This is a genomic window from Paenibacillus sp. GCM10023250 (genome assembly GCF_042653205.1).
Classification (GTDB): Bacteria; Bacillota; Bacilli; order Paenibacillales; family Paenibacillaceae; genus Paenibacillus_Z.
Map to the genome: position 1 here is coordinate 1 of NZ_JBHSHY010000025.1, position 57,246 is coordinate 57,246.

At 63.4% G+C, this 57,246-nt stretch carries 53 protein-coding genes and 1 other annotated feature (1 of these 54 only partly in view); of the genes, 47 read left to right on the top strand and 6 right to left on the bottom strand.

Annotated features, from left to right (window positions below; genetic code table 11):
- Positions 1–406: 406 nt before the first annotated feature.
- Positions 407–916, bottom strand: coding sequence for an SRPBCC domain-containing protein (locus ACFPB1_RS18385; RefSeq protein WP_379227568.1), 510 nt, complete (start codon positions 914–916; stop codon positions 407–409).
- A 344-nt stretch (positions 917–1,260) separates the two neighbouring features.
- On the opposite strand from ACFPB1_RS18385, the gene ACFPB1_RS18390 reads away from it, so the two are divergent.
- The 4 genes from ACFPB1_RS18390 to ACFPB1_RS18405 all read left to right on the top strand — a co-directional run bounded on the left by ACFPB1_RS18390 (position 1,261) and on the right by ACFPB1_RS18405 (position 7,754).
- The gene (locus ACFPB1_RS18390) at positions 1,261–2,268 is read left to right on the top strand and encodes a LacI family DNA-binding transcriptional regulator (RefSeq protein ID WP_379227569.1); all 1,008 of its coding nucleotides are present in this window, start codon (positions 1,261–1,263) and stop codon (positions 2,266–2,268) included.
- 38 nt (positions 2,269–2,306) lie between these two features.
- Positions 2,307–4,097 carry an L-fucose isomerase gene (locus ACFPB1_RS18395; RefSeq protein ID WP_379227570.1) on the top strand — a complete coding sequence of 597 codons (1,791 nt, stop codon included), beginning with the start codon at positions 2,307–2,309 and terminating at the stop codon, positions 4,095–4,097.
- Between the two features lie 72 nt (positions 4,098–4,169).
- Positions 4,170–6,638 (top strand): GH116 family glycosyl-hydrolase, encoded by a 2,469-nt coding sequence (locus tag ACFPB1_RS18400; protein WP_379227571.1) that lies wholly within the window; start codon positions 4,170–4,172, stop codon positions 6,636–6,638.
- A 225-nt stretch (positions 6,639–6,863) separates the two neighbouring features.
- Positions 6,864–7,754 (top strand): glycoside hydrolase family 43 protein, encoded by an 891-nt coding sequence (locus tag ACFPB1_RS18405; RefSeq protein ID WP_379227572.1) that lies wholly within the window; start codon positions 6,864–6,866, stop codon positions 7,752–7,754.
- Positions 7,755–7,893: 139 nt separating this feature from the next.
- Here ACFPB1_RS18405 and ACFPB1_RS18410 read toward each other — a convergent pair whose 3' ends face one another.
- Positions 7,894–8,787 carry a helix-turn-helix transcriptional regulator gene (locus tag ACFPB1_RS18410; RefSeq protein ID WP_379227573.1) on the bottom strand — a complete coding sequence of 298 codons (894 nt, stop codon included), beginning with the start codon at positions 8,785–8,787 and terminating at the stop codon, positions 7,894–7,896.
- A 134-nt stretch (positions 8,788–8,921) separates the two neighbouring features.
- Between ACFPB1_RS18410 and ACFPB1_RS18415 the strand changes: the two genes are divergently transcribed.
- The 9 genes from ACFPB1_RS18415 (at position 8,922) to ACFPB1_RS18455 (ending at position 19,105) form a co-directional block, all read left to right on the top strand.
- Complete coding sequence (locus ACFPB1_RS18415) at positions 8,922–9,692, top strand: SDR family NAD(P)-dependent oxidoreductase (protein WP_379227574.1); 771 nt, start codon at positions 8,922–8,924, stop codon at positions 9,690–9,692.
- A gap of 82 nt (positions 9,693–9,774) precedes the next feature.
- A complete protein-coding gene (locus tag ACFPB1_RS18420; protein WP_379227575.1) occupies positions 9,775–10,770 on the top strand; it encodes a sugar phosphate isomerase/epimerase family protein in 996 nt (331 codons plus the stop codon).
- Entirely contained in the window at positions 10,767–11,576 is an 810-nt protein-coding gene (locus tag ACFPB1_RS18425; RefSeq protein ID WP_379227576.1) for an SDR family NAD(P)-dependent oxidoreductase, read from the top strand. The genes ACFPB1_RS18420 and ACFPB1_RS18425 overlap by 4 nt, the downstream gene beginning before the upstream one ends.
- Positions 11,573–12,346, top strand: a complete 774-nt coding sequence (locus ACFPB1_RS18430) for an SDR family NAD(P)-dependent oxidoreductase (RefSeq protein ID WP_379227577.1) — start codon at positions 11,573–11,575, stop codon at positions 12,344–12,346. Before ACFPB1_RS18425 ends, ACFPB1_RS18430 begins: the two co-directional genes overlap by 4 nt.
- A gap of 85 nt (positions 12,347–12,431) precedes the next feature.
- Positions 12,432–13,076: a TetR/AcrR family transcriptional regulator gene (locus ACFPB1_RS18435; protein WP_379227578.1), complete on the top strand. Its 645-nt coding sequence runs from the start codon at positions 12,432–12,434 to the stop codon at positions 13,074–13,076.
- 184 nt (positions 13,077–13,260) lie between these two features.
- The gene (locus tag ACFPB1_RS18440) at positions 13,261–15,141 is read left to right on the top strand and encodes an LTA synthase family protein (RefSeq protein WP_379227579.1); all 1,881 of its coding nucleotides are present in this window, start codon (positions 13,261–13,263) and stop codon (positions 15,139–15,141) included.
- Positions 15,142–15,277: 136 nt separating this feature from the next.
- Positions 15,278–16,270, top strand: coding sequence for an aldo/keto reductase (locus ACFPB1_RS18445; protein WP_379227580.1), 993 nt, complete (start codon positions 15,278–15,280; stop codon positions 16,268–16,270).
- Between the two features lie 212 nt (positions 16,271–16,482).
- Complete coding sequence (locus ACFPB1_RS18450) at positions 16,483–18,534, top strand: molybdopterin-containing oxidoreductase family protein (RefSeq protein WP_379227581.1); 2,052 nt, start codon at positions 16,483–16,485, stop codon at positions 18,532–18,534.
- A gap of 199 nt (positions 18,535–18,733) precedes the next feature.
- Entirely contained in the window at positions 18,734–19,105 is a 372-nt protein-coding gene (locus ACFPB1_RS18455; protein WP_379227582.1) for a hypothetical protein, read from the top strand.
- Between the two features lie 180 nt (positions 19,106–19,285).
- Here ACFPB1_RS18455 and ACFPB1_RS18460 read toward each other — a convergent pair whose 3' ends face one another.
- Positions 19,286–20,155 carry an AraC family transcriptional regulator gene (locus ACFPB1_RS18460; protein WP_379227583.1) on the bottom strand — a complete coding sequence of 290 codons (870 nt, stop codon included), beginning with the start codon at positions 20,153–20,155 and terminating at the stop codon, positions 19,286–19,288.
- 129 nt (positions 20,156–20,284) lie between these two features.
- Here ACFPB1_RS18460 and ACFPB1_RS18465 point away from each other — a divergent pair, with 129 nt between their 5' ends.
- The 19 genes from ACFPB1_RS18465 (at position 20,285) to leuS (ending at position 39,222) form a co-directional block, all read left to right on the top strand.
- Positions 20,285–21,349, top strand: a complete 1,065-nt coding sequence (locus ACFPB1_RS18465) for a Gfo/Idh/MocA family protein (protein ID WP_379227584.1) — start codon at positions 20,285–20,287, stop codon at positions 21,347–21,349.
- A gap of 137 nt (positions 21,350–21,486) precedes the next feature.
- Positions 21,487–22,326: a sugar phosphate isomerase/epimerase family protein gene (locus ACFPB1_RS18470; RefSeq protein ID WP_379227585.1), complete on the top strand. Its 840-nt coding sequence runs from the start codon at positions 21,487–21,489 to the stop codon at positions 22,324–22,326.
- 188 nt (positions 22,327–22,514) lie between these two features.
- Complete coding sequence (locus ACFPB1_RS18475; RefSeq protein ID WP_379227638.1) at positions 22,515–23,090, top strand: nitroreductase family protein; 576 nt, start codon at positions 22,515–22,517, stop codon at positions 23,088–23,090.
- A gap of 516 nt (positions 23,091–23,606) precedes the next feature.
- Complete coding sequence (gene spoVAC / locus ACFPB1_RS18480; protein ID WP_379227586.1) at positions 23,607–24,053, top strand: stage V sporulation protein AC; 447 nt, start codon at positions 23,607–23,609, stop codon at positions 24,051–24,053.
- Positions 24,054–24,055: 2 nt separating this feature from the next.
- A complete protein-coding gene (gene spoVAD / locus ACFPB1_RS18485) occupies positions 24,056–25,072 on the top strand; it encodes a stage V sporulation protein AD (protein WP_379227587.1) in 1,017 nt (338 codons plus the stop codon).
- Between the two features lie 22 nt (positions 25,073–25,094).
- Entirely contained in the window at positions 25,095–25,445 is a 351-nt protein-coding gene (spoVAE, locus tag ACFPB1_RS18490; RefSeq protein WP_379227588.1) for a stage V sporulation protein AE, read from the top strand.
- Between the two features lie 153 nt (positions 25,446–25,598).
- The gene (locus tag ACFPB1_RS18495; protein ID WP_379227589.1) at positions 25,599–26,555 is read left to right on the top strand and encodes an AAA family ATPase; all 957 of its coding nucleotides are present in this window, start codon (positions 25,599–25,601) and stop codon (positions 26,553–26,555) included.
- A gap of 1 nt (position 26,556) precedes the next feature.
- Complete coding sequence (locus ACFPB1_RS18500; RefSeq protein ID WP_379227590.1) at positions 26,557–27,810, top strand: DUF58 domain-containing protein; 1,254 nt, start codon at positions 26,557–26,559, stop codon at positions 27,808–27,810.
- On the top strand, positions 27,807–30,047 hold the full coding sequence (locus ACFPB1_RS18505) for a transglutaminase TgpA family protein (RefSeq protein ID WP_379227591.1): 2,241 nt from the start codon (positions 27,807–27,809) through the stop codon (positions 30,045–30,047). Before ACFPB1_RS18500 ends, ACFPB1_RS18505 begins: the two co-directional genes overlap by 4 nt.
- Before the next feature lie 177 nt (positions 30,048–30,224).
- Complete coding sequence (locus tag ACFPB1_RS18510; protein WP_379227592.1) at positions 30,225–30,752, top strand: YqeG family HAD IIIA-type phosphatase; 528 nt, start codon at positions 30,225–30,227, stop codon at positions 30,750–30,752.
- Complete coding sequence (gene yqeH / locus ACFPB1_RS18515; RefSeq protein WP_379227593.1) at positions 30,749–31,873, top strand: ribosome biogenesis GTPase YqeH; 1,125 nt, start codon at positions 30,749–30,751, stop codon at positions 31,871–31,873. The genes ACFPB1_RS18510 and yqeH overlap by 4 nt, the downstream gene beginning before the upstream one ends.
- Before the next feature lie 46 nt (positions 31,874–31,919).
- Entirely contained in the window at positions 31,920–32,783 is an 864-nt protein-coding gene (locus ACFPB1_RS18520) for a shikimate dehydrogenase (protein WP_379227594.1), read from the top strand.
- A gap of 25 nt (positions 32,784–32,808) precedes the next feature.
- Positions 32,809–33,099, top strand: coding sequence for a ribosome assembly RNA-binding protein YhbY (gene yhbY / locus ACFPB1_RS18525; protein WP_379227595.1), 291 nt, complete (start codon positions 32,809–32,811; stop codon positions 33,097–33,099).
- 56 nt (positions 33,100–33,155) lie between these two features.
- A complete protein-coding gene (gene nadD, locus ACFPB1_RS18530; protein ID WP_379227596.1) occupies positions 33,156–33,746 on the top strand; it encodes a nicotinate-nucleotide adenylyltransferase in 591 nt (196 codons plus the stop codon).
- Positions 33,733–34,308, top strand: a complete 576-nt coding sequence (gene yqeK, locus ACFPB1_RS18535; protein ID WP_379227597.1) for a bis(5'-nucleosyl)-tetraphosphatase (symmetrical) YqeK — start codon at positions 33,733–33,735, stop codon at positions 34,306–34,308. The genes nadD and yqeK overlap by 14 nt, the downstream gene beginning before the upstream one ends.
- Positions 34,305–34,652 carry a ribosome silencing factor gene (gene rsfS / locus ACFPB1_RS18540; protein WP_379227598.1) on the top strand — a complete coding sequence of 116 codons (348 nt, stop codon included), beginning with the start codon at positions 34,305–34,307 and terminating at the stop codon, positions 34,650–34,652. The genes yqeK and rsfS overlap by 4 nt, the downstream gene beginning before the upstream one ends.
- Positions 34,649–35,623 carry a S1 RNA-binding domain-containing protein gene (locus ACFPB1_RS18545; protein WP_379227599.1) on the top strand — a complete coding sequence of 325 codons (975 nt, stop codon included), beginning with the start codon at positions 34,649–34,651 and terminating at the stop codon, positions 35,621–35,623. Before rsfS ends, ACFPB1_RS18545 begins: the two co-directional genes overlap by 4 nt.
- A gap of 10 nt (positions 35,624–35,633) precedes the next feature.
- On the top strand, positions 35,634–36,380 hold the full coding sequence (locus ACFPB1_RS18550) for a class I SAM-dependent DNA methyltransferase (RefSeq protein ID WP_379227600.1): 747 nt from the start codon (positions 35,634–35,636) through the stop codon (positions 36,378–36,380).
- 85 nt (positions 36,381–36,465) lie between these two features.
- Positions 36,466–36,702, top strand: a binding site (T-box leader).
- 81 nt (positions 36,703–36,783) lie between these two features.
- Entirely contained in the window at positions 36,784–39,222 is a 2,439-nt protein-coding gene (leuS, locus tag ACFPB1_RS18555) for a leucine--tRNA ligase (RefSeq protein ID WP_379227601.1), read from the top strand.
- 52 nt (positions 39,223–39,274) lie between these two features.
- On the opposite strand, the gene comER is transcribed toward leuS, so the two are convergent.
- On the bottom strand, positions 39,275–40,114 hold the full coding sequence (gene comER, locus ACFPB1_RS18560) for a late competence protein ComER (protein ID WP_379227602.1): 840 nt from the start codon (positions 40,112–40,114) through the stop codon (positions 39,275–39,277).
- A 194-nt stretch (positions 40,115–40,308) separates the two neighbouring features.
- Here comER and ACFPB1_RS18565 point away from each other — a divergent pair, with 194 nt between their 5' ends.
- The 9 genes from ACFPB1_RS18565 to ACFPB1_RS18605 all read left to right on the top strand — a co-directional run bounded on the left by ACFPB1_RS18565 (position 40,309) and on the right by ACFPB1_RS18605 (position 49,922).
- Positions 40,309–40,935, top strand: a complete 627-nt coding sequence (locus tag ACFPB1_RS18565; RefSeq protein WP_379227603.1) for a ComEA family DNA-binding protein — start codon at positions 40,309–40,311, stop codon at positions 40,933–40,935.
- Positions 40,936–41,002: 67 nt separating this feature from the next.
- Positions 41,003–42,295: a homocysteine synthase gene (locus ACFPB1_RS18570; RefSeq protein WP_379227604.1), complete on the top strand. Its 1,293-nt coding sequence runs from the start codon at positions 41,003–41,005 to the stop codon at positions 42,293–42,295.
- Positions 42,296–42,335: 40 nt separating this feature from the next.
- Entirely contained in the window at positions 42,336–42,866 is a 531-nt protein-coding gene (locus ACFPB1_RS18575; protein WP_379227605.1) for a deoxycytidylate deaminase, read from the top strand.
- 193 nt (positions 42,867–43,059) lie between these two features.
- Complete coding sequence (locus ACFPB1_RS18580; protein ID WP_379227606.1) at positions 43,060–45,774, top strand: ComEC/Rec2 family competence protein; 2,715 nt, start codon at positions 43,060–43,062, stop codon at positions 45,772–45,774.
- A 149-nt stretch (positions 45,775–45,923) separates the two neighbouring features.
- Entirely contained in the window at positions 45,924–46,715 is a 792-nt protein-coding gene (locus tag ACFPB1_RS18585; protein ID WP_379227607.1) for a gluconate 2-dehydrogenase subunit 3 family protein, read from the top strand.
- A gap of 16 nt (positions 46,716–46,731) precedes the next feature.
- Positions 46,732–48,453 (top strand): GMC family oxidoreductase, encoded by a 1,722-nt coding sequence (locus tag ACFPB1_RS18590; protein WP_379227608.1) that lies wholly within the window; start codon positions 46,732–46,734, stop codon positions 48,451–48,453.
- Entirely contained in the window at positions 48,450–49,214 is a 765-nt protein-coding gene (gene tatC, locus ACFPB1_RS18595) for a twin-arginine translocase subunit TatC (protein ID WP_379227609.1), read from the top strand. Before ACFPB1_RS18590 ends, tatC begins: the two co-directional genes overlap by 4 nt.
- Before the next feature lie 45 nt (positions 49,215–49,259).
- Entirely contained in the window at positions 49,260–49,463 is a 204-nt protein-coding gene (gene tatA / locus ACFPB1_RS18600; protein WP_379227610.1) for a twin-arginine translocase TatA/TatE family subunit, read from the top strand.
- A 12-nt stretch (positions 49,464–49,475) separates the two neighbouring features.
- Entirely contained in the window at positions 49,476–49,922 is a 447-nt protein-coding gene (locus ACFPB1_RS18605) for a cytochrome C oxidase subunit II (protein WP_379227611.1), read from the top strand.
- A gap of 119 nt (positions 49,923–50,041) precedes the next feature.
- Here ACFPB1_RS18605 and ACFPB1_RS18610 read toward each other — a convergent pair whose 3' ends face one another.
- The gene (locus ACFPB1_RS18610; RefSeq protein ID WP_379227612.1) at positions 50,042–50,371 is read right to left on the bottom strand and encodes a hypothetical protein; all 330 of its coding nucleotides are present in this window, start codon (positions 50,369–50,371) and stop codon (positions 50,042–50,044) included.
- Positions 50,372–50,521: 150 nt separating this feature from the next.
- Here ACFPB1_RS18610 and ACFPB1_RS18615 point away from each other — a divergent pair, with 150 nt between their 5' ends.
- The 4 genes from ACFPB1_RS18615 to holA all read left to right on the top strand — a co-directional run bounded on the left by ACFPB1_RS18615 (position 50,522) and on the right by holA (position 54,675).
- Positions 50,522–51,481 carry a D-2-hydroxyacid dehydrogenase gene (locus ACFPB1_RS18615; protein ID WP_379227613.1) on the top strand — a complete coding sequence of 320 codons (960 nt, stop codon included), beginning with the start codon at positions 50,522–50,524 and terminating at the stop codon, positions 51,479–51,481.
- Between the two features lie 213 nt (positions 51,482–51,694).
- On the top strand, positions 51,695–52,243 hold the full coding sequence (locus tag ACFPB1_RS18620; protein WP_208849270.1) for an RNA polymerase sigma factor: 549 nt from the start codon (positions 51,695–51,697) through the stop codon (positions 52,241–52,243).
- The gene (locus ACFPB1_RS18625) at positions 52,240–53,406 is read left to right on the top strand and encodes an anti-sigma factor family protein (RefSeq protein WP_379227614.1); all 1,167 of its coding nucleotides are present in this window, start codon (positions 52,240–52,242) and stop codon (positions 53,404–53,406) included. Before ACFPB1_RS18620 ends, ACFPB1_RS18625 begins: the two co-directional genes overlap by 4 nt.
- Before the next feature lie 246 nt (positions 53,407–53,652).
- A complete protein-coding gene (gene holA, locus ACFPB1_RS18630; RefSeq protein ID WP_379227615.1) occupies positions 53,653–54,675 on the top strand; it encodes a DNA polymerase III subunit delta in 1,023 nt (340 codons plus the stop codon).
- A 149-nt stretch (positions 54,676–54,824) separates the two neighbouring features.
- Here the strand turns inward: holA and rpsT are convergent, their stop codons facing one another.
- Positions 54,825–55,097 (bottom strand): 30S ribosomal protein S20, encoded by a 273-nt coding sequence (gene rpsT / locus ACFPB1_RS18635; RefSeq protein WP_090638546.1) that lies wholly within the window; start codon positions 55,095–55,097, stop codon positions 54,825–54,827.
- A 194-nt stretch (positions 55,098–55,291) separates the two neighbouring features.
- Here rpsT and gpr point away from each other — a divergent pair, with 194 nt between their 5' ends.
- Both gpr and spoIIP read left to right on the top strand, forming a co-directional pair.
- Positions 55,292–56,299 (top strand): GPR endopeptidase, encoded by a 1,008-nt coding sequence (gene gpr / locus ACFPB1_RS18640; protein WP_379227616.1) that lies wholly within the window; start codon positions 55,292–55,294, stop codon positions 56,297–56,299.
- 278 nt (positions 56,300–56,577) lie between these two features.
- Positions 56,578–57,246 carry the 5' portion of a stage II sporulation protein P gene (gene spoIIP, locus ACFPB1_RS18645; protein WP_379227617.1) on the top strand. It continues 612 nt past the right edge of the window, so only the first 669 of its 1,281 coding nucleotides appear in the window; its start codon is at positions 56,578–56,580; its stop codon lies beyond the right edge, outside the window.

Below are 57,246 nucleotides of genomic sequence, written 5' to 3' on the forward strand. Positions count from 1 at the left end.
CGCCGTCGGGCTGCCGGTTCCACCCGCGCTGCCCGTTCGCGCAGGCGCGCTGCGCGACGGAGGAGCCGCTGTCCCGGCCGGTCGGCCTCGACCGCGAGGTCGCCTGCCATTTTCCGCTAATTTCCTAAGGTCTTGTTCCTGGCATGCCATAAGGCTAGAGCGATGCGAAGCGGCTGCCCGAAGGGACGGGGCGGGCCGCTTTTTTCGCGGAGCTCGCGATACGCGATAGATGGCGGGAAGCAGGACGTTTCCAGCGGGTGAAGTATGGCCGCATCTTCCCGAACATCCGGTTCATCGCCGATCTTATCGTCTGGCATTGCCGCGCATCGCGCGGCTTGAAGAGGCAAACGGCAAAAAGCCGTCCCGGACGATCCGGGACGGTGCTTTCCCTTGCTGCATGCCGCGATTATTGTTGGGTAGCGAGGTGCTCGGCGAGGCGGTCCCACGTTTCGGCGATGCCCTGCTCCATGCCCATCTCGACCACTTGGCGCAGCGCTTCCTCGGATTCGTAGCGCGACCGGCTGACCAGCAGCGTGGAGCCGCCGCGGTCTTCGAACGTCATTGTAATGTGCGAGGGCGGCATCCCCGGCGTTTCGTTGCCCTCGGCATCTGAGAAGTAATCGATGTAGACAATTTTCTCCGCGTTCACGATTTCCTCGTATACCGCTTTGCCCCACGATTCCATGCCGTAGAAATCCCCTTGCCGCTCATCGAAGCATTTCATGCAGTAGTGCCAGATGCCGCCTTCGCGGAAGTCGACGTTGCAGACCGTCAGCTCCCAGCCGCGCGGACCCCACCAGCGCTTCAGATGCTCCGCTTCGGAAAACGCCTTGAATACGAGCTCCCGCGGCGCTTTGAACTCCCGCTCCAAAATAAAATCCCGTCCCTCGATCGTTGCCGTCAGTTGATTCGTCATGCCTGATTCCTCCTCAGATAATGGGTAATGGTTGATGCGCTTTCGGTCAGACCCTCGGTGCGGCGAAGGCGATCGGAAAGCGCTCGCCGCCGCGCGACAGGGAATGCGACACTCGCCCGATTCGTTTATGGCTTCGGTCTTGCTTGCATTTAGAATATATCCAATATGGAATATTCCTGTCAAGGAATATTTCTTGATTTTCCGTTCCTTCATCGATCGGACATCGGACAAGCGTTCTGTCGAAAGAAAAGGATTGACAGCAAACGGGAATCAGGCTACTGTCATTATGTATTTATCGTGTAATCGATTACGTAAGCGTTTACATCAGTAGAGGTGAAGGAAGTTTGTCCAAAGCAACGATCAAACAAGTCGCGGCCGAAGCCGAGGTGTCGACAGCCACCGTCTCCCGCGTGTTGAACGACAGCGGTTACGTCAGCCCGGAAGTGAAGAAGCGCGTGCACGGCGCGATCGCCAAGCTGAACTACCAGCCGAGCGCGATCGCCCGAAGCCTGAAGCAGGATAAGACGTTCATGATCGGCGTCGTCGTGCCGGATATTTCCAATCCGTACTTCATGGGCATTTCCAGAGGCATCGAGGATGTCGTCGGACCGGAAGGATTCCAGCTCCTCTTCTGCAGCTCCGACGAATCGCCGGAGAAGGAGGCGCGCCTGCTGCAGCTGCTCTACGAGAAGCGCGTCGACGCGATCGTGCTCGCGACGTCCGGCGGCAACGCGGAGCGCATCGGCGGATTGGCCGCGAGCGGACAGCCCATCGTGCTCATCGACCGGCGCCTGGAGGCGGACGAGGGCGCGCCTGCGCTTGATCTCGTCGCGGAGGACAACGCACAGAGCGCATACGAATTGACGAAGGCGCTGCTCGACCGCGGCCATGTCCGCATCGGCGTCGTGAACGGCTTGGCCCGGGTGAGCACGGGGCGGGAGCGTCTGGAGGGCGTGCTCCGGGCGATGAAGGAGCGCGGCCTGGAGGATCGGCTGCTCGTCTGCAGCGGGGATTTCTCCGCGGACGGCGGCGTGCGGGCGGTACAATGGTTTCTGCGAGAGAAGGAGCGGCCCACGGCCATCGTGTCGCTGAACAACCGGATGAGCCACGGCGTGCTGCTGGAGCTCGTGCGCAGCGGGCTGCGCATTCCGGACGACATGGCGGTCGCGTCCTACGGCGAGGTCGAGGCCGGGCGGCTGCTCAAGGAACCGGGCTTGTTTTACCTCGATCAGGCGCCTTACGGGATGGGGCTTAAGGCGGGCGAGATTCTGCTGCGCCGCATTCGCAAGGAAGACGGCATAGCCGAGCCGTTCAGCGAGATTTTCCAACACGAAGTCAAGCAAATCCGTTAATCCTGCTTCATCCATTAACCGTGAAAGAGGGAATGAACATGGACATTCATATCGGCAACCGGCTGCAGGGCAGCCTGCCCAAGATCGGCATCCGGCCGATCATCGACGGCCGCCGCGGCGGTATCCGCGAATCGCTGGAGGACGTGACGATGGAAATGGCGCGCGGCGCCGCCGCGTTCCTGTCGGAGAACCTGAAGCACAGCAACGGTCTGCCCGTGGAATGCGTCGTGGCCGACACCTGCATCGGCGGCGTGGCGGAAGCGGCGAGAGCGGAGGAGAAGTTCGCGCGCGAAGGGGTCGGCCTCACGATCTCGGTGACGCCGTCCTGGTGCTACCCGACCGAAACGATGGACACCCATCCGACGCGGCCGAAAGCGGTCTGGGGCTTCAACGGCACGGAGCGCCCGGGGGCCGTCTACTTGGCCGCGGTGCTGGGCGCGCACAATCAGAAGGGGCTGCCGGCCTTCTCCATCTACGGCCGCGACGTGCAGGACATCGGCGATACGACGATCACGCCAGACGTGCAGGCGAAGCTGCTGCAGTTCGCCAAGGCCGGTCTCGCGGTGGCGACGATGCAGGGCAAATCGTACCTCTCGATGGGCTCGGTGTCCATGGGCATTGCGGGCTGCATCGTCGACGAGACGTTCTTCCAGCGCTACCTCGGCATCCGCAACGAATACGTGGACATGACGGAATTCGTGCGCCGCATGGAGCTTGGCATCTACGATCAGGCCGAATATGAAAGCGCATTAGCGTGGGCGAAGGCGAACTGCATCGAAGGCGATGAGGTCAATCCGGAGCACCTGCAACGGACCGCGGAGCAGAAGGCCCGGGACTGGGAGACCGTCGTGAAAATGACGTTGATCGCGCGCGACCTCATGATCGGCAATCCGAAACTGAACGAGATCGGCTACGGGGAAGAGGCGCTCGGCCATAACGCCATCGCCGCCGGCTTCCAGGGCCAGCGCGCTTGGACGGATTTCTACCCGAACGGCGATTTTATGGAAGCGATGCTGACCTCCTCCTTCGACTGGAACGGCATCCGCGAGCCGTTCATGCTGGCGACGGAGAACGATACGCTGAACGGCGTCACGATGCTGTTCGGCCACCTGCTGACGAACGCGGCGCAAATTTTCGCCGATGTGCGAACATACTGGAGCCCGGACGCGGTGGAGCGCGTGACCGGACATCGGCTGGAAGGCAGAGCGGCGAACGGCATCATCCATCTCATCAATTCCGGTCCGGCGGCGCTCGACGGCACGGGCCGCCAGACGATCGGCGGCGTACCGGCGATGAAGCCGTTCTGGGACATCACGGAGCAGGAGGTTCAGGACTGCCTCGCGGCGACGAAATGGAGCCCGGCGGTCGATTTCTTCCGCGGCGGCGGCTTCTCGACGGACTTCACGACGCGCGCCGGCATGCCGGTCACGATGGCGCGGATCAACCTCGTTGCGGGCCTCGGTCCTGTGCTGCAGCTGGCGGAAGGCTACACGGTCGAGCTGCCGGACGACGTGCACGACAAGCTCGATCGGCGCAGCAACCCGACGTGGCCGACGACCTGGTTCGTGCCGAACCTGACGGGCGAAGGGCTGTTCAAGGACGTGTACACCGTTATGAACAATTGGGGCTCGAACCACGCGGCGGTCAGCTGCGGCCACGTCGGGGGCGAGCTTATCACGCTGGCGTCCATGCTTCGCATCCCGGTCAGCATGCATAACGTCGCCGAGGAGCGCGTCTTCCGTCCGAGCATGTGGAGCGCGTTCGGCGGCATGGATCCGGTCGGCGCGGACTTCCGGGCCTGCCAGGCGCTCGGCCCGCTGTACAAGTAATCGCGCGGGATCGATATTCCCCCTCGATCGGTCTGTCTTATCCATTCCATATCGGAAAGCGACGGTACCCTAATGATCGACACGAAACGAACGGTTGACGCGAGCCCGGCCAGCGGGCTTCGCACGTATCCCGGCGATGCCGGGGAGGCGCTCTTCCCGCTCGGCGGGATCGGCACGGGCAACATCTCGCTCGGCAGCCGCGGCGAGCTGCGGGACTGGGAGATTTTCAACCTGCCGGCCAAGGGCACGCAGATGCCCAATACTTTCTTCGCGATCCGCGTGGCGCCGGAGGGCGGCGATCCGGTCGCACGCGTGCTGGAGTCGCGGCTGCAGCCGCCCCACGCGCGATCGCACGGCTACCATCCGCTCTCGGGCGCGGGACTGCCGCGCCTCGCGGAATCCGAGCTGATCGGCACGTATCCGATGGCGCGCGTCGTCTTCCGGGACGACGACCTGCCGGTGCGGGTGGAGCTCGAGGCGTTCACGCCGATGATCCCGCTCGATCCGGAGAACTCCGGCATACCGGCCGCTTCGCTGACGTATACGGTGACGAATACGGGCGACCGTCCGGCGGAGGTCGTGATCGCGGGCTCGCTCATCAATCCCGTCGGCGGCCTGACGTACGACAAGTTCGGCAATCTGCATTACGCGATGCCGTGCGGGCGGAACGTGAACGCGTTCCGGCGGGACGCGGACGTCTCGGGCCTCCGGTTCTCCTCCGAGAAGTGGGCCCCGGGCGACTTGAACTGCGGCAGCCTGTCGCTCATGACGACGGCGCCGCAATTGACCGTCAAGCGGGCATGGCTGCGCGGCGCGTGGTTCGATTTTCTGCAGGAGTTCTGGGACGATTTCGCCTCGGACGGCCGGCTTACGGATCTCGGCTACGAGGACCCGTCGGCGGACGGCAAGACCGATACGGGCTCACTCGGCATCGTGGAGACGCTGCAGCCGGGCGAGACCAAGACGTTTCCGTTCGTGCTGGCCTGGTATTTCCCGAACCGCCTGAACGGGTGGCACGAAGGCGCGAAGGACACGCGGCCGGGACGCGAGACGATCCGCAACCACTACGCGACGCGCTTCGCGGATTCGTGGGAGGCGGGCGCTTACCTGCTGAACCGGATGACGGACCTGCGCGGCCGGACGGAAGCGTTCCGCGACGCGCTGTTCGGCTCGACGCTGCCCCCGTATGTCGTCGACGCGCTGGCCGGCAACATGCCGGTGCTGCGGAGCACGACCTGCTTCTGGCTTGAGAACGGCAAATTTCTAGGCTTCGAGGGGACGTTCGACGACGCCGGCTCCTGCGAGGGCAGCTGCACGCATGTCTGGAACTACGAGCAGACGCTGGCGTTCCTGTATCCGTCGCTCGAACGGTCCATGCGCCGGATCGAGTTCCTCGAGGAGACCGACGAGTCCGGCAAAATGGCGTTCCGCGCCATGCGGATGTTCGGCTGGGAATGGCAGTGGGGCGGCAAGGCCGGCCCGGCGGCAGCGGACGGCCAGCTCGGCTCCGTTATGCGCCTCTATCGGGAATGGAAGCTGTCCGGCGACGGCGCGTTCCTGCGCGAGCTGTGGCCGCATGCGAAGCGCGCGCTCGATTTCGCGCTCCCGCACTGGGATCTCGACGGGGACGCCGTCCTGGACGGGGAGCAGCACAATACGTACGACATCGAATTTTACGGCCCGAATCCGCTGACCGGCTTCATGCTGCTCGGCGCCCTGAAGGCCGGGGAAGCGATGGCCCGCGAAGCAGGCGACGGCGAAGCCGCGGACGTATACGCCCGGACCGGCGCGGCCAGCGCGAAACGGCTCGGCGAGCTGACGTGGAACGGGGAGTATTTCGCGCAGGCGCTGGCCGACGTCGACGCGCACAAGTACCAGCACGGCGCCGGCTGCCTGTCGGATCAGCTCCTCGGCCAGCAGCTCGCGTATCTGTACGGGCTCGGCGCGCTCATGGAAGAGGACGACCGGCTGAAGAGCGCGATCAGGGCCGTCTACCGGCACAACTTCCGCACCGATTTCCAAGACCACGTCAATTGCCAGCGGGTGTACGCCCTGCACGACGAGCAGGGACTCGTGCTCTGCTCCTGGCCGAACGGCGGCCGGCCGAAGCTTCCGTTCGTCTATTCCGACGAGGTGTGGACCGGCATCGAATACCACGTGGCGACCAATCTGATCTACGAAGGCTTCGTCGAGGAGGGGCTGACGATCGTGAAGGCGGTCCGCGACCGGCATGACGGCTACCGGCGCAGCCCGTGGAACGAGGTGGAATGCGGCCATCATTACGCGCGGTCGATGTCGAGCTGGGGGCTGCTGATCGCGCTGACCGGTTTCCGCTTCGACATGGCGGCGGGCGTCATGTCGTTCGCGCCCGTGACGGAGGCAGACGAGTACGCGGCATTTTGGAGCACGGGCAAAGGCTGGGGCGTGTATCGCCAGTTTATCGATCCGTCCGGCGGCCGCCCGGCGTTCTCCGTCGATGTGCTCGGCGGCGACATGAGCGGCGTGACCGTGCACGCGTGCGGCACATCGATCACGCTCTAGGAGCGCCTGCGGGCGCGGGCGTCTAAGCATCTCCGCGTTCGCAGCGGTTGACGTTCATCGGCCGTTTGCGGCGCTTCGGCGGCTGAGCGGGATTCGGACCGGGTTCCCGGCGGCTGCCGGGGGCCGGTTTTTTCGCGCAGCGCGTGGACAAGCCGGCTGGCCAGCCCGTATAATCGCCAAGAAAGCGTTTTTATCCAACATCTTCATCATCGGGAGGAACCAAGCTTGAGAGGCATCGTCAATCCGATCGTACCCGGCTTCTATGCCGATCCGGAAGCGCGGACTTATGAAGGGCGCCACTGGATCTATGTCACCCGCTCCATTACGGAGTACACGAAGCAAATGAATTTGGACGCGTTCAGCTCCGAGGACCTCGTGACCTGGGAGAAGCACGACGGCATCATCGCGATGGAAGATTTCCCTTGGGTATGGCGGGCCGTCTGGGCGCCGACCATCATTGAGAGCAAAGGCCGTTATTACCTCGTGTTCGCCTCGAACGACATTCAGAACGACGACGAGACCGGCGGCCTCGAAATCGCCGTCTCGGACACGCCGGAAGGCCCGTTCCGCGGTTATCTGGGCAAGCCGCTCATCGACCGGTTCATTCACGGCGCCCAGCCGATCGACGCGCATCTGTTCAAGGACGACGACGGCACGATCTACTTGTACTACGGCGGCTGGAGCCACTGCAACGTGGCCAAGATGAACGACGACCTGACGGGCTTCGTGCCGTTCGAGAACGGAGAGCTCCATCTCAGCATTACGCCGCAAGGCTACGTGGAAGGCCCGTGCATGGTCAAGAAGGACGGCCTGTATTATTTCATGTGGTCCAAGGGCGGCTGGACGAACGGCACGTACAGCGTCGATTACGGCGTCAGCGACAGCCCGCTCGGCCCGTTCGCGCCGAAGGGCACGGTGCTGCAGCGCCAGGAGCCGGTCGCCGAAGGTCCGGGCCATCACGGCTACCTGCATCTGCCGGAGACGGACGAATGGCTGATCGTGTACCACCGCCGCATCATCGGCGACCGGGATCCCGGCAGCCGCGTGCTGTGCATCGACCGGATGGATATCGGCGACGGCGTCATCCGCCCGGTGACGATGACGAACGCTTGGTAAGCGGGAGCGTGAGCCCGGCGTCCGGCAACGTGCCCGCGTCAGGTCCCCGTTATCCGCGAGAACGCCGCAATAACCCTGCTTCGTGCCGCGAAGCAGGGTTTTTTATGCCGGTAATCGGTGCCGGCCGAACCGTCAACCGTCAGACGGTGCGCGAGAGCTTTCGGAATTGCAGCGCGCTCATGCCTTCCCACCGTTTGAAGATCCGGCTGAAATAATGAAAATCGTCGTAGCCGACGAGGAGCGAGATCCGCTCGATCGTGTCGTCGGTTTCGCGGAGCAGCCGCTTCGCTTCCTGGTGGCGCACGGACTGGACGAACTTATTCGGCCCGATGCCCATCAGCGCCTTGAATTGGCGGCTCATGTAATCCTCGTGCACGAGCAGGAATTTCGCCATTTCCGTGCTCGTCCATCTGCGGCCGCAGTGCCGACGGATCTCGTCCGCGAGCGCGAGCAGCCGCTCTTCGTGCTTGGGCCGCGGCAGCGGCCGAGCCTCGCCGCCGCGGCGGGCGAGCAGCGCGACGAGGTGGAGGAGCATCGCCTTGCACGCGGCGTCGTAGCCGCTCTGCCGCTCGTTCCACTCCTGGATGACGCCTTCCATGAGCGCGACGATCCGGCCCGATACGTTGGCGAAGCAGTAGCCGGCCAGCAGCGGCTTGTCCGACACGTAGGGGACGGCGCTGAAGGCGCTCGGGTCGATCTGGCTCTCGTCGACGATGAAGCGGTGGCCCGCGGCCGTCCCGTCGAAAAAGTCGAAATGAATGCCGAGCAGCTCCGCGTGCGGCTCTGAGCGGATTTCGACGATGTGGGGAATCCACGGGGGCAGGACGAGCAGCGTGCCCGCCCGGGCGAGATGCCGCTCGCCGCCGATCGTCGCGGCGATCTCGCCGTGCTTGACGAAGAGCAGCTCGAAGTCGTAGATGCGCCGTTTCCATTGGAACGACGGCGCGCGGACATGATGCCGCGCCCAATGGACGGCGGGCGATAGTTCCCGCAGCGTGCAAGGCCGCGGCTTTACATAGGAGGATGCTTCCATAATTGTCACCACCGGTCGGAAGATTTACGGAAAAGTCCAAAAAGCGGTCAGTTTTATGTAAATCCATGCGGTTAGGAGAATGGTACCATGTAAGCGCATTCCCATACAAGGGTGCGAAAGGAGCGAATGGAGCCATGAATGCGCAGCAATTATTCCAATTAAACGGACAAGTCGCGGTCATTACGGGAGGCGCGGGAGGACTCGGACTCGTGATGGCGCGGACGCTGGCCGAGGCGGGGGCGGCCGTCGTCGTGACGAGCCGCGCGCTCGCGAAGGCGGAGGAAGCGGCGGCCGGCCTGCGGGCGTCCACGGGCGCCGACGTGACCGGGCTCGAAGCGGACATTTCCGGCTACGCCGGTGCCGAGGCGATGGTTAAGGCGGTTTTGGAGCGGCACGGCCGCATCGATATTCTCATTAACAACGCGGGCACGAACATTCGCAAGCCGATCGAGGACTACGACGAAGCGAGCTGGGATCTCGTCGTCGGCGCGAATTTGAAATCGCCGTACCTGTGCGCCCGCGCCGTGACGCCGGTCATGAAGGAGCAGCGGTACGGCCGCATCGTCAACATGGGCTCGATGCTCGGCGCCGTCGGCCTGCCGGAGCGCTCGGCGTACTGCGCCAGCAAGGGCGGCGTCATCCAGCTGACCAAAGTGCTCGCGCTGGAGCTGGCGCCGTTCAACGTGACGGTCAACGCGCTCTGCCCGGGACCGATCGCCACGGAGCTGAACACGGTCGTCATGAACAATCCGGAAGCGAACCGCTTCTTCATCGAACAGATCGCGCTTGGGCGCTGGGGACAGCCGGAGGAGATCGCCGGACCGATCCTGTTCCTCGCGTCCGCCGCATCCAGCTTCATGACCGGAGCGGCGATGACCGTCGACGGCGGCTGGACGGCGAAATAAAGGTCGAAAAAACAGCGCAAATAGAGCTTCCTCTGACTTATTCCGAATCTTACTTTATTCCGAATCGAAAGGGTGAACGAATATGCGCATCGGATTATCGATGTACGGCACGACTTACGCGATGGGGCTGCATCCCCGCGCGGGACGTCCGGCGATGACGGCCGAAGGCGTCATCGCCTGGGCTGTGCGGGCCGGCCTGGAGGGCGTGGAGCTGCCGGACAGCCTGCTGGCCCAATCCGACCTCGCGGCGATCGCGCGGCTGACGGAGGAACAAGGCTTATACGTGACGGTCGCTTCGGGCGGCTACGATCCGGCCAAGCTGGCCGAAGCCTGCCGGATCGCGCGGGCGGCCGGCGCGCCCATCGTGCGCACCGTCGTCGGCGGCGCGCGGATCGGCGGGGACCGCCGTCCGCTGGCGGGACGCTGGGGCGCCTTCATGGCGGACGTGCGGGAAGGGCTCGCGGCCGCGACCGAGGCCGCGGAACGCGCCGGCGTCACGCTCGCGCTCGAGAACCATCAGGATCTCGCGTCCGAGGAACTGCTCTGGCTGTGCGAGTCGATCGGGTCGCCGCATTTCGGCTTGACGCTCGATACCGGCAATCCGCTCGCGACGGCGGAGGAGCCGATCGACTTCGCCCGCCGGATCATGCCGCATATTCGCAACGTGCACTTGAAGGATTATTGGATCTATCCGAGCGAGGAAGGCTTCCGGCTCGTGCGCAGTCCGATCGGACAAGGCGCCGTCGACTTCCCGGCGCTGTTCGCGCTGCTGCGCGAGCACGGCCCCGCGGACCTGCCGATGTCGATCGAGATCGGGGCGCTGGAAGCCCGGCATATCCGCGTGCTCGCCGACGATTACTGGCCCGAGTACCCGGCCCGTTCCGCTCGGCAGCTGGCTGAGCTGCTGCGCTTCGTCCAGGCGCACGCCCGGCCGGCCGGCGACTGGCGGACTCCGCACGAGCGGGAGGCGCCGCCGGAAGCGGTCGCCGCGTACGAACGCGCGCAGCTGCGGACCAGCATCGCCTACCTGCTGCCGCTCGTCGCAGAGCGCGGCGGCGAGGAGGAGGCAGTATCGTGATCATCGATCTGAACGGCAAGGTAGCGATCGTCACCGGCGCGGGCCGGGGCATCGGCCGTCAGATCGCGCTGACCTTGGCGCAGGAGGGCGTCCGGACAGTCGCGCTCGACGTTCGCCAGGAGCAGCTGGGCGAGCTCCGTGAGCTGTTCGCGCAGCGGGACTTGGCCGGCGCCCAATATTTATGCGACGTCCGGGACGCGAAGACCGTAGAAGAAGTCGTGCAGGACGTGCATCGGCGCTTCGGCCGGATCGACATTCTCGTTAATAACGCGGGCGTCGCGAGCGGCGGGCCGGTGGAATCGCTCGGCGAGGACATCTGGGACCTTAACATGGACATCAACCTGAAGGGAACGTTCCTCATGTGCAAGGCCGTGGCCCCGGTTATGAAGGCGCAGCGGCACGGGCGTATCCTGAACGCCGCTTCCTTCGCCGCGATCGTGCCGAGTTACGGCAGCGCCGCGTACGCGTCGTCCAAAGCGGCGGTCAAGCAGTTCACCCGCGTGCTGGCGGGCGAGCTCGGTCCGTGGAACGTAACCGTCAACTGCTACGCGCCAGGGATGATTCCGACCGACATGAACCATTTCGCGGAGCTGAGCGAGGAGCGCCAGAACCGGCTGCTGGACACGCTGACGCTGCGCCGCTGGGGCAGCAAGGACGACGTTACGAACCTCATCTGCTTCCTCTCGTCCGATCTCGCATCTTATATTACGGGCACGATGATCGACGTCAGCGGCGGCAAGCTGGCGACGCAAATCCCGGCGGCCGCGTACGAGGCCGCAGCGCCGAAGGATGCGAATACGCCATGAACGGGATCGACGTGGCCGGCAAGACGGTGCTCGTGACGGGCGGCGCCCAGGGCATCGGCCGGGCGATCGCGGAGCGGTTCGCCGCGTACGGCGCGCGGATCGCGATCGCGGATGTGAACGAGGAGGCGGGCGCCGCGCTCACGCGCACGCTGGCCGAAGCGGGGCGCGAGGCGCTCTTCGTCCGCTGCGACGTCTCGCGTTCGGACGAGATCCGCGCCCTGGAGGCCGAAGTGCGGGCGAAGCTCGGCGCGGCGGACGTGCTGGTCAATAATGCCGGCATTTTTCCGCGGGCGGATTTAATGAACACCGACGAAGCGTTTTGGGAGCGAATTATGGGGATTAACTTGAAGGGTGCCTACCTGATGTGCCAAGCCTTCGTCCCCGGGATGATCGAACGCGGAGGCGGAAGCATCGTCAATATCGGCTCGACGCATGCCCGCAGCGGCGATCCGGCGGCGATGGCGTATGCGGTGTCCAAGGGCGCCATCGTGACGCTTACCCGGAATTTGGCCAAGGGGCTGGCGAAGCACGGCATTCGCGTCAACTGCGTCCAGCCGGGCTGGGTCGCGTCGGAAGGCGAGACGTCGCGGCTGCGCGCGACGGGCGCGGACCCGAGTAAGCTGTTCGCGGAAGCGTCCGCCCGGCTGCCGATGGGACGCATCCAGACGGGCGAGGAGATCGCGGACGGGGTGCTGTTCATGGCATCGGGCCTCAGCAGCCAGGTGACCGGCCAGGTGCTGACGGTGGACGGGGGATTGAGCCTGCGATGACCGAAAGGTGCACGTTGACAGATCGTTCGGGACGGGAATATACTTCTCATTGTACGATCGTTCAACGAAAGCCGGAGGGAACCGAATGACCCAGATCAGCCGAAAAGAACAAGCCACCGCAACGCGAGAAATGCTGCTGGAAACCGCTAAGGGGTTGTTCGCGGAGATGGGGTATCACGGAACGCCGGTTCGTGCGATCACGAGGCAAATTCGAAAAGGCGACGGCATTTTATATCATTATTTTCCCGGCGGGAAGCAAGAGATCATGGCGGTCCTGCTGCGGGAGAGTTTTGAGCACCGCGTGCGCGAAATCAAGCAACTGACGAACGAGACGATCGAGCACCTGCCGCTGCGCGAGGCGCTGCTGGCCATTCTGGGCAAGATCAACGAATTGTTCCTGGACGACCTGGATCTGATGCGGATCCTGTTCCGCGAGAACGATCTGCTCGATCTTGCCGAAGCCAAGCAGCTGGCGTCCATGATGTCCGAGCGGGTGGCGTCGATCGCGGACTTCCTGCGGCGCAGGCACGAGAAGGGCGAGATCCGGCGGATGAATTTCACGCTGGCGGCCCGCCAGCTGCTGTCGATGTGGATGCAGTATTCGTACAGCTCCATCATCGGCATCAAAGTCGTGTCGGAGCCCGACTCGAGCGCTTACATGGAGGAACTGGTCGATTTCGCACTCAGCCTCTGGCAGCCGGGACCGGACGGGAACGGGACAATCGAATAGGCTTATTTTTCGTCGTTTTCGGAAGAAACGCGCATCGCCGCCTGCACGGGCGGCGTTCCCGTTTCTTCCTTGTTCGTTACGCGCGCCCGATCGTTCGCCGATCGGAGAACCGAAGCGCTTCGCCGGGCTTCCGCCCGAGCTTGGCGAGGACTATACAACAATGGCATTGAAGGTGATGAAAGCAATGTTTTGGTCAAAATTATTGAATCGCCGGTTTCTGCTGTTCACGCTGCTGCTGCTGCTCAAGGGAAGCCTGGTCATGTACGTCGTGTTCGACATCGGCTTCTCGTGGGAGACGCCGGTGACGGAGCTTCCGTTCATCTGGATCGTCTTCTGCTGCATCGAACTGATCGCCCGCAAGCGGAAGATGCTCTATTATCTCATATCCAATCTCTTGATTACGCTGCTCTATTTTACCGTCGTCATCTATTACAAGTATTACGGCGTCATCGTCACGTACCATGCGCTGCACCAGGCCGACAAGGTGACGAAGGTGAGGGAAAGCACATACTCGCTACTGGACCCGTACTACCTGCTGTTCTTCGTCGATATCGTGATCTTGGGCGCCGTTTATTTCTGGACGAGACGGAAAGCCGCGTCCGCCGAGCCGTCGTTCGCGGCGCACTGGCGGCCCCGCCCGACCCGCAGAATGGCCCTGTACGCCATGATCGCCGCTTCGATCGCGCTGTGCGTGTTCAACATCTGGCCGAACCGGGCGAGCATGAACGAGAACAAGCAGGCGGAGGACATGGGCATCCTCAACTACGAGGTGTACACGCTCTTGTCCGATTCCACCGAGAAGCAGGACGTCGTGCCGATGAAGGACATCACACAAGCCAAAATCGACGGGCTGAAAGGCTTCGAGGAGCCGGCTTCCCCGAAATATTTCGGCGCCGCCAAAGGGAAGAACCTGATTATCCTGCAGATGGAATCGTTCCAGGATTTCCTCATCGGATTGAAAATCAACGGTCAGGAAGTAACGCCGAACTTGAACAAGCTCGTGCAGGAAACGTTCCATTACGACCGCTTCTATACGATGGCCGGCCAAGGGACGACGTCCGACGCCGAGTACGTCGTCAATACGTCGCTTTACGTGCCGCACCATGAGGCCGCGACGGACAAATACGTCGAGAAGGCGCTGCCGAGCCTGCCGAAGCTGATGCACGCGAACGGCTACGATACCGCGACGTTCCACACGAACGAAGTGCACTTCTGGAACCGCAGCGAGCTGTATAAGTCCATCGGCTGGGACCGGTATTACGATCAGAAGTTCTACGGCGACGAGGACCACATCGCGTTCGGGGCGTCGGACGAAATCCTGTACGCCAAGACGATTCCGGAGCTGCAGCGGATGGATCAGGCGGATAAGCCGTTCTATGCGCAGGTCATCTCCATGAGCGCGCATCTCCCGTACAAAATTCCGGAGTCGAAGTACAAAATGACGCTTCCGGAAAACATGGAAGGCACGCTCGTCGGGGACTACATTCATGCCCAGAACTACGCGGACTACGCGCTCGGCGCCTTTATTCAAGACCTGAAGGACACCGGCCTGTGGGACGACAGCGTGATTCTCATGTATGGTGACCATCAGGGTCTCCCGATATACTCGCTGAGCGGCGATGAGAAAGACATGCTGAAGGATATGCTGGGCCACGAATACGGCTATGCCGACATGTTCCGGATCCCGCTGATCATGCACGTGCCGGGGCTGACGTACGGGGCCGCGCAGCACGACGTCGGCGGCCAGATCGACATCTTGCCGACGGTCGCGAACCTCCTCGGCGTCTCGACGGCGAACCAGATTCACTTCGGCGAAGACTTGCTGAACCACAGCTCCAACCTGCTGCCGATGCGCCACTTCCTGCCGACGGGTTCGTTCATTACCGACGAGAGCATCTTCGTGCCCGGCAAGGAGTATCAAGACGGCACGAACTATCCGCTTCCGGGCGAAACCGGCACGACGGCGGCGACGAACGAGCAGTACGAGCGATCGCTGCAGCTGCTGAACCTGGCGGACAGCTTCGTGTCCCAGCTGCCGAACAAGGACGGAAGCCCGAACGAGTAACCGGACGATCCCGCATTGGCCTGAGGGCTGCGGCGTCATCCGATTGAATGTGAATCGCGCGCCCCAACTAAGACCCGCACCGAGAGCCGCGTGAGCAAGGCACGCTAGGCACGGCCTACATGGGGAGGGTACGCAAATGCGATACGGCATCATTCCGGGAACCGATCTGAACGCCGCCGTCGTCGTTATGGGCACCGCCGGTTTCGGCGGCGGCATGACGGAGGCGGAGGCCTTCCGGCTGTTCGATCTGTACGTGGAGCAAGGCGGCAATTTCTTCGACACGGCGCTGGTGTATGACGATTGGCTGAATCGAGGCCGAAGCCTGACGGAGATCCGGCTCGGCAAATGGCTGAAAGCGCGCGGCAACCGCAAGCGCCTCGTGCTTGCCACCAAGGGCGGGCATCCCGAGCTGACTTCGATGCACATCGGCCGGCTCGGCCGGGAAGATCTGATCGCCGACGTCGACCGCAGCCTGAGCCAGCTGGGGACGGACGTTATCGACCTGTATTGGCTGCACCGGGACGATCCGGCCGCGCCGGTGGCGGGCATCATGGAGACGCTGGACGAGCTGGTCCGGTCCGGCAAGGTCCGCAGCATCGGCTGCTCGAACTGGACGGTGGCGCGCATCCGGGAAGCGCAGGCGTACGCCGAGGCGAACGGGTTGACGAAGTTCGCCGCGAGCCAGCCGCTGTGGAACATGGCGATGGTCAATCACGGCTCCATCCGCGATACGACGCTCGTCGTCATGAACGAAGCGGATAAGACGTACTACGAACGGGCGGGAATGGCGGTCATTCCGTTCTCTTCGCAGGCGAACGGCTTCTTCGGCGGACGGTACGCCCGCGGCCGCGAAGCGGGCCGCCAAGGCAGCGCGGACGCCGTCGAGCGGCAGTATTTCAGCGAGGGCAATTTCGACCGGCTCGAGCGCGCGCAGCGGCTGGCGGCCGAGCTGGGGACGACCGGCTCCGCCATCGCGCTGGCTTACCTGACGTCCCAGCCGTTCCCGGTGTTCCCGATCGTCGGGGCGACGAAGCCGGACTATGTGATCGACTGCTGCGCGGCCGGGGATATAACGTTGACGCCGGCGCAGATTCGCTATTTGGAAACCGGCGAAGCAGGCGAGCGATAGGCGGCGGTATGTCGTTTGTCCGATCTGCTGCCGCGTGCGCCAGACCAATCGTTTTGCTGTGAGGAAGCCCGACGGCTATGCGGCCGCCGGGCTTTTTTGCGCGCGCGAGCCGCGGGCTTCACGCCGGCGGCGGTTTCCGCGGGGGATGCCGCAGGCGCGGCAATCTAGTATACTGGGAACAGGTAAGTTGAAGGGTGGAAGGAGACAGCGGCATGAGCAGCTATGTGGAACAGGCAAACGGCGTATTTCCGTCCGTGTGCTCGCTGGATTGTCCGGATCAGTGCGGCCTGCTGGTCCATAAACAAGACGGCGTCATCATTAAAATTGAAGGCGATCCCGCGCATCCCGTTACGCAGGGAGCGATTTGCAATAAAGTACGGAACATGACCGCGCGGCTCTACGACGAGAAGCGGCTGCGGTACCCGCTAAAGCGAACCGGCCCCAAGGGGAGCGGCCAATTCGAGCGTATCGGCTGGGACGAAGCGATCGCGGCGATCACGTCCCGCTGGAAAGCGATCATCGCCGAGGAAGGCCCGGAAGCGATACTGCCGTACAGCTTCTACGGCAACATGGGCCGCGTCAACACGGAAGGCATGGGGCGGCGCTTCTTCAACCGTATGAACGCGAGCCGGCTCATTTACTCCATCTGCGAGGCCGCCGGCACCGTCGGCTACGCCTACACGATGGGCGGCAGCTACGGCACGGATCCGGAGGATACCGTTCACGCCAAGCTGATCATCATGTGGGGCGTCAACGCGGTCAGCACGAACATGCATCAGGTGACGCTGGCCGAGAAGGCGCGCAAGAACGGCGCCACGGTCGTCGTCATTGACGTCCACCGCAACCGGACCGCCAAGTGGGGCGACTGGTTCATTCCGGTCCGGCCGGGCACGGACGCGGCGCTGGCGCTCGGGATCATGCACGTCCTGTTCGCGGAAGGGCTCGTCGACGAGGCGTTCATGGAGGCGTACACCGCCGGCCACGAGGAGCTGCGCGAGCACGTGAAGACGTACGCGCCGGACTACGTCTCGTCGATCACCGGCGTGCCTGCGGCGGACATCGTCAAGCTGGCCCGCATGTACGGTACCGTCGACGGCGCTGCGTTCATCCGGATTGGCAACGGCCCGCAGCATCACGACAACGGCGGCATGACGACCCGGGCGATCGCCTGCCTGCCGGCGCTGACCGGCCAATGGCTGAAGAAGGGCGGCGGTGCGATTAAAGGCAACGGCGGCCATCTGGCGCTGAACCAGCGCGCGCTGGGACGTCCCGATCTGAAGCCGAAGACGCCTGCCCGGCCGCGCGACATCAACATGAATCTGCTGGGCGAGGCGCTGGCCGATGATGCGAAGCCGATCCGTTCGCTGTACGTGTACAACGCGAACCCAGCCGTCGTCGCGCCGAACGCGGGCAAGGTGCGGGAGGGGCTGGCGCGCGAGGATTTGTTCACGGTCGTGCACGAGCTGTTCCTGACGGAGACGGCCGCCTATGCGGATATCGTGCTGCCGGCGACGTCGGCGTTCGAGAACACGGACGTCTATTCGTCCTATTGGCATCATTACGTGCAGATCCAGGAGCCGGTCGTGGCGCCTCACGGCGAGAGCAAGTCGAACACCGAGGTGTTCCGGCTGCTCGCGCGGGCGATGGGCTACGAGGACGAGGCGCTGCGGGACGGCGACTACGACATGATCGCCCAAGCGCTGGACAATCCGGCGAATCCGAATTTGCGGGACATCACCTTGGATACGCTGCGGGAGAAGCAGTTCGCCAAGGCGGACATCAAGCCCGTCCTGGAGGGCAAGCTCCGCACGCCGAGCGGCCGGATCGAGCTGTATTCGGCGGCGATGGAGCGGCAAGGATTTCCTCCGATGCCGACGTATATGCCGCTCGTCGAGGAAGGGACGCATCCGTTCCTGTTCATTCCGACGGCGAATCATAACTTCCTCAACTCGACGTTCGCGCACAACGACAAGCATATGGCGATGGAGAAGACGCCGAAGCTGTACATGAACGCCGCCGACGCGGAAGCGCTCGGCATTCGCGACGGGGACGCAGTGAAGGTGTGGAACGGACGCGGCGAATGCGAACTGACGGCGGCCGTCGGGGAAGACGTGCTGCCGGGCGTTGTCGTCAGCCAAGGCTTGTGGGCGGACGGCAAGGACCGCAAGGCCGTCGTCAACGCGCTGACGCCGGACCGGGTAGCCGACATGGGGCAGGGGGCGACGTTTTTCTCGGGGCGCGTCAGCGTCGCCAAAGCCGTGTAACGGCACTCGCTTTATTTTTGTAAGTTGCTTGACATTGTTAACTGTAACTCATATAATTACAGTATCGATACGGAAACGGGACGGCGAGCAAAGACAGCCATTTGCGAAGCGTCCCCTTTTCCGGCCTATACTGTAACTAAGACAAGTACAGTTCTGGTGCTTCCAAAATCCAAAATTCGAAGACGGGTGGTGCTTGACGATGAGCTTTGCGATCGGCGATTGGGTACAAGGCAGAACGAGAGACGGGGAAATGATTCAAGGATTCATTACGTCGCTGAACGACCAGCGGAACATTGCGACGGTCCATGTCGTTCAATCGGATCATGACGCCGCGGTAGGCACTGCGGTCGCCGTGCTGAGCCGTTGGCTGAAGCCGCAGCCGACGCTGGAGGCGCTGGACTACGAAGGTCCGATTCTCGACTTCATCGAGCTGGCGCTCGCGACGCGGGACGCGGAATGGTTCGCGGAGCTGACGGACCGGCTGCGCGCGATCGCGCAGAAGCGGGAGCAAGACGGCGAACAAGGCGCGCCGATCCTGCACGGCCGCAACCGCCTCGGCCAAATCTACTGATGTAGATGAGGCGTTCACATAGAGAAGACCGGAATGGAGGGTTCCGGTCTTTTTGTCATGTCCGGAGACGGGCTGCACGGACATCATGCCGGTTGCGATCAAGCCGGGCTGCAGGCCGCAGGCGGCTCCACATGCAGGCTGACGATGGCGCGAATCTAGACCCGCCCGGGCGCCACGGCGTCAGACGGGTCTTTTGGCTTTGCGGTACGCGAGCGGCGACACGCCCTTGCGTTCGCGGAAAATTTTGGCGAACGTCTTGTAGGAGCCGAAGCCGACCTCAAGCGCGACTTCGACGACGCTGTAATCGGTGGAGACGAGCAGCGAGGCGGCGTGGCGCAGCCGCAGATCCTGGAGGAAGTGAACGAACGTCTGGCCGGTCTGCTCCTTGATGACCTCGCTGATGCGCGACGCGCTCATGGCGAACCGCTCCGACAGAAGCGACAGCGTCACGTCCTCCTGGTAATTGCGGTGAAGATGATGGATGATCGGCCAGACGGCAGCGCCCTTCTTAAGCGGAGGCGCGGCGCTCGCCGCCTCGGGCCGGTGCTTGCGCCGCTCGCGGTCGAAGCAGATCAGCAGCTCCTTCAACCTGGCTTGCAGCATCGGAAGCCGCCAAGTCTCGCTGCCCTCGTACTCGCGCATCATGTCGTCGATGAGGAACCGCGTCCGCTCCGCCATCGCGCCGGTGAACGTCGTGTACGGCGGCAGCGCGCTCGGCTCGATCAGCTCCGCCAGCCCGTCGCCGTGGCCGCCGGCGTCCATCAGCAGGTCCATGCTGAACATGCAGTTGTACAGCAGCAGTGTGCTTCCCGGCTCCGTGAACAGCTCGTGCACCTGGTACGGCTGCACGAAGGTGAACGTTCCTGGCACCATGTCGTGCCGGACGTCGTTGACGGCTTCGGAGCCGCGGCCGGAGATGACGTACGACAGCTCCAGGAAGTCGTGGCGGTGCGCCCGGAAGCCGCGTTCGAGGGCGTGGATGCCGATGTGGAACGGGAACGGGCCGTCGGCGTTCGGATAGGTTTTCAAATAGTCCGGAAAATGAGTCATAGGAAGGCGATCCTCCGAAGAATTGGGACGTTTATCGAAATATGAGACAAGCTTTTTTCTAGGTTCTACTTTATCATAGAATCGTTACGCGTGTATCTGGCAGCAGACATCCGGAGAGGAAGATGAGCAATGGCAGTACGGATCGGCATTATCGGCGCAGGGAATATTGGAAGCGTTCACGCTAAGCAGTTCTCGCAGCTGCGGGATATATGCGAGATCACGGCAATTACGGATTTGTATTTGCCTTTGGCGGAGCAGCGGGCGGCGGAATACGGCATTCCGGCCGTACCGGAATCGCCCGAGGCGCTCATTCAGAGCCCGAACGTCGACGCGGTCATCATCGGCGTCCCGAACCAATTTCACGCAGAGCTCGCCGTGCGGGCGATCGAAGCGGGCAAACACGTGCTGCTGGAGAAGCCGATGGGCATCAACGCGGCCGCGGCCAGGCAGATCCTGAAGGCGAGCGAAGCGTCCGACAGGGTCGTCATGATCGGGCATCAAATGCGCTGGGAATCCGTGCCGATGCAGATCAAGGAGCAGATCGACCGCGGCGAGCTCGGCCGGATCTACACAGCCAAGACGGGCTGGTTCCGCCGCAAGGGCATTCCGGGCTGGGGCACGTGGTTCACGCGCATGGACCAGTCGGGCGGCGGTCCGCTCATCGACATCGGCGTGCACATGCTCGACCTCGCCCTGTACCTGATGGGCAACCCGAAGCCGGTCTCGGTCTTCGGCTCGACGTACGCGGAATTCGGGCCGAAGCGCAAGGGCATCGGCACGTGGGGCAAGCCGAATTGGAGCGGCGTCTACGACGTCGAGGACCTGGCCACGGCGCTGATTAAGATGGAAGACGGCAGCACGCTGACGCTGGAAGTGAGCTGGGCCGTGCACATGGACACGGACAACACGCCGTTCGTCCATCTGATGGGCACGGAGGGCGGCGCGAGCTACCGCGGCGCGACGGGCAAGCTGCTGACCGAGAAATTCGACAAGCCGCTGGAGACGCCGCTGTCCCGGCCCGAGAACGACGAGAACGAGCGGCTGCGCCTGAGCCGCCACTTCATCGAATGCATCCAGACGGGCAAGCAGCCGATCACGTCGGCGCTGACGGGCTACACGAACAACCTGGTGCTCGACGCGATCTACGAATCGTCCCGCACCGGCCACGAAGTGAAGCTGGACTGGAGCCTGTAAGGCGCGATCCCCGCGCGGCCCTAGTCTGCTGCCGGTTCTTTTCGTACGAACCTTTAAGCGGCATTCCCCTCATCGGGAATCTCGCGTTTTCGAATCTTTTATTCCGAATCTATCAAATTGACGGAGGCTGAACGAATATGTTAAAAGGACTTTCCCGCGCCGGACTCGGCGACATCGGCAGCGACGAGCGCTTCATCGCGCTGGCCGGCGAATACGGCTTTCAGACGGTCGACATCGACGCCAAAGGCTTAATCGACCGCAACGGAATCGAAGGCGCCCGCAAGCTGCTGGCGGACAGCGGCGTTACGATCGGCTCCATCGGCCTGTCGGTGGAATGGCGCCAGTCGGAAGAGAAGTTCCGCGCCGGCCTCGCTAAGCTCGCGGACGAAGCCGCGGCGGCGGCTTCGCTCGGCGTCCGCAATTGCTGCACGTACGTGCTGCCGGCAACGGACAACAAGGCGGCGCACTTCGCGGTCGTCGCGACGCGCCGGCTGCGCACCTGCGCGCAAATTCTCGGCGCTTACGGCATCCGCCTCGGCCTGGAGTTCGTCGGCCCGCATCACCTGCGGACGGCGTGGGCGAATCCGTTCCTGTGGTCGATGGACGAGACGCTCGATTGGATCGCCGCCATCGGCGAGCCGAACGTCGGCCTGCTGTTCGACGCGTACCACTGGTACACCAACGGCCATAGCGTGGCGGACATCGAAGCGCTGACGCCGGACCAGCTCGTGCACGTCCACATCAACGACGCGCCGGACGTGCCGGTGGAAGAAGCGCGCGATAACGGCCGCCTCTACCCGGGCGAAGGCGTCATCGATCTCGCCGGGTTCCTGAAGGCGCTGAACGCGATCGGCTACAAGGGCTCCGTCACGCAGGAGATCCTGGCGGCGGAATCGCCGTCCGAATCGCCGGAAGCGCTGCTGGCGCGTTCGAAGGCCGGCTTTGCCAAAGTATACGCCGCAGCCGGCTTGGAATAAGCCATCTCGCGCTGCAGCAAGCCGAGCCCCGCGGGGCGGCCTCACGGCTGCTTTTCGCGGGGCTTTCTTGCGCGCAGCGGGGCGGGAAGGCGCCCGTTCCGGTCACCGGCCGATTCAACATTCGATCCCGGCTATGCTACAATGAATCTATGAAAACGCCATTGGAAGAAGGGGAGACGGGATTCATGATGAACGTCATCGAAGCGATCCGGACGAGAAGAAGCATCGGCAAAGTGACACAGGAGCCGATCGCCAAGGAAACGATCGAACAAATTTTGGAGGCGGGCATTTGGGCGCCGAACCATCGGCTGACCGAGCCTTGGCGCTTCTTCGTGCTGAGCGGGGACGGGCGCCGGAAGCTGGGCGACGCGCTGGCGTCGGTCGCGGTCGCGCAGGCGGCGGAAGGGCTTGATGCGGCAGCGCTCGAGGCGAAGGCCGAAGACGCGCGCAAGAAGGCGCTGCGGGCGCCGGTCGTCATCGCCGTGGCCGTGGAGCCGGCCGAACGAAAGGACGTCATCGAGCTGGAGGAATACGGCGCCGTCAACGCGGCCATTCAGAACATGCTGCTGACGATCCATGCGCTCGGGCTCGGCGCGGTGTGGAGAAGCGGGGAGCCATGCTACCACCCGCTGATGAACGAAGCCTTCGGCCTGCGTCCGCAGGACAAGATGCTGGGCTTTATTTATCTGGGCGTACCCGACATGGCGGCGCCTCAGGCGAAGCGCGCATCCGCGGCGAGCAAGACGACGTGGATCGAGCAGTAAGCCCTCCCGCAAGCCGCAATTCGGCGTGCGCGAATCCCGGAAGGGACGCGCACGTTTTTTTGTCTTTGCTCCGGTCGGTAGGCGGTTGATCGCCCGAGGCGCCCGGCGATTTAGGACGAAGCAGTCGCCGGTCCGCTCTTGCCCGCATAGGATACAGCATACGCCCATCCCGGCCGAGAGGAGTTTCCGCGATGCCCTTGTCCTTCGAACGCGATCTGCGCGCCGTCGTTATGCTGCTGGCGCTGCTGCTTTACGTGCTGCTCGCCGCGCTGCTGGCGGCCGCGCTGTTCTGACCGCGGCGCGCCGCATCCCGCGCGCCTACTCGCAGCCCTTTTCGCCGCACCCGCGGCGGCGAGGGCTCTTTGGCGTCGCCGCAGCCCGCGTTCGGTGCCCGAAGCGTACACGCATTGGCATAAAGCGTCCACCGCAGACGCATACTTCTTTTAAGACCAACAAGAGGAGGGCACGATCATCGCTACCAAGAGCGCAGGACAAACCAAATATAAAAAGATGACAATGTCGCCTAAGGAGTATCAAAACTTCGCCAAAAACCGGGAACCGTCCCGTTCCGTCCTGGCCAATTGCGTGCGGGCGTTTCTGGTCGGCGGCTTGATCAGCATCGTGGGCCAAGCCATATCCGAGGCGTTCATGTACGGCTTCCACATGTCGCGGCAGGAGGCGGGCAACCCGACCGTCGCCGTGCTCATTCTTATCTCGGTCATCCTGACCTGCCTCGGCGTATACGACAAGATCGCCCAGTGGGCCGGCGCCGGCTCGGCCGTTCCGGTTACGGGCTTTGCCAACTCCATGTGCTCCGCGGCGCTCGAGCATCGCGCCGAAGGGCTCGTGCTCGGCGTCGGCGCCAATATGTTCAAGCTGGCCGGCTCGGTCATCGTCTACGGCGTCGTGGCCGCGTTTTTCGTCGGGCTGGTTTACTTCATCTTCGGGATCGGAGGGCACTGACCATGCTGCGCGGCAAACAAACGTGGTGGTTCGACCAGCGGCCGGTTATCATCAGCTCGGCGACGGTCGTGGGGCCTGACGAAGGCGAAGGGCCGCTCGCGGCGGATTTCGATCTCGTCCATCCGGAGCTGGACATGCAGCAGAAGAGCTGGGAGAAAGCCGAGCGGCTGCTGCTGGAGCAAGCGTCGGACATCGCGCTCGAGAAGGCGAAGGTGAACAAGCAGCAGCTGCAGTTCTACGTCGGCGGCGACCTGATGAACCAAATCATCAGCAACAGCTTCGCAGCGCGGACGATCGGCGCCCCGTACCTCGGCGTGTTCGGCGCCTGCTCCACTTCCATGGAGTCGCTCGCGATCGCCTCGCTGATCGTCAACTCCGGCTCCGGGCAGTACGTGCTCGCGGGCACATGCAGTCATAACTGCACGGTGGAGAAGCAGTTCCGGTACCCGACGGAATACGGCTCACAGAAGCCGCCGACCGCGCAGTACACCGTGACGGGCGCGGGCGCGGTCGTCGTGGCGCCGGAGGGCGAAGGGCCGGTCGTGCAGTGCGCGACGATCGGAAAGATCGTCGACCTCGGCATCACCGACCCGTTCAACATGGGAGCGGCGATGGCGCCGGCGGCGGTAGATACGCTGACGACGCATTTCAACGACACGGGCCGGCAGCCGAAGGATTACGACCTGATCGTTACCGGGGACTTGGCTTCCGTCGGGCACGCCATCGCGACGGACCTGCTGGCCCGGGACGGCATTCCGATGCAGGACACGGTGTTCGGGGACTGCGGGCTGATGGTGTACGATGTGGCGAAGCAGAAGGTGCAGGCGGGGGGAAGCGGCTGCGGCTGCTCCGCCGTCGTGACGTACGGCCATTTGCTGAAGCGGCTCATGAAGGGCGAACTGAAGCGCATCCTCGTCTGCGCGACGGGCGCGCTGCTCTCGCCGCTGTCGTACCAGCAGGGCGAGTCGATTCCGTGCATCGCCCACGCCGTCGCGATCGAGAGTCCGCTGCACAATTAGCGAAGAAAGGAGCGGTAACGGCATGATTTATTTGTGGGCTTTTCTCGTCGGCGGCGCCATCTGCGTGATCGGCCAGCTGATGTTCGACGTCGCGAAGCTGACGCCGGCGCACACGATGGCGACGCTCGTCGTGGCCGGCGCAATCGTTGACGGCATCGGCTGGTACGATCCGCTGGTCAAATTCGCGGGCGCCGGCGCGACCGTGCCGATCACGAGCTTCGGCAACTCGCTCGTGCACGGGGCGCTGACGGAGCTGCACCGCGACGGGTGGATCGGGATCATCACCGGCATCTTCGACATCACGAGCGCGGGCATCTCCGCGGCGATCATTTTCTCGTTCCTGGCGGCGATCGCCGTCCGGCCGAAGGGATAACGAACCGGATAAAACGGCGAAATTGGAGGTTCCTGTGGGAATCTCCAATTTTTTTTGGCGCTGCGGCGGCTGTACGGCGCTCCCATAATTCTGTAAAATAATAGGACTGGCATTTGCACTCATGTTCCAGCACTTTTTCCGGGAGGAATGTTCATGGAGACTCGTACAGCGGAATACCGGTTAAGCAATGAAATCCGCCGCAATCTGGAAAGCTGCATCCTGGGAAAACAAACCGAAATCGAACGCCTGCTCACGGCGCTTCTGGCCGGCGGCCACGTGCTGATCGAGGACGTTCCGGGAACGGGCAAGACCCAGCTCGTGAAAGCGCTCGCGCGCACCATCGGCGGCCAGTTCCGCCGCATCCAATGCAATCCCGACCTTCTTCCCTCGGACATCACGGGGGTTTCGATCTATCATCCCAAGAATGAAACATTCCTCTTCCGCCCTGGCCCCATCATGGCGAACCTGGTGCTCGTCGACGAGATCAACCGCGCCACCACGAAGACGCAGTCCGCGCTGCTGGAGGCGATGGAGGAGCGGCACGTCACGGTCGACGGCGATACGTACGGCCTGCCGGTGCCCTTCACGATGATCGCGACGCAGAACCCGATCGAGTTCGACGGCACGTATACGCTGCCGGAAGCGCAGCTGGACCGGTTCATGATGAAAATCTCGCTCGGTTACCCGGACGCGGCGACGGAGCGCCAGATGATCGTCTCGCCGAACGCCACCTCGCCCGCCGAGCTGCTGGAGCCCGTCGCGACCGCCGCGCAGGTCGCCCTTATGATGGAGGACGTCAAGCGGGTACACCTCGACAACGCCGTGGCCGATTATATCGTCCGCATCGTGCGGGGCACGCGCGAGCATGCCGGCGTTCAGCTCGGGGCGAGCCCGCGGGCGGCGATCTCGCTGACCGCCGCGGCCAGGGCTTGCGCCTATCTGCAGGAGCGCGACTACGTCATTCCGGACGACGTCAAGCTGCTGGCGTCGCCGGTGCTTGCGCACCGGATCATTTTGCTGACGGAGTCCCATATGAACGGCTTGACGACGGAGGACGTCGTGCAGGCGGTCGTCCGCGAGACGAGCGTGCCCACGCGCATGGAGCGCTGATATGCTGACCGCGAAAGCAACGATGTTCCGGTGGCGGCTGCTCGGCTTTCTGTACGTCACCTCCTTGCTGTTCGTGCTCTTTCAAGGCGGCAAGACGTCGCTCATGCTCTTCTGCATCTTCAACGTGCTGCTCGTCTATCTCGTGTTCGGCCGCTGGAGCGGCATCGCCCAGGTGACGGGGGAGCGGCGGCTGCTCGGCGGGACGAGCGCGCCCGGCGACCAGCCGCTCGTCGCGGGCGCGCGGGTCGAAGTGAACCTCGACGTCCAAATTCCCGGCTTCTGGCCGATACCGTACGTGCTCGTCCGCGACCGGCTGATCGCCCAGAACGGCAACGCCGTCCCGTTCGAAGCGTCGTTCGTGCCGAATTACCGCCGGGCGGGAACGATTCATTACACGACGCCTCCGCTGGAGCGGGGCGTCTACCGGTTCGAGGCTACGGAATGCTCCACGCGCGACATCTTCGGGCTGTTCGAGCATACGGGGACGTTCGAGTCGTCCGTGCCGTTCAGCGTCTATCCGCGCACGGCGGCCATCCGCGAATGGCGGCAGATGAAGTATGGTTCGAAAGGACCGTTCTCCACCTCCGCGTCGCGCTCCTCGTCGAAAGAAACGACGCAGATCAACGGCGTCCGCGAATATATATATGGCGACCGGCTGTCCCGCATCCATTGGAGCGCGACGGCCAAAACCGGCCAATGGAAATCCAAGGAGTTCGAGCGGGAGTCACTGCCGCGCATGATCGTCATGCTGGACCGCTGCTTCGGGGTGTACGAGCAGCCGGAGCAATTCGAGCTCGCGGTATCCGCCGCGGCTTCGCTGCTCGACTTCGGCTTCCGCCGCTCCACGGCGGTCGGGCTCATCTCGGTCGGCGCCAAGCATGAAGGCTACGCGCCGCAAGCCTCCGCCGACCAGCGCGAGCTCATGCTGAAGCATCTCGTGCGCGTGCAGGCGGACGGCGACCAGCCGCTGTACCGGGCGGTCCGCCAGTCGGGCGCGCTCGCGGCGGCGGGTTCCATCGTCATCATCGTCAGCCCGCAATCGGGCGAGGAAACCGTGCGCGCGATGGAATGGCTGAACCGGACCGGCGCGGTGCCGGTCCTGATCCATCTGAAGCGGCCGGACGAGGAACGTGCCAAGGTCAGCGACATCCGGGCGGGCGAATGGCTGCGGCTGCTGCGCCGAAGCGGCTTCGCCGTGTACCAGGTCGGCAAGCTGCAGGAGCTGCCCGAGGCGCTGGAAGGAGGCCGGCCATGACGACGATTCGACGCGCGGTCGTCCGTTGGCTCGCGGACGATCTGTACCGCAAGGCGTCCGCTTGCTTCGCGGCGCTTCTGATTTATCAATGGATCCGCTGCCTGGGTGATTACTGGTGGAGCGAGACGTTCGCGATCGTGAACGGCATGCTGCTCGTCGCGGCACTGGCGAACGTCTTCGTCCCGTCCAAGACGCTGTCGGTCGGGGTGCAGCTGATCGCGCTCGCCGGGCTCAATCTGGCGTATTCCGATTTTCAATGGATGCCGTTCGAAGGCAGCCGCCGGTCCCTGGGGGATTGGTCCTACTGGTTCGGCCATCAATTCGAGCAGCTGTCGCCGTTCATCTGGATCAGCCTCGGCATCCTGGCCGTCTTCCACGTCATTATGCTGCTTCGCCGCAGGCGGAGCTATATATTGCTGCTGACCGGAGCGGCGGTGCTGTCGCTCGCGGCGGCGGATTCGGTCCTGACGCCGATCTACCTCTGGGAGGAGATCGCATGGATCGTGTTTATCGCCCTCGGCTGGCTGGTGGCGAGCCATTTCGCCGGCTTCAAGCGGCGCCATCCGGACAACTGGGAGCAGCTGCTCGAGTATCCGCTCAGCCTATTCCTGCCGATTCTGCTGATCCTGACGCTCGTCATGGCGGCCGGCTTGTTCGTGCCGACGGTGAAGCCGGTGCTGACCGATCCGTATACGGCATGGAAGGAATCGCGCGGCGAGACGGTGCCGTCGTTCGTCGGCGACAAGGCGATCACGGTCGCCGCCTCCAAGAACGACGCCGATACGCGCTCCGGCTACAGCCGCAACGACAGCATGCTCGGCGGCGGGTTCACGTTCGACTACACTCCCGTCATGGAAGTGACGACGAATCTCAAAAGCTATTGGCGCGGCGAGACGCGCGCGCTGTACAACGGCACCGGCTGGCTGGAATCGCCGGAAGAGCGTGCCGAAGACCAGCAGCCGAACGTCGGCGGCGGCGAGGCGCTGAAGGCGAACGGCCTTCCGGCGTCCACGAAGACGGAAACCGTCGAGCAGTCGATCACGATGGTCCGCAAGGACAAGTTTCCCGTGCTGTTCGGCGCGGGGCCGATCGCGAAGGTCACGTCGATCAACGGCAGCGCGGACGGCTTCCCGGCGCTGAACTGGCTGCCGGACTCCTGGGAGCTGCGGCTGCCCCGGTCGTCGTCGGCGAGCTACCCCAAGACGTACGAGCTGCAATCGAACGTGCCGATCCTGGACGAGAAGGCGCTGCGCGCCGGCGCCGCAGCGGAGACGGGTTCCGGCTTGAGCGAGATTTACCTGCAGCTGCCGAAGGAGCTGCCGGACCGCGTCAAGACGCTGGCACGGGACCTGACCCGGAACGCGGCAACGCCGTACGACAAGGTGCTGGCGCTCATCAGCTACCTGCAGACGAATTACGCGTACACGAACACGCCCGATTTGAGCTTGAAATCCAGCAAGGATTTCGTCGACGCGTTCTTATTTGAGATGAAGGAAGGCTACTGCGATTATTTCTCCACGAGCCTGGCGGTCATGACGCGCTCTCTCGGCATCCCGGCCCGCTGGGTGAAAGGCTATTCGTCCGGCAGCATGCCGGGCAACCCGAGCCTCGAACAGCTGCAGGGCATGCCGGGCGGCCCGCCGATCGATCCGGACGGGCCGGGCACGTACACCGTCCGGAACGCCGACGCTCATTCCTGGGTCGAGGTGTACTTTAACGGCTACGGCTGGCTGCCCTTCGAGGCGACGCCGGGCTTCTCGTACCCGTACGCGATGCCCGAGGACGAGCCGGCGGCCGTCACGCCGGTCGAGCCGGCGGACACGGGCAGCACGGACGCCGCGCCCGCCGAGGAAGACGGCGGATTCTCCGTGAAGCCGTGGATGTTCTGGGCGGCGGCCGGCCTGCTGGCGCTCGCGCTCGCGGCGTACGGCTGCCGCGCCTTCCCGGCGCTGCTCCGCCGTTACCGGGGCGCCGGGGATTCCGTCAACGCGCGCATCGTCTACGAGACGAACCGGCTGATCCGGCACTGCCGCAAGAAGGGCCTCGAGGTGCAGAAGAATGAGACGGTCCGCGAGACGATGAGCCGCTGGTCGACCCGCCTGACCTCGCTGCAGCCGCAGTTCAAGGCTGTGCAGCAGGCGTTCGAGAACGCGATGTACAGCAGCCGGCAGTTGACCGAGGAGGAGGCGGAGCGCGCATCGGCATCGATGAAGCAGATCCGCGAGCACTTGGGCTGACCGGGCAGCGCAGAGCCGGCGAAGGCGCATCACCGCCTTCCCGGCTTTTTTGCAACAAATTCGCAACTTATGGTATAGTTTGCGTGATAGCAATGACAGGGCTGGTCGTAACCATGTGCTGATTTATGAATGCACGCAGGCGTACGGCTCGCCTATGCAACCGAGGGAGTCGAATCTATGTTCGAACGGCTGTTGCCGCAAATGCGCGTCAATACCATCTATGATATTAATTTGCATGTTTTGAAGGAGCAGGGCATCCGCGGCATCATCACCGATCTCGATAACACGCTCGTCGGGGCCAAGGTGCCGCTCGCGACGCCGCAGCTCGTCAAATGGCTGGACGACGTGCGCGGCCTCGGCTTCAAGGTCGTCATCGTCTCGAACAATAGCGAGACGCGCGTGTCCAAGTTCGCGAAGCCGCTCAACATTCCGTTCGTGCACGCCGCGCGCAAGCCGGCGAACGCCGCGTTCGTCCGGGCGCTTCGGGAGATCGGCCTGGAAGCGGGACAGACGGCCGTCATCGGCGATCAGATGATGACCGACGTGCTCGGCGGCCGCCGCATGGGCTTGTTCACGATCCTGGTCCGTCCGATCGCGCCGGAAGACGAAGGCATCATGACCCGGTTTAACCGGATGCTCGAGAAGATCGCCCTGTCCCGGCTGCGGAAGAAAGGGCTATGGCCCGAGGAGGAACGGAATTCATGATCAATCGTCAAGAAACGGGCGCGAAGTCGTGCGCGGGCTGCGGCGCGAAGCTGCAGACGGCGTCGGCGGACATGCCCGGTTACATCCCGGAGGCGGCGCTGGCCAAAGAACCGCCCGTCTGCCAGCGGTGCTTCCGGATCAAAAATTACAATGACGCGGCTTCGGTCGCGGTCGATAACGACGAGTTTTTGCGGCTGCTCGGCAGCATTGCCGGGACGAACAGCCTCGTCGTCCATATCGTCGACCTGTTCGACTTCGAGGGCAGCCTCATATCCGGCCTGCAGCGGTTCGTGGGCAATAACCCCGTGCTGCTCGTCGTGAACAAGATCGACCTGCTGCCGAAGGGGATCAACCCGAACCGGCTGCTCAACTGGGCGCAGAAGCAGACGAAGGCCGAAGGCCTGAAGGTCGTCGATATCGTGCTCTGCTCCGCCAAGCGCAACATCGGCTTCGAGCGCGTCATCGAGTCGATCGGCCGCCACCGCGTCGACCGCGACGTCTACGTCGTCGGCGCGACCAACGTCGGCAAGTCGACGCTGATCAACCGGCTGATCCGCGACTACAGCGACCTCGAGCGGGAGCTGACGGTGTCGCGCTACCCCGGCACGACGCTCGACGCGGTCCATATTCCGCTCGACGACGGCAAGGAAATCATCGACACGCCGGGCATCGTCTACAAGCACCGTATGACGGAGCTCGTCCCGCGGAGCGTGCTCGGCGCGCTGCTGCCCGACAAGCCGATCAAGCAGCTCGTTTACCAGCTGAACGCCGGTCAGACGCTGTTCTTCGGGGCGCTTGCCCGCTTCGATTTCGTCGAAGGCGACCGCCAGTCGTTCTCGATTTACGCCTCCAACGCGCTGCAGGTGCACCGGACGAAGCTGGAGCGTGCGGACGAGCTGTTCGCGAACCATAAGGGCGAGCTGCTGGCGCCGCCGTCGCGGGAAGAGCTCGAAGAGATGCCCGCTTGGACGCGGCACCGCATGAACATCCGCCGGGGAACCGACACCGACATCTTCGTCTCGGGTCTGGGGTGGATTCACGTGAACGGGGGGGCCGGCGCCATCGTGGACATCCATGCGCCCAAGGGCGTCCGGGTGCTGACCCGCGACGCGCTGATCTAGAGCGGCCGGCCCATTCGCAAGCTTGACGGGGAGAGTGAACGAAAGCATGGGCAACACGGTTGACAGCCAGACGACGCTGTATTGCGTCATCGGCGATCCGATCCGGCACTCCAAGTCGCCGGTCATGATGAACCGCGCCTTCCGGGAATGCGGCATCAACGGCATTTATACGGCGTTCCATATCACGGCCGACCGGCTGGCCGAATTCATGGCGGGCGTCCGGGCAATGGGAATCCGCGGCGTGAACGTTACGATTCCGCATAAGCTCGACGTCATGCCGCTGCTCGAGGACCTGCACGAGAGCGCGCGGGCGATCGGCGCGGTGAACACGATCGTGAACGACGGCGGCCGGCTGACCGGCTATAATACCGACGGCATCGGCTACGTCCGTTCGCTCAAGGAGGAGGTCCGCTCCGACCTGACGGGAGCCCGCGTGCTCATCGTCGGCGCCGGCGGCGCGACGCGCGGCATTCTGTACGCGCTGGCCCGCGAAGGCGTGGCGTCGGTCACGATCGCGAACCGCACCGTCGCCCGCGCCGAGGAGCTGGCGGACGCGTTCCGCGGCCTCGTGCCGGACATCCGCGCGATCGGCCAGGACGAGCTGCGCGGCGCGTGCGCGGAGAGCGACATCGTCATCAACACGACCTCGCTCGGCATGCATCCGAACGTGGAGGCGTCGCCGCTGGACAGCGCGTGGCTCCGGCCGGGCGCCGTCGCGAGCGACCTGATCTACAATCCGCTGACGACGCGCTTCCTAGCGGAGGCGAAGGAACGGGGCTGCCTGATCCACGGCGGCCTCGGCATGTTTATTTACCAAGGCGCTTACGCCTTCGAATATTGGACGGGACGGCCCGCGCCGGCCGCCGCGATGCGCGAGACGGTGCTCGAGGCGCTCCGGTCCAAAAGCTAATTTGACGAGAGAAGGAACCCGAAGCATGTTGACAGGCAAGCAGAAACGGCATTTGCGCGCGCTCGCGCACCATTTGAATCCGATTTTCCAAGTCGGCAAGTCCGGCATGAACGAGAATTTGATCCGCCACATCGAGGAAGCGATCGAAGTCCGCGAGCTGATCAAAGTAAACGTGCTCAACAACAGCACGGAAGACCCGAAGGAAGTGGGCGAGTGGGTGGCCGCGGAATCGGGCTCCGAGCTCGTGCAGGTCATCGGCAAGACGATCGTCCTCTACAAGGAATCGAAGGATCATAAAACGATCGAGCTCCCGTAACGAACCGGGCTCGGCGCCCGACAGGGCGAGAATACGAAAGGAGCTGCGGGCAGTTGATGAAAGTGGGATTCATGGGCGGCACGTTCGACCCTATCCATTACGGGCACTTGCTTGCCGCGGAAACCGCCAGGGAAGCCTGCGGGCTGGACGAGGTATGGTTCGTGCCGTCGGGGCATCCGCCTCTGAAAGAGCACGGGCCGGTCGCGGACGGCGATTCCAGGCTGGAGATGGTCTACCGGGCCATCGATTTCCAGCCGTATTTTCGGGCGATGAACCTGGAGCTGGAACGGGAAGGCACGAGCTATACGGTCGATACGATCCAGGCGCTCGCCGGGCAGTACCCCGGACGGGCCTTCAGCATCATCATCGGCGCGGACCGGGTGAACGATCTGGCGCAATGGCACGACATCGACGCGCTGGCGCAGCTGGCATCCTTCATCGGCGTGACGCGCGCCGGCGAGACGCTGGAGCTGGACCGGCTGCCGGCCTCGATCGCGGACAAGCTGACCGTCGTCGAAATGCCGCGGATTGACATTTCCTCCACGGCGATCCGGGAACGGGCCGCGGCGGGACGCTCCATCCGGTTCCTGGTGCCGGATAAGGTCCATTCGTTCATACGGAGGAACGGACTCTATGACGCGCGATGAGATGATGGCGGCCGTCAAGGCCGAGATGCCGGAGCGCCGCTGGACGCACACGCTCGGTGTCATGGCGACGTCAATCGTGCTGGCCGAACGGTTCGGGGGCGATCCTGAGCGGGCAGAGCGGGCGGCGATTCTCCACGATGTGGCGAAGTATTGGCCGACGGCGCGGATGGAAACGATAATTCGAGAGCAGCGGATGCCGGAAGAGCTGCTGCGGTACGATAAAGAGCTGTGGCATGCCCCGGTCGGCGCATTCGTCGCACAGCGGGATTACGGCATCGGCGACCCCGAGATTCTGGACGCGATCCGTTACCATACGTCGGGCCGCGAGGGCATGACGCTGATGGACAAGATCGTCTGCCTGGCCGACTACATGGAACCGGGCCGGGAGTTTCCCGGCGTGGCGCACATCCGGGAGCTGGCCGAGCATAGTCTGGAGCAGGCGCTGATTGCCGGCTTCGATTCGACGATTGCGTATTTGCTGCAGCAGGGGAAGCGGATCTTTCCGCTGACCGTCGCGGCGCGCAATGATTTGATTTTACGACTACGGGAGGCTGAAGAATGACATTGAGTTCGGAAGGGCTGCTGCAGGCAGTGGTTGCGGCGGCGGAGGACAAAAAAGCGCATAACATCGTCGCGCTCGACTTGAAAAACATCTCGCTCATCGCGGATTACTTCGTCATCTGCCACGGAAATTCGGACGTGCAGGTGCAGGCCATTACGACGGAGATCCGCAAGCAGGCGGAAGCGCGCGGCGCGCGCGTGCGCGGCATCGAAGGCGCGGACGCCGGCAGATGGGTGCTCGTGGATATCGGCGACGTCATCGTGCATATTTTCCATCGGGACGAGCGCGAGTATTACAGCATCGAACGGCTGTGGTCCGACGCGAAGGTCGTGGAATTCGCATGAGTCTCGTAGCCGGCACGACGATGAAGCTGAAGCTTGCGCGGGAAGTGTCGCCCTACGGCTACTTCATGACGGACGGCGAGAACGAAGTGCTGATGCATTATACGGAGCTCGTCGGCCATCGTCCGCAAATCGGGCAATTTTACGACGTGTTCCTCTTCTACGATTCCGAGGACCGTCTCGCCGCCACGATGAAGAAGCCGCTCATTCGCCTCGGCGAAGTGGCGCGGCTCGCGGTGGCTGACATTCATCCGCGCATCGGCGCTTTTCTCGAGATGGGGCTTGGCCGCCAACTGCTGCTGCCGCTGTCGGAGCAGCCGGAACTGAAGGAGCTGCGTCCGCAGCGCGGCGACGAGGTGCACGTCATTCTCGCGCATGACAAGATCGGCCGGCTGGTCGCGAAGGTCGCGTTCGAGGAGGAGCTCGCGGAGCTGGCGTTCCGGGCGCCGACGTCCTGGCAGAACACGTGGGTGGAAGGCTGGGTTACGAAGACGCTGAAGATCGGCTCGTTCGTCATGATCGACGGCGGGGTGCTCGGCTTCGGTGCGTTCGGCTTCATCCCGTCGGGCGACCGGACAAGGCTGCTCCGGCTCGGGGAGCGGGTGAAGGCGCGGGTGACGTTCGTCCGCGAGGACGGGCGCGTGAACCTGTCGATGAACCAGCGCAAGGAAGTCGGCCGTCTCGAGGATTCCGACCGGATCCTGGCGTTCATGAAGGCGCGCCCGAACGGAGCGATGCCGTATTCGGACGAGACGAGCGCGGACATCATCAAGCAGAAGTTCGGCATTAGCAAAAGCGCGTTCAAGCGGGCGCTCGGGAAGCTGATGCGCGACGGCCTCGTCGCGCAGGATGGCAGCTGGACGAAGCTGACCGAAGCGGACGCGGCAGGCGGGCGCGGCGAAGCGCCGGACGGCGACGCGAAGCATGCGGCCGGGATGGCCGATACGGCCGCGAAGCCGGGCTCGCAGGAGTAGGAGGCCGACGATGGAAGCGTATACGCAATTCGCCTCCGTGTACGACCGGCTCATGGCGGACATGCCGTATCCGCGGTGGCTCGCGTTCGCGGACGCCTGCTGGCGGCGGTACGGGAAGCCGTCGACCGTGGTCGACCTGGGCTGCGGCACGGGCAGCATCGCTCTTCCGCTCGCGCGGGCGGGCTATACGGTATACGGGATTGACTTATCGTCCGACATGCTGGCGATCGCCCGGTGCAAGCAGGACGAGGCTGCCGGCAGCGGTACGACTGTCTGGCTGCGGCAGGACATGACGGAATGGGACATCGGCCGGCCGGCCGACAGCGTCGTTTCCTTTTGCGACTGCCTCAATTATTTGACGGAGGACGACGACGTGCTGGACGCGTTCCAGGCGACGTACCGCGGGCTCAAGCCGGGCGGCGTCTTCCTGTTCGATGTCCACGCGCCGCGGACGCTGGCGCGCTATGCGGAGGAGCAGCCGTTCGTGCTGGACGAGCCGGATATCGCCTACATCTGGACGAGCGAGCTGGACGAGGACCGGATGGAGATCGAGCATCGGCTGACGATATTCGCGGAGCGGTCCGGCGGCGCGTACGCGCGGATCGAGGAAGTGCACGTGCAGCGCGCGTACGACGCGGAATGGCTTCGGGAAGCGCTGTTGGCGACGGGGTTCTCCCGGGTCGATGTGTATGCGGATTTCGAGCTGGAGCCGCCGGATAGCGACACGGAACGATTGTTTTTCGCCGCGGTGAAGTGAATCTTGTCCGATCTTGGTTGGATTGGGCGCTTCCTGCCTTGACAGGGGCGGGGCGGTTTCATTATAATTGAAGTAACCATCTTTTTGTAAGGCGTTGAAGAGGAGCAGTAGCTTGGGACGCGTTAGGTCAAGAGAGCCGGCGGGTGGTGGAAGCCGGACCAGCGCGAAGCGAACTCGCCTCGGAGCCGCATGCGGACCGGATCTCGGATTCGGGAAGGCATGCCGTTTCGCCCGCGTTAAGGGTCACGAGTGAACGGCGGTAAAGCATATCCGTCCGTTAACTAGGGTGGTACCACGGGAGCGCAATCCTCTCGTCCCTAGCGACAATCGCTGGGGGCGGGAGGTTTTTTTATTGCCGCTTGCGCGGTAGGCGCAGGCCATAGAACAGGGAGGCACACGAATCATGACGCAGGAACGCCAGGAACAGCAGGGGTACAACCCGCTTGTCATCGAGCCGAAATGGCAGAAGCACTGGGACGAAAATAAAACGTTCAAAACGACCGAGGATCCGGCCAAGCCGAAATTTTACGCGCTGGACATGTTCCCGTACCCGTCGGGGGCGGGACTTCACGTCGGCCATCCGGAGGGCTATACGGCCACGGATATCGTATCCCGGTATAAGCGGATGCGCGGCTACAACGTCCTTCACCCGATGGGCTGGGACGCGTTCGGCCTGCCGGCGGAGCAGCACGCGCTCGACACGGGCGAGCACCCGCGCGAGATCACGGTCAAGAACATCAATAATTTCCGGCGCCAGATCAAGTCGCTCGGCTTCTCGTACGACTGGGACCGCGAATTCAGTACGACGGATCCGGAGTATTACAAATGGACGCAGTGGATCTTCATCCAGCTGTACAAGAAGGGCCTCGCGTACGTCGCGGAAGTGCCGGTGAACTGGTGCCCGGCGCTCGGCACGGTGCTCGCGAACGAAGAGGTCATCAACGGCCTCAGCGAACGCGGCAACCATCCGGTCATCCGCAAGCCGATGCGCCAATGGGTGTTGAAGATCACGGAATACGCGGAGCGCTTGCTCGAGGATTTGGAGGAGCTCGACTGGACGGAGAGCATCAAGGACATGCAGCGCAACTGGATCGGCAAGTCCAAGGGCGCGGAAGTGACGTTCGCGATCGACGGCCATGACGCTTCGCTCGCCGTGTTCACGACCCGTCCGGATACGCTGTTCGGCGCGACGTACTGCGTGCTCGCACCGGAGCACGAGCTCGTGGCAGCGATCACCTCGCCGGAGCAGTCGGCGGCGGTCAAGGACTATCAGGAGACGGCCGCGCGCAAGAGCGATCTGGAGCGCACGGATTTGGCGAAGGACAAAACCGGCGTGTTCACGGGCGCTTACGCGATCAACCCGATCAACGGCGAGCGCGTGCCGGTCTGGATCGCCGATTACGTGCTGGCCGGTTACGGCACGGGCGCGATCATGGCGGTTCCGGGCCATGACGAGCGCGACTGGGAGTTTGCGCAGCAGTTCGGCCTGCCGATCGTGGAAGTGGTACAGGGCGGCGACGTCGAGCAGGCCGCCTTCGCCGGTGACGGACCGCACGTCAATTCTGGGTTCCTGAACGGACTCGGCACCGAAGAAGCGATTCCGAAGGCCATCGCGTGGCTGGAAGCGGAAGGCAAGGGACAAGGCAAGGTGACGTACCGTCTTCGCGACTGGCTCTTCAGCCGCCAGCGGTATTGGGGCGAACCGATTCCGATTCTCCATCTGGAGGACGGCACGATGAAGCCGGTGCCGGAAGATCAGCTGCCGCTGCTGCTGCCGGACGTCGACCAGATCAAGCCGTCGGGCACGGGCGAATCGCCGCTCGCGAACGTGACGGAGTGGGTCGAGACGGTCGATCCCGAGACGGGCATGCGCGCGCGCCGCGAGACGAACACGATGCCGCAGTGGGCGGGCAGCTGCTGGTACTACCTGCGCTTCATCGATCCGCGCAACGACCAGGAGCTGTGTTCGAAGGAGAAGCAGCAGGAATGGCTGCCGGTCGACCTCTACATCGGCGGTGCGGAGCACGCGGTGCTTCACCTGCTCTATGCCCGCTTCTGGCATAAGGTGCTGTACGATATCGGCGTGGTCGATACGAAGGAGCCGTTCCACAAGCTGGTCAACCAAGGGATGATTCTCGGCACGAACAACGAGAAGATGTCCAAATCGCGCGGCAACGTGATCAACCCGGACGACATCGTGAACGTATACGGCGCGGACACGCTGCGCATGTACGAAATGTTCATGGGCCCGCTGGAAGCGACGAAGCCGTGGAATACGAACGGCGTGGAAGGCATGTACCGCTTCCTCGGCCGTGTATGGCGCTTGTTCGTCGGCGAGAACGGCGAGCTGAGCGAGAAGATCGGCGGCGGTTCCTCCGACGCGTTCAAACGGACGTGGCACCGTACCGTGAAGAAGGTGACGGACGACTACGAAAACCTGCGCTTCAACACGGCGATCAGCCAGTTGATGATCTTCGTCAACGATGCGTACAAGGCAGACTCGCTGCCGCGCGAGGCGATGGAGCATTTCGTGCAGATGCTGTCCCCGCTCGCGCCGCACATCGCCGAGGAGCTGTGGTCGAAGCTCGGCCGCGAAGACGCGCTGACGTACGCGGCATGGCCGTCGTACGACGAAGCGTGGACGGTCGATCAGGAGATCGAAATCGTCGTGCAGGTGAACGGCAAGATCGTCGACCGCCTCTCCATCGCGGCCGATACGGACGAAGCGGAGATGGAGCGGATCGCGAAGGCGTCGGACAAAGTGGCCGAAGCCATCGCGGGCAAGACGGTCCGCAAGCTGATCGTGGTCAAAGGCAAGCTCGTCAATATCGTCGCAGGCTAATCCCCTGCGAGTACAAAAAAGAGGTGAACGACCTCTTAACGCAAAGCATGCGTTAAGGGCCGTTCACCTCTTTGCCGTATAAACTGTCGGCGACGCGCTCCAAATCTTCATGATACTTGGCGTGCGTCGCCCGGATGACCCGGTTGAACACGCCGTCGAGCTCGCGGTTCAGCAGCGCGAGCGCCTGCGCCGTGATGCCGCCCGGCACGACAACCCTGGCCTGCAGCTCCTCCGGCGACATGCCGCCCGAGGTCAGCAGCTGCCCCGTGCCGAGCAGCATTTCGCTCGCGATGAGCCGGGCCTGCTCGCGCGGAATGCCGGTCTCCTCGGCCGCCGCGTCGATGAACCGCTGCAGCAGGCAGGACATGATCGCGGGTCCGATGCTGGACAGATCCGAGACGATGCGCGTATGCGACTCGTCGATGTGAAGCGGTTCGCTGATATAAGACAGCAGGCCGTTCAGCCGGGCGATGTCGGCTTCGGTCATCCGGCTGCCGTACATGCAGAGCGAGGCGCCGCTGCACACGTAATTGGTGATGCTGGGAATGACCTTGGCCACCTTGCAGGGCAGGGCGTCCTCCAGCTGGTCCAGCAGGACGGGGCTCGTGATCGATACGATCAGCTGGCTCGCCTGCATGTGTTCGCGTATGCCGTCGAGCACCGTTTTGTATTCCATCGGCTTGACGCACAGGAACACGATGTCCTTGCCGGTCACGGCATCGCGGTTGAGGGGGACGGCCTGCAAGCCGGGGTGTCGGTCGGCGAGGCAGGCTGCTTTCGCGAATGTTCGATTGCTGGCCGTGATTTGCGATGGTTTGAGTGCGCCCGATCCGATGAACGCATCGATCAGCAGGCTGCCCATGCTTCCAATCCCGATAAACCCGACATTCATTGCAATCCCTCCCATGCGCCCGCCTTTCGTTGGCGCAGCTTCAACAGACGTTTGGTGGCCGTATGGCCCGACGAACGCTTCGGATGGGCAATTCGGCCCGGAACGAAGATGCTCTTACTACACTATGCGCGCGGGCAAGGCCGACATGACCGATTATCATAAAAAGATCGCAGAACGACGAAGGGGAGATCCACATGACGAAACGAGCAATAGGGCAGCACCGGCGGCGCGGCGGGTGGTGGGCCGCCGCGCTGTGCGCCGCCGCATCCGTCGCGCTCATCGCGGCGGCGCTGATGCAGCGCGACGCGTCCGCGCGGCCGCCGCAATGGACCGCGATGAACGCGCAGGCGGACGAAGCGCTCGACGCGCTCGAAGCCGGCAAGGCGGATGCGCCGGGCCATGGCGGCGGCAAGGCAGCCGGGACCGACTCGGGCGCGAAGGGCGGGGGAACGAACGCGGCCGGAGCGGATGCAAGCGCAGGGGCTGGCGGGACGGGCGCCGGCATGCCGGCGCCCGGCGGCGCGGAAGCCGGCATAACCGGCGGGAATCCCGGGACGGCAGCGCCGAACAAGAGCGCGGCCGATGCCGGCGCATTCTCCGGCTCCGGCGCCGTGTCGGCCGATGGCAAAGTCGATATCAACCGCGCGACGCCGGAGGAGCTCGACGAGCTGCCGGGGATCGGGGCGGCGAAGGCGAAGGGGATCGCCGACGACCGCGAGCGCAACGGGCCGTTCAAGAGTGCGGACGACCTGCTTCGGGTCAAAGGCATTGGTCCGAAACTACTAGAAAAGATGAAGTCTTTCATTGTTCTGCAGCCATGATTGTGCGACAATGGTAGAGAACGGGATCTTTGCCATCCCGTCCAATCAGGCGAGGAGGAAATGTCTAATGTCCGAACAACGAAAGCTTTCTATCGAAACGCTATCCGTCCACGGAGGCCAGGAAATCGACCCGGCGACCCTTTCCCGCGCAGTACCGATTTACCAGACGACTTCTTACGGTTTCCGGGATACGGACCATGCGGCAAACTTGTTTGCGCTTAAGGAATTCGGCAATATTTATACCCGCATCATGAATCCGACCAGCGACGTGTTCGAGAAGCGGATCGCCGCCCTCGAAGGCGCGCCGGCCGCGCTGGCCGTCGCTTCCGGACAAGCCGCCATTACATATTCGATTCTCAACATCGCGCAGGCCGGCGACGAGATCGTATCCGCGACGAGCCTGTACGGCGGTACGTACAACCTGTTCGCGCACACGTTCCCGAAGCTGGGCATCCGGACGAAGTTCGTCGACCCGTCGAACCCGGCCAATTTCGAAGCCGCGATCACGGACCGCACGAAAGCGCTCTACGCCGAGACGATCGGCAATCCGAAGGGCGACATCATCGACATCGAAGCGGTGGCGAACATCGCGCATAAGCACGGCATTCCGCTCATCGTCGACAATACGTTCCCGAGCCCGTACTTGTGCCGGCCGATCGAGCACGGCGCGGACATCGTCGTCCATTCCGCCACCAAATTCATCGGCGGCCACGGCACGTCCATCGGCGGCGTCGTCGTTGACGGCGGCAAGTTCGACTGGAAGGGAAGCGGCAAGTTCCCGGGCTTGACCGAGCCGGATCCGAGCTACCACGGCGTCGTCTATACGGACGCGGTAGGGCCGATCGCGTTTATCATTAAAATGCGCGTGCAGCTGCTGCGCGACATGGGCGCGGCGATTTCACCGTTCAACTCGTTCCTGCTGCTGCAGGGGCTCGAGACGCTGCATCTGCGTATGGAGCGCCACAGCGCGAACGCGCTGGCCGTGGCCCGGTTCCTAGAAGCACACGAAGCGGTGGAGTGGGTCAATTACCCGGGGCTCGAAAGCCATCCGTCCTACGATCTCGCGCAGAAGTATTTACCGCGGGGACAAGGCGCCATTCTGACGTTCGGCATCAAGGGCGGCGTCGAAGCTGGCAAGAAAGTGATCGACGCGGTTCAGCTGTTTTCGCATTTGGCGAACGTCGGCGACTCCAAGTCGCTCATCATTCATCCCGCGAGCACGACGCACCAGCAGCTCGAAGAGAGCGAGCAGACCGCGGCGGGCGTGACGCCGGGTATGATCCGGCTGTCCGTCGGCACGGAAGGCATCGACGATATTTTGCACGATTTAACACAAGCATTGGCGGCCAGCCAGCAGTAAGCCGAAGGCCGGCTCCCGAAGGAAGGAAGACTTGCAAGCCATGGTACCGGAAGCAAACGATAACGCGAGAAAAGACTGGGATACGTATTTCATGGACATCGCCTATATGGCCGCGACCCGTTCGCGCTGCCCGCGGCGGCATGTCGGGGCGGTGCTCGTGCAGGGCAAGAAGCTGCTCGGCACGGCTTACAACGGCGCGCCGATGGGCGTGGCGGACTGCTCCGAGGACGGCTGCATGATCGTGGAGGAATACGAGCTGCAGGTCGAGGACGGCGCCGAGCGGATGATCAAGAAGCAGCGCTGCATCCGCACCATTCACGCGGAGCAAAATTTGCTGCTTTTCACTGACCGGATCGACCGCGAAGGCTCGACGGTCTACGTGACGGACCAGCCCTGCTGGACGTGCGCGAATATGCTGGCCAACAGCGGCATCAAGGAGATCGTCTATCACCGCGTCTACCACAAGGACAGCGAGAAGGTTGAAGCGCTCATGGGCGTCATGGGCATCGCATTCCGTCAATTGACACCGTACGAGCCGCCGGCGCAAGCCGTCATGAACGTCGTCTCGTAGTCATATAACCGCATATGCATCCATGAGGAAGAACCTCTGGCTGCCCCAGGAAGCGGCACCCCGGCCTTATCGGCCGGGGACGCGCTTCCGGGGCGGGCCGGGGGTTTTTTGCGTTTTCGGGAAGGCGCGGGTAAAACAATCGAACATGAAAAAGCGAAAGGGGAGGAACTGGCATGACGGGGAGGCCGCTCGTTTGGTTTACGGTCTGCTGGGTGCTGGGCAGCTCGGCGGCCGCCGGCATGCCGGCGCCGCACTGCTGGCCGCGCTCGCGGCGCTGGCGCTGGCGCGGCGCAGCTCGTGGCCGCTCGCCGCCGCTTGCTTGGCGGCGTACGGGCTGGCGGCCGGGCAGCGGTCCTGGGCCGATGCCCGCAACGTCGCGGCGCTGCCGGCGCAATATGCCGCGGCGCTTGCGGCTTCGCCGGCGGACGCCGCCGAATTCGCGGCGGAGCTGGCCGGGACGATCGCATCTCCGCCGGAGATCGACGGCGACCGGGTGCAGTTTCGCGTGTCGGGCGGCAGGCTTACGCTGCGGGACGGCGACGATGCAGCGCCCGCCGCGCTCGGCGGGGAGCTGCTGCTCGTGCAGGTGAAGCTGGCGGAGGAGCGGGAGCTGGACATCGCGGGAGATTGGCGCCGCGGGCAGCGGGTGACCGTCGCCGGGACGCTGTCGGTGCCGTCCGCGGGCAGCAATTTCGGCGGCTTCGATTACCGCGCGTATTTGCATGGCCAGCGCATCCATTGGGTGCTCGGCGCGGCCGGCGCGGCCGCCGTAAGGACCGAACCCGGCCCGCGCTGGACCGTGGCCGCGCTGCTGGAGCCGATCGACGCGCTGCGCGCCGCGCTCGGCAAGCGGATGGATGCGCTGTACCCCGGCGTTCAGGCCGGCTATATGAAAGGCCTCGTCCTCGGCATCAGCGACGACCTCGATCCGGACATGTTCCAACGGTTTTCGCAGCTCGGACTGACGCATATTTTGGCGATTTCGGGGCTGCACGTCGCCGTGTTCCTGTACGTGCTCGGCAGCTTGCTGCGGCTGCTTCGAATGACGCGCGAGCGGATGCTTCTCGTCCTCATCGCGGCGGTGCCGTTCTACGTGTTCCTCGCGGGCGCTTCGCCGTCGGTCGTCCGTGCCGGCATCATGGCGATGCTCGGACTCGCGGCGGCTCGCCTTCACAAGCTGAAGGACGGCCTGCATTTGCTCGCGGCGGCCGCCCTGCTCATGCTCGTCTGGGACCCGTACATGCTGGGCAACGTCGGGTTCCAGCTGTCGTTCCTCGTGACGGCCGGACTCATGCTCGGCACGACGCCGGTCCGCGGCTTGCTGCCCCGGGGCCGCAAATGGTGGAGCAAGTCGCTGTGCGACCTGCTCGCGGTCACGGTCGTCGCGCAGGCGGTATCGCTGCCGCTGACGATCTATTACTTCAATCAGCTGCACGTGCTGTCCATCGCGGCCAATCTCGTGCTCGTGCCGTTCATCAGCTTCATCGTCATGCCGCTCGGCGGCGCCTCCCTCGTGCTGGACGGACTGTGGCATCCGGCCGGTGCGCTCGCCGCCGCGATCGCGGCGGTCGGCAACGACTTGACCTTCGGCTTCGTCCTGAAGCTGAGCGGGTGGAAGAGCTTCCGGCTGATCTGGGCGACGCCGCCGCTGTGGTGGGTCGCGGTGATCTACGCGGCGCTCGCGCTGGCGTTCCGGGCGCTCGGCTCGCTTCAGGCGGCCAAACGGGCCGAGGAGGAAGCCGAACGCGGCACGATTGATGCGGCCGACCCCGGCTCCTTGCCGGACGGCCTGCCGCTGTCGTCCGCGCAGCTGACGGAGGACGAGCCGACGCAGCCGCTCCGCTCTCCGCCGCCAGCCGCAAGCGGCGCCGAGGAGGTGTGGTCGGCGCCGTTCATCCAGCTGCCTGCGGCATCGCCCGGCATGCTTAAGCGGAACCGCGTCCTGCTCGGGCTCGCCGCCGCGGCGCTGGCCGGGCTGGCGCTCTTCGCGTATTTCCCGGATACGCTCGACCGGGACGGCTACGTCGCGTTTCTCGACGTCGGCCAGGGCGATTCCGTCTACGTTCGGACTCCGGGCGGCAAACATATCCTGATCGACGGCGGCGGTGCCGTCGAGTTCGGCAGCCGCGAGCCATGGCGGCAGCGCAAGGATCCGTTTGAAGTCGGGCGCAAGGTCGTCGTGCCGCTGCTGCAGCAGCGGGGCGTGCACGCACTCGACCTGCTCGTGCTGTCGCATCTCGACAGCGACCATATCAAGGGATTGCTCGCGGTGATGGCGTCCATCCCCGTCCGCGCCGTGCTGTGGAACGGCTCGGTCAAGGACTCCCCGGATGCCGTCGCCCTGCTGCGGGAAGCGGTGGACGCAGGCATCCCGCTCTACCGCGCGGAAGGCGGCCGCGTCTGGGATATCGACCCGCATGCCAGCATCCGGATCATCGGCTCTCCGCCGGTGCTGCTCGAAGCCGGCAAAGGGACGCCCGCCGTGCCCAAAGCCGACGAACAGAACGGCGAGAGCGTCGCGGTGCTGCTCGACCTGTACGGCAGGCGGTTTCTGTTCGCCGGCGACGCCGACGCCGCCGAGGAGCGCAGCCTGATGAAGCAGCTGCAGGAGCAGCCGCCGTCGCCGGAGCAGCAGCAGCTTTCGGCGCCGGTCGACGTCATGAAGATTTCCCATCACGGGAGCAAAACGTCGACGACGGACGACTGGCTCGCGTACTGGCATCCGGCGCAGGCGGTCATCTCCGTCGGACGAAACAACATCTACGGGCATCCGCATCCGACCGTCGTGGAGCGGCTGCAAGCTGCCGGCATCCCTGCCGCGAGAACGGATCTGAACGGGGAGGTTCAATTCCGGATCGCCCCCGACGGGTCCTTGAGCAAGCGGACGGTCTTGGCCGCAGCGCCTTAACGCGGCCCTGCGCCGTTCGCCGCCGGGCCACGCTTCGCTGCCGGGCCGCGCTTCGCCGCCGGAAGTTTCCCATTCGTGGATAATGCTGCGTTCGCTGGAAAAGACTAACCTCAAGGAGTTCCCCAACTTTCGGAAGAGAGGCGAGTGGCATGGCGAACAAGCAAGATCCGCCCGAGCAGCCCCGCGACGAGTCGCGCAGGCAGTTTCTCAAGTATTCGGGTACCGCGATTGGCGGCGTCGTGGTCGGCGGCGTCATCGGCGGTCTGATCGGGGCGAATGCGAAGCAGACGAAGAACCAGCCGGCACCGCGCGTGCAGCAGACCGATCAGAAGAAGGCGGCGCAAGCGGCGGACCGCGATTATAACCAAGCGCTGATGTACTTCAACCAGGATCAGTTTCTGACGGCGGAGGCGGCGGCCGAACGCATCTATCCGCAGGACGAGTCGGGTCCGGGGGCGAAGGAGCTCGGCGTCGCCTTTTTCATCGACCATCAAATGGCCAGTTCCTACGGCTTGAACGGACGCGAGTACATGAACCCGCCGTTTTACAAGTCCGAGGCGACGCAGGGCTACCAGCTGTCCTTCAAGCGGAGGGAACTGATCGCCCTCGGCCTGGACGCGCTTAATTTATACAGCAACGACAAATATCAGAAGGGATTTCCGGATCTGGCGCCCGAGGAGCAGGACAAGGTGCTCGGCGATTTCGAGTCGGACGCGGTGCATTTGAAAGGCGTACCGGCTTCGACGTTCTTCAACTATTTCCTGAACTTGACGATCGAGGGCGTCTATGCGGATCCGCTGTACGGCGGCAACAAGAACATGGGAGGCTGGCGCATGCGCAACTTCCCGGGCAACCAGATGAGCTACTTCAACGACATCGAGAAGGACGAGTTCGTTAAGATGGAGCCGTTGAGCTTAAGCGATCATTTGGAAATGGGTTAGGAGGAGGAAGGAGACCATGGCTACGAAACTTCCGAAAGTGCCGATCGTCATCGTCGGCATGGGCTGGGTCGGCGGCATCCTCGCCGCGGAACTGACGAAGGCCGGCCATTCCGTGGTCGGGCTGGAGCGGGGCAAAAGCCGGAACACGCAGGATTACTTCCATGTGCACGACGAGCTGCGCTACGCGTCCCGCTACGAGCTGATGCAGGATTTGTCCAAAGAAACGGTCACGTTCCGCAACACGGACAAGCAGCGGGCTCTGCCGATGCGCAGCTACGGCTCGTTCCTGCTCGGCGAAGGGCTGGGCGGCGCGGGCGTCCATTGGAACGGCCAGTATTACCGGTTCCTGCCGTACGATTTCCAGATCCGCAGCAAGACGATCGAGCGCTACGGCGCCAAAAAAATTCCGGAAGGCATGGCGATCCGCGACTGGGGCATCACCTACGACGAGCTGGAGCCGTATTACGTGAAATTCGAGCAGATGGCCGGCATCGGCGGCGAGCAGACAACCCAGCCGAACGTCGGGAAGATGTCCAAGCCGTTCCCGGTCGGCCCGATGAAGAAAACGCCGGGCATGAAGCTGTTCGAGGATGCGGCGAAGAAGCTCGGTTACCACCCGTACGTCATTCCGTCGGCCAACCTGACCGAGCTGTACAAAAACCCGGACGGCATCGAGCGGGCGGCCTGCCAATACTGCGGCTACTGCGAGCGGTTCGGCTGCGAATACGGGGCGAAATCCGATCCTGTCGTCACGGTGCTGCCCGTCGCCCAGAAGACGGGCAAGCTGGACCTCCGGACGCATTCGACCGTAACGGAAGTGCTGCACGATGGCAAGAAGGCGACGGGCGTCCGTTACGTCAATACACCGACCGGCGAAGAGTACATTCAGCCGGCGGACGTCGTCATTCTCGCGAGCTACCTGTTCTCCAACGTCCGCCTGCTGCTGCTCTCCAAGCTCGGCCGGCCGTACGACCCGCAATCCGACACGGGCGCGGTCGGCCGCAACTACGCCTATCAAGTGAACGGCGCCAGCACGAACGTCATGTACGAGGACCGCGAATTCAACCTGGCGATGGGCGCGGGGGCGCTCGGCAGCAGCATCGACGATTACAATGGCGACAATTTCGATCACGCGGACCTGAAGTTTCTGCACGGCGCGAACATCCGGTTCACGCAGACGGGCGCGAGGCCGATCCAGTTCCAGCCCGCGCCGATGGGCACCGCCAAATGGGGCGCCGAATTCAAGAAGCAGACGCTCCATTACTCGAACCGCGTGCTGACCGTGGCGGCGCAGGGCTCCAGCATGCCGTGGCGCCACCATTACCTTGATCTCGATCCGACCTACAAGGACGCGCTCGGCCTGCCGCTGATCCGGCTGACGTTCGACTTCGAGGACCAGGACCGCGAGCTCGTGACGTACATCGCGGGTAAGACGAAGGAAATCGCCGACGGGATGGGGGGCACACAGACGGAGGTTCATAACTCCATCAAGCAGTACAACATCGTGCCGTACCAGTCCACGCATAATACGGGCGGCGCCATTATGGGAAGCGATCCCAAGACGTCGGTCGTCAATAACTACTTGCAAATGTGGGATGCCCCGAACGTGTTCGTCGTCGGTGCGTCGGCGTTCTCGCATAACAGCGGGTTCAACCCGACGGCGACCGTCGGGGCGCTCGCCTACCGGGCGGCGGAAGGCATCGCCAAATATATCGCCAAACCCGGACCGCTCACATGAGCGGCCGGGAGAACGGCAAACTGTCCGCGGACCGGGAGCTGATCGCGCATTTGACGGAGCTGCGCAAGCGGCTCATCGTTGCGGCGGCGTGGTTCGTGCTTTCCCTGGCCGCCGGTCTTTACGCGTCGCCGCGCTTGCTGCATTTCGTCAAGACGCATCTCGGATCGGTGAAGGTGGAATGGAGCGTCTTCTCGCTGTCCGATGGTCTGGCCGTCTATATGAAATGCGCGCTCATGGTCGGGCTGCTGCTATCGCTGCCGGTGTTCGTCTACCAGCTGTGGGCGTTCGCGCGGCCGGGGATGACCGAATCGGAAGCGAAGGCGACGCTGATGTACGTGCCGCTTTCGCTGCTGCTGTTCGCGGCCGGCGTGCTGTTCGGCTACCTGGTCGCCCTGCCGATGATGATCGCGTTCATGATCAAGCTCAATCGGTCGATTGGGGCGCAAGAGGTGTACGGCATCCAGCATTACGTGTCCTTCCTCGTCAGCTTCCTGCTGCCGATGGGCATCGCGTTCGAAATGCCGCTCGTGCTGCTCCTGCTGACCCGCATCGGGCTGCTCACGCCAGGAAAGCTGAAGCAGGCGCGCAAGTTTGCGTACGTCGGCTTGGCCGTACTGGGTTCGCTCATCTCTCCACCGGATTTCGTCTCGCATCTGTCGGTGACGCTTCCACTCATCCTGCTGTTCGAGATCAGCGCTTTCGTCAGCATCCGGTATTTTCGGAGGCGGGAGAAACGGGCACTGAAGCCGGCGATGCCATAAGCGCGCACCGCGCATTCAACCGATACGGGAAAGGAGGTCATCCGCATGTTCAACAATGTCGGCATTTCCGGGCTGATCATCATTCTGGCCATCGCGCTCATCGTTTTCGGGCCGGCCAAGCTGCCGCAGCTCGGCCGCGCGTTCGGCGATACGCTGCGCGAATTCCGCAACTCGACGAAGGGCATTATAATCGACGACGCGACGGAAGAGCAGCAGCAGCCCGTCAAGGAATTGGAACAAGCTAAATAAGGAGGATGAACGATGAATAACCGACTGGGCAAGGGCTTTTTTACGGCGGCGCTCGTTTGCATGGCGGCGCTGGCGCTGACCGGCTGCGGCGGCAGCAAGAACAACGATGCCGCGAATAACGGCGGCACGAATGCGGGAACGAACACAGGAACGAATGCCGGCACGAACGCCGGTACGAACGCCGGCGGCGGAGGCGCGCAGAACATAACGGTCAAGGCGACCAACTTCAAATTCGACCAACCCGAAATTCACGTGAAGCAGGGCGATAAAGTGACGGTGACGCTCGTCGACGAAGCCGGCTCGCACGGCTTCGCGATACCGGATTTCAACGTGGACATCAAAGAGAACAATGGTACCGCGACCTTCACCGCCGACAAGACGGGCGAACACCCGTACCATTGCTCGGTCATGTGCGGCTCGGGCCATGCCAACATGGTCGGCAAATTGATCGTCGACTGACGAAGGCACCCGATTCAAACGCTGAATAAGCCCTTGCCGGCCGCGGACGATAAGGCTGGCAAGGGCTTATTCGGCGTGGGCGATTCGCCGTGGGCGGCTCGGGTGCGTGCCGCGGTTCGTCAGCACAGCTCCTTGATCTGCTTCACGAGATCCAGCCGCCGCAGCTTCAGCTGCCCGATCGAATCCCGGATGGCGGCTTCCTCCTCAGAGCTGCCGCTTTGGCGCATCAGCGCGAACAGCTCCATCATCTTATAGTTGATCGCGTTGAATTGCAGCCACAGCTGTTCCTTCGTCCGTTCCCGGACGGTCTCGTCGCGGGCGGCGTCCTTCCGCCGCAATACTTCCACGATTTCCGCCTGCCAGGCGTTGTCTCCGATCGCCCCCGCGTAATTGTACAAGTCCAAGTAATCGTCGACCCGCCGCCCGTTCCACTGCTCCTTCGTCATCATGCTTGACCCTCCCGAAACGCATCGTCAGTTTGCTATTAAGATAACCGGATCGTTCCTGTTTGACACATTTCACGCCGGATGGTAACGTTTAAACCAAAATCAGGGGCAAACATGTGTAAACCAGGAACATCAGGGAGGAGAGCCGTACATATGGGAACCATCGTATCCGTTCATACATTTGACGACGAGCAGGCCGCGGCGATTCGGGCGGCGCTGCCGGAATATGAGTTCGTGCAGGCCGCGGGACTCGAGGAAGCCGAGGCACGAGCGCTGCTGAAATCCGCCGAGATTATCCTCGGGTGGAACCGGGATGTCAAGAAGACGTTGTATACTGAAGGCATCGCGCTGAAATGGCTGCAAAACATGGGGGCCGGCATCGATCATCTGCCGCTCGACCGGGTGAAGGAGCTCGGCATCGTCGTCACGAACGCGTCGGGCGTGCATCCGTTCCAAATCTCGGAATCGATCTTCGCCATGCTGCTGTCGCTGACCCGCGGGGTGCACCGCGCCGTTCGCAGCCAGCTCGCGGCCAGATGGCAGCCCTCGCTGCGGCTTGGGGAAGCGCACGGCCGGACGATGGCCATCCTAGGCGTCGGCGCGATCGGACTGGAGACAGCCAAGATCGCCAAAGCCTTTCAAATGAAGGTGCTCGGCATCCGCCGCACGGGAGGCGAAGCCGAACATGTAGATGAGATGTACGGCATGGACCGCTTGAACGACGTGCTGGCGCAGAGCGATTACGTCGTCAACTGCCTGCCGTTGACGGACGCGACGCGCGGCCTGATCGGCGCAGCCCAGTTCGAGGTCATGAAATCGACTTCCTACTACTTAAATATCGGACGCGGCGGCACGACCGATACCGAAGCGCTGGTGGAGGCGCTCCGAAGCGGCGGCATCGCGGGGGCCGGCCTGGACGTATTCGAGCAGGAGCCGCTGCCGGCAGACCATCCGCTGTGGGGGCTGGACAACGTGATCCTGACGCCGCATGAGGCCGGCAGCACGGACGTTTACACGGCCCGCGCGCTGGAGATCGTGCTCGACAACCTGGCCCACTACCGCGCGCACGGCGCGCCGGTCCGCAATCTGGTCGACCTGCGCGCGCAATATTGAGGCGAGCGGCGGGAGACGAGAAGACCGTACGACTGTCGGAAATGTTCCGGCAGGGTGTACGGTCCTTTTATTTTCTGCTATTCTTTTGATGTACTGGGCCTCGATTCGACTAGGACCATAGACACCTAAATTTTTCATAAAAAAGATTCTATATGCTGTGCAACATTCGACAGGACGCGTCCGTCTGTAATGTTGCAAGAGGGGGGATCCTCCGTGGTAGAGCCAGGCCTGATCAAAGCCGCGCAAGCCGGCGATGGCGAAGCTCTTATTACTCTGTTGCGCCAAATCGAAAATCATGTGTACCGGACCGCCTACTATATCGTCAACAACGAACAGGACGCGATGGATGCCGCCCAAGAAGCCCTTATCCGCATTTATACCAAAATCGGCACGTACGAGGAAAAGGCGCAGTTCAAAACCTGGGTCCAACGGATCGTGACGAATATTTGCATCGATAAGTTCCGGAGAAACAAGCCTACTGTATCCATCGAGGAGCACGAAATGGTGTTTCAGGATCAGCATACCGTCGAGGACGAAGTCATGTCGTCGTACACGGCGCAGGATATCCGCAAGGCGATCGACAAGCTGCCCGAGCATCACAGAGCGGTCGTCGTGCTGCGGTACCTGCAGGACTTCTCTTACAACGAAATCGCGGATTCGCTTGATTTGCCGCTGAATACCGTCAAATCGTATTTATTCCGGGCAAGGCAGCAGCTGCAGACCTACCTGCACGACTATCAGAGAGGAGGTGTCCGAGGATGAATTGTCAAGAGGTGATGGACTATATGCAACGACAGCTGGATGGGGACCTGGACGAACGGGAAACCGAAATCTTGATGAATCATACGCGGCATTGCTCCGAGTGCGCGGCGATGTTCGAACGGTTGAAGCGGCTGTCCGAGGGATTGGAAAGCTTGCCGAAGGTAGCGCCCAGCTACAGCTTGGTCGACGCGATTCTGCCGAAGCTCGCGGAGCTGTCGGCGGCCGAAGAAGCGCGGACCGTCGAGCCGCCGCCGATCGTCGCGGCCGGCGAAGGGACGAACCCTCGGCGGACGCAGAAGAGCGGGAACGGCTGGCGCCGATGGCTGCCGATGTCCACGGCGGGCGGCGTCGTCGCGGCTGGCGTCATCGTCGGCATGTTCTTCCTGAACAGCGGCGGCACCCATACGCTTCGCGACAGTGCGGACAGCGGAATGGCCGCATCGGCGGATAATGCCGCCGACAGCAGCGCCAGCATCATGAACGAGGCCATCCAGGAAAACAACGCGGCGGCAGATACGGGATCGAGCGGCGACGCTGCGGCGAAGAACGACGGAGGCGTCGCGGCGCAGGGCGCCGAGAAGAACAAAGCGGCGGCCGGCGGGGCCGAGGTGCACAAGGATCAGATCGCCGTCGATCCGAACGGCGAAGCGATGCCGCCGATCATGGACGGACGGAGCGCCGGCGGAGCAGATGCTGATCAGTCGTACCCGCCGAATTTCGCGACGGGATCTTCGGGCGAAGGCGATACCGCGGCAAACGGCGGCGGCAACGCGCCTGCGGCCGGTTCGAATCAGACGCTGAGCGGCCCCAGCGGCGCGCAAGACGGCGTCGCGGCCGACAGGACGGACAGCAGCGGGGGCAATATGTCCGCGATGACCCCGGACAATAACCCGTCCGTTTCGTCCAAGGAGCCGGTGATGGCTTCTCCGATATCGGCCGATAAGCAATACCAGGCGTTTATCGTGGACGGGGATACGGTGAGCGTCTATACCGTCGACGGCAGCGAGCTGAAGTACCAGAGCGCGAAACGGACCGGCATCGCCGATCTGCGCTGGACGGAGGACGATAAGCTGACGTACACGGCTGTCGACGCGGACGGCGTCAAGAAGACGTTCGTCGTCAACCCGAAGACGGGCACGGAGCAGAAGCAATCTAGCAAATAATGAATATGCCCAAGCACACATGACGTGACATTCGCGTATGGTGTAGAGAAGAAAGCGTCATGCGACGATCGAGAAAGCCTTGACGTCCGTATGACCATTCGCTGCCGGTACCATGGGCCGCGCTCGCGAGTGTTTATATAGATGTTCGGGGACAAAGGGATGAGGTGAAGGCTGCCTCGTCCCTTTGTTGCGTTTTGGCCGGAATGGCGCTATCGTTAACATGATCGGTACGGAGGAGGCGAGCGGATGGACCCGAAGGAAGCCGCGAAGGAATGGAAAGCCGGGCGATTCAGGCCCGTGTACGTGCTATATGGGAAGGACCGCTACCGGATGCGGCAGTTCGTCGAAGCGCTGACGGAGAAGCTGCTGCCGCCGGAAGAGCGCGAGCTCGGCATCGTCAAGTACGACATGTCGGAGACGCCGGTCGAGGAAGCAGTCGCGGAGGCGGACACGCTGCCGTTCTTCGCCTCGCGCAAGCTGGTGCTCGTGCGGGATACGTCCGTGCTAGCGGCGGCACAGGGCAAGGAAGCGAAGCTGGAGCACGGTACGGAGGCACTGCTCGCGTATCTGAAGCAGCCGTGCGAGACGAGCGTCGTCGTGTTCCAGGTGATGGCGGAGAAGCTTGACGAGCGCCGCAAGGTCGTGAAGCTGCTGAAGGAGCAGGATGCGCTGATCGCCTTCCAGGAGCTGCAGGAGAACGAGCTGCTACAATGGACGGTCAAGCGCGCCGAGGAGCAGGGCCGCTCGCTGGATCGCGACGCCGCGCGGCTGCTTCTGGCCCGCACCGGCACGAACATGCAGCAGCTGGCGCACGAGGTGGACAAGCTCTGCCTGCATGCCGGCCATGGCGGCGCCATCTCGGGCGCGGACGTCGAAGCGCTGATCGCTTCGACGGTCGAGGAGGACGTCTTCGCACTGATCGACGCGATGGCGTCGCTGAACGTGGAGAAGGCGCTCAAGCTGTACGCCGAATTGCTGCTGCGCCGCGAGGAGCCGATCAAGATCGCGGCGCTGATCGCCCGGCAGTTCCGGATCATGCTGCAGGTGAAGGAGCTGGAGCAGCGCAATTACTCGCAGCAGCAGATGGCCGGTCAGATCGGCCTGCACCCGTATGCCGTCAAGGTGGCGGCCGAGAAGGCGAGGCGGTTCTCCGCGCAGACGCTGGGCCGTCACCTGAGCAAGTTGGCCGAGCTGGATTACGGCATGAAGACCGGCCGGGTGGACAAGACGCTGGGCCTCGAGCTGTTCCTGCTGTCGCTCGCCGCGTAAACCGGCGGCGAGCCGCGGCAGACGGCAGTGCCGACGCCGGTACCGGGGAGCGCTCTTCTTCCTCCGGTATTGCCGCCCGCCCGCGCGGGAATATTAAAAAGTCCTGCCCGTTCGCCGAAGCGAGCGGGCAGGACTTTTATGGGGTTGAATTAGGCTTGAGCGCTCAGTGCGTTCAGCTTCTTAGCCAGACGCGACTTTTTGCGAGCAGCTGCATTTTTATGGATCAGGCCTTTCGTTACGGCTTTGTCCAGCTTTTTCGTAGCGACGATCAGAGCTGCTTTGGCAGCTTCCACATCGGTAGCGACGACAGCTTGGTCGGCAGCTTTAACGGCCGTGCGAAGCGCGGATTTTTGAGAAGCGTTCAGAGCGCGGCGTTTCTCGATCGTCTTCACGCGTTTTACAGCGGATTTGATGTTTGGCATTGCATTCACCTCCCGTAAAAAAAGGGAAACCCCTTTATAACAAACACAACTTGACATAGTTTATCATGGGCAGGGACAAAAAGCAATAGCGCACTCGGGCTTGTTGGTCGTTCCGCGGGTCCCCGAACCGCATAATTTATCCCGGGCTTCCGCACACTAAAGCCATTCGATAATGGAAGGAGTGCCCTTATTGCATGGATGACCTGGATTTGGAGCGATTTAACGTCGGCATTGACTTGGCGCTGGAAGCGAAGGAACTGGCGGAGTCGGCCGGCAACGGGCCGATCCCTGGCGTCGTGTCCGAGGTATCGGACGATGACGGCATCAAGATTACCCGGCTGGACGTCACGACGGAGGAAGGCTCGCGCATCATGGGGAAAATGATCGGCCATTACGTCACCTTCGAGGTGCCCGAGCTGCGCAAGCAGGACACGGGGCTGCAGGACCGCGTCGCGACGAAGCTGGCGCAGGAATTCGCCGCGTTCCTGGAGCGGATCGGCGTGGCGAAGACGGCGAACGTGCTCATCGTCGGGCTCGGCAACTGGAACGTGACGCCCGACGCCCTCGGCCCGATCGTGGTCGAGAACACGCTCGTGACCCGGCATTTCTTCGAGCTGATGCCGGACGAGGTCGCGCCCGGCTATCGCAACGTCAGCGCGGTCGCGCCCGGCGTGCTCGGCATTACCGGCATCGAATCCAGCGACATCGTGCAGGGCATCGTCGACCGTTCGAAGCCCGACCTCATCATCGCCATCGACGCGCTGGCGTCCAAGGCGCTCGAGCGGGTCAACACGACGATCCAGATCGCCGATACCGGTATCCATCCCGGCTCCGGTATCGGCAACAAGCGGCGCGGGCTGACGAAAGATATCCTGGGCGTGCCCGTCGTGGCGATCGGCGTACCCACCGTCCTGTACGCCTCGACGATCGTGAGCAACAGCATCGACCTCATGCGGGAGCATCTGAAGAAGCATGCCAATCAGGCAACGGACGGTTTTATGGGGCTGCTGGATTCCATCGACGAGAACGAGCGGCTGCAGCTCGTCCGCGAAGCGCTCGGGCCGCTCGGCCACGATCTGCTCGTCACGCCGAAGGAGATCGACCAGTTCATCGAGGACATCGCCAACATCGTCGCCAGCGGCTTGAACGCGGCGCTGCACGAAGCCGTCGACAAGACGAACGTGGCCGCTTACACGCACTGATCCCCGGCCCTCGCCGCGCCGCAAAGGCGCGGCGGCCGCACGCAGGGGCGGCAAACAGCCCCTCGCACTCCGCCCTCCGGCATCGCGCCGGAGGGCTTTTTCGGCGCGCGGGCCCAGGTGATTCTCGCAATCTAGCAGTCTCGCGGCAATCAGCGGGCAATCTAGCGTTCTACTAAACTTCCAAACTTCCGGTTCTAGCAATCCGCTCGTCCTCATAAGATGGAATCAGGCCTGAAACGGGCGAAGCACCGAAAATGGGAACCGGGAGGAACTACGCAATGAAACGTATCATAATGACGCTCAACATCGGCCGAAGCAGCCTGCGGCTCAGGCAGCTGCTGGTGGCCGGCCGCACCTTTGCCCTGCTGTCATTAGGATCGATGGTCCTTGTCCTCGTCGTCGGCATCGGCGTCATCGTGCAGCAGCGCGCCTCGACTTCGCCGGTCGCGTCCATGACAGGGTTCGCGGCGTCGGTTTCAAACGGTTTGTTCTCGGACATGCTCGCGATGGAGTTGCCCGGGACCGCCAAGGCGGACGTTCAGCCGTCCATCTCCGGCCGTCAGATCGGCAGCTTTCTCGTCCGGCTGCTCACGGATATCAACCCGGACGATCCGAAGAGCCTGCTGGCCAGCCAGTATCCGGGCCTCGAGGGAGAGAAGACGACGCTGCTGCAAGGCGGTTCGGGCACGGACGCGTCGGTAGGGCCCGAGGATCACGAGACGGTGACATCGAGCGAAGGCGGCGCCGAAGGGACGGACGACACGCCGGACGGGCTGTCCGACGCCGACCGGCCGGATCACGATCCCGGCGACAACGGGGACGCGGACAGCGGCGCGGAAGCGGCGGAGGATACCGGCGGCAGCGACGGCGGATCTCCGGCAGCGCCGGCGATGCCGACGACCGGCGGGCGCAACGTCGTGTTCATCTATCATTCCCACGCCCGCGAA

What these genes read in the sequence shown, in the direction of transcription:
- ACFPB1_RS18385 (WP_379227568.1), bottom strand. Translation starts at nt 916, where the DNA reads ATGACGAATCAACTGACGGCAACGATCGAGGGACGGGATTTTATTTTG.
- ACFPB1_RS18395 (WP_379227570.1), top strand. Translation starts at nt 2,307, where the DNA reads ATGGACATTCATATCGGCAACCGGCTGCAGGGCAGCCTGCCCAAGATC.
- ACFPB1_RS18400 (WP_379227571.1), top strand. Translation starts at nt 4,170, where the DNA reads ATGATCGACACGAAACGAACGGTTGACGCGAGCCCGGCCAGCGGGCTT.
- ACFPB1_RS18410 (WP_379227573.1), bottom strand. Translation starts at nt 8,787, where the DNA reads ATGGAAGCATCCTCCTATGTAAAGCCGCGGCCTTGCACGCTGCGGGAA.
- ACFPB1_RS18415 (WP_379227574.1), top strand. Translation starts at nt 8,922, where the DNA reads ATGAATGCGCAGCAATTATTCCAATTAAACGGACAAGTCGCGGTCATT.
- ACFPB1_RS18420 (WP_379227575.1), top strand. Translation starts at nt 9,775, where the DNA reads ATGCGCATCGGATTATCGATGTACGGCACGACTTACGCGATGGGGCTG.
- ACFPB1_RS18430 (WP_379227577.1), top strand. Translation starts at nt 11,573, where the DNA reads ATGAACGGGATCGACGTGGCCGGCAAGACGGTGCTCGTGACGGGCGGC.
- ACFPB1_RS18435 (WP_379227578.1), top strand. Translation starts at nt 12,432, where the DNA reads ATGACCCAGATCAGCCGAAAAGAACAAGCCACCGCAACGCGAGAAATG.
- ACFPB1_RS18440 (WP_379227579.1), top strand. Translation starts at nt 13,261, where the DNA reads ATGTTTTGGTCAAAATTATTGAATCGCCGGTTTCTGCTGTTCACGCTG.
- ACFPB1_RS18445 (WP_379227580.1), top strand. Translation starts at nt 15,278, where the DNA reads ATGCGATACGGCATCATTCCGGGAACCGATCTGAACGCCGCCGTCGTC.
- ACFPB1_RS18450 (WP_379227581.1), top strand. Translation starts at nt 16,483, where the DNA reads ATGAGCAGCTATGTGGAACAGGCAAACGGCGTATTTCCGTCCGTGTGC.
- ACFPB1_RS18455 (WP_379227582.1), top strand. Translation starts at nt 18,734, where the DNA reads ATGAGCTTTGCGATCGGCGATTGGGTACAAGGCAGAACGAGAGACGGG.
- ACFPB1_RS18460 (WP_379227583.1), bottom strand. Translation starts at nt 20,155, where the DNA reads ATGACTCATTTTCCGGACTATTTGAAAACCTATCCGAACGCCGACGGC.
- ACFPB1_RS18465 (WP_379227584.1), top strand. Translation starts at nt 20,285, where the DNA reads ATGGCAGTACGGATCGGCATTATCGGCGCAGGGAATATTGGAAGCGTT.
- ACFPB1_RS18470 (WP_379227585.1), top strand. Translation starts at nt 21,487, where the DNA reads ATGTTAAAAGGACTTTCCCGCGCCGGACTCGGCGACATCGGCAGCGAC.
- ACFPB1_RS18475 (WP_379227638.1), top strand. Translation starts at nt 22,515, where the DNA reads ATGAACGTCATCGAAGCGATCCGGACGAGAAGAAGCATCGGCAAAGTG.
- spoVAC (WP_379227586.1), top strand. Translation starts at nt 23,607, where the DNA reads ATGTCGCCTAAGGAGTATCAAAACTTCGCCAAAAACCGGGAACCGTCC.
- spoVAD (WP_379227587.1), top strand. Translation starts at nt 24,056, where the DNA reads ATGCTGCGCGGCAAACAAACGTGGTGGTTCGACCAGCGGCCGGTTATC.
- spoVAE (WP_379227588.1), top strand. Translation starts at nt 25,095, where the DNA reads ATGATTTATTTGTGGGCTTTTCTCGTCGGCGGCGCCATCTGCGTGATC.
- ACFPB1_RS18495 (WP_379227589.1), top strand. Translation starts at nt 25,599, where the DNA reads ATGGAGACTCGTACAGCGGAATACCGGTTAAGCAATGAAATCCGCCGC.
- ACFPB1_RS18500 (WP_379227590.1), top strand. Translation starts at nt 26,557, where the DNA reads ATGCTGACCGCGAAAGCAACGATGTTCCGGTGGCGGCTGCTCGGCTTT.
- ACFPB1_RS18505 (WP_379227591.1), top strand. Translation starts at nt 27,807, where the DNA reads ATGACGACGATTCGACGCGCGGTCGTCCGTTGGCTCGCGGACGATCTG.
- ACFPB1_RS18510 (WP_379227592.1), top strand. Translation starts at nt 30,225, where the DNA reads ATGTTCGAACGGCTGTTGCCGCAAATGCGCGTCAATACCATCTATGAT.
- yqeH (WP_379227593.1), top strand. Translation starts at nt 30,749, where the DNA reads ATGATCAATCGTCAAGAAACGGGCGCGAAGTCGTGCGCGGGCTGCGGC.
- ACFPB1_RS18520 (WP_379227594.1), top strand. Translation starts at nt 31,920, where the DNA reads ATGGGCAACACGGTTGACAGCCAGACGACGCTGTATTGCGTCATCGGC.
- yhbY (WP_379227595.1), top strand. Translation starts at nt 32,809, where the DNA reads ATGTTGACAGGCAAGCAGAAACGGCATTTGCGCGCGCTCGCGCACCAT.
- nadD (WP_379227596.1), top strand. Translation starts at nt 33,156, where the DNA reads ATGAAAGTGGGATTCATGGGCGGCACGTTCGACCCTATCCATTACGGG.
- yqeK (WP_379227597.1), top strand. Translation starts at nt 33,733, where the DNA reads ATGACGCGCGATGAGATGATGGCGGCCGTCAAGGCCGAGATGCCGGAG.
- rsfS (WP_379227598.1), top strand. Translation starts at nt 34,305, where the DNA reads ATGACATTGAGTTCGGAAGGGCTGCTGCAGGCAGTGGTTGCGGCGGCG.
- ACFPB1_RS18545 (WP_379227599.1), top strand. Translation starts at nt 34,649, where the DNA reads ATGAGTCTCGTAGCCGGCACGACGATGAAGCTGAAGCTTGCGCGGGAA.
- ACFPB1_RS18550 (WP_379227600.1), top strand. Translation starts at nt 35,634, where the DNA reads ATGGAAGCGTATACGCAATTCGCCTCCGTGTACGACCGGCTCATGGCG.
- leuS (WP_379227601.1), top strand. Translation starts at nt 36,784, where the DNA reads ATGACGCAGGAACGCCAGGAACAGCAGGGGTACAACCCGCTTGTCATC.
- comER (WP_379227602.1), bottom strand. Translation starts at nt 40,114, where the DNA reads ATGAATGTCGGGTTTATCGGGATTGGAAGCATGGGCAGCCTGCTGATC.
- ACFPB1_RS18565 (WP_379227603.1), top strand. Translation starts at nt 40,309, where the DNA reads ATGACGAAACGAGCAATAGGGCAGCACCGGCGGCGCGGCGGGTGGTGG.
- ACFPB1_RS18570 (WP_379227604.1), top strand. Translation starts at nt 41,003, where the DNA reads ATGTCCGAACAACGAAAGCTTTCTATCGAAACGCTATCCGTCCACGGA.
- ACFPB1_RS18575 (WP_379227605.1), top strand. Translation starts at nt 42,336, where the DNA reads ATGGTACCGGAAGCAAACGATAACGCGAGAAAAGACTGGGATACGTAT.
- ACFPB1_RS18585 (WP_379227607.1), top strand. Translation starts at nt 45,924, where the DNA reads ATGGCGAACAAGCAAGATCCGCCCGAGCAGCCCCGCGACGAGTCGCGC.
- ACFPB1_RS18590 (WP_379227608.1), top strand. Translation starts at nt 46,732, where the DNA reads ATGGCTACGAAACTTCCGAAAGTGCCGATCGTCATCGTCGGCATGGGC.
- tatC (WP_379227609.1), top strand. Translation starts at nt 48,450, where the DNA reads ATGAGCGGCCGGGAGAACGGCAAACTGTCCGCGGACCGGGAGCTGATC.
- tatA (WP_379227610.1), top strand. Translation starts at nt 49,260, where the DNA reads ATGTTCAACAATGTCGGCATTTCCGGGCTGATCATCATTCTGGCCATC.
- ACFPB1_RS18605 (WP_379227611.1), top strand. Translation starts at nt 49,476, where the DNA reads ATGAATAACCGACTGGGCAAGGGCTTTTTTACGGCGGCGCTCGTTTGC.
- ACFPB1_RS18610 (WP_379227612.1), bottom strand. Translation starts at nt 50,371, where the DNA reads ATGATGACGAAGGAGCAGTGGAACGGGCGGCGGGTCGACGATTACTTG.
- ACFPB1_RS18615 (WP_379227613.1), top strand. Translation starts at nt 50,522, where the DNA reads ATGGGAACCATCGTATCCGTTCATACATTTGACGACGAGCAGGCCGCG.
- ACFPB1_RS18625 (WP_379227614.1), top strand. Translation starts at nt 52,240, where the DNA reads ATGAATTGTCAAGAGGTGATGGACTATATGCAACGACAGCTGGATGGG.
- holA (WP_379227615.1), top strand. Translation starts at nt 53,653, where the DNA reads ATGGACCCGAAGGAAGCCGCGAAGGAATGGAAAGCCGGGCGATTCAGG.
- rpsT (WP_090638546.1), bottom strand. Translation starts at nt 55,097, where the DNA reads ATGCCAAACATCAAATCCGCTGTAAAACGCGTGAAGACGATCGAGAAA.
- gpr (WP_379227616.1), top strand. Translation starts at nt 55,292, where the DNA reads ATGGATGACCTGGATTTGGAGCGATTTAACGTCGGCATTGACTTGGCG.